Consider the following 57671-nt stretch of genomic DNA (forward strand, 5'->3'; position numbering starts at 1 on the left):
CAAGTGTTTTTTGAAAAAAAATTATCACTTGGTCAAATATCACTCACAAAGCCTATTTTTTGATACTTTTTACTACTTTTGGTAGCTCTGCGATACTTTCAATCACCATATCGGCATTCGCAATCGCTTCTTCTGATACCGCTTCACCACTTTTCACTAGAATAGTTGTACCCACTTTTGCTGCTTTCCCTGCTTGCATGTCTGCTAATTTATCTCCCACCATTATAGAAGATGCCATATCTATATTAAGAAATGATTGAGCATCTAGCAGCATGCCGGGTTTAGGTTTACGACAATCGCAATCTTGACGATACTCTTTATCTTTAGCTTCTGGGTGATGAGGGCAAAAATAGATGCCATCCAGATCAACACCGCGGTCGGCTAATGACCAATCCATCCATTCTGTCAGTTGCATAAAACTATCTTCAGAATAGATCCCTCTACCAATGCCTGATTGGTTCGTCACTACGACAAGCGCGTAACCCATTTTCTTTAACTCAGCCATGGCTTCAATGGCACCTTCAATAAATTGAAAGTCATCTATTTTGTGTACATAGCCGTGATCAATATTGATTGTACCGTCTCTATCTAAAAAGATTGCTGGTATGCCTTTACTCACCGATTTACTCCTCAAACTAAATGAGTTTTAAGTATCTCATGAAAAGAAAATAAATGAGAATAGAATAAATAAACCAAACCTTGTTGACTTAGACGTCTAGACGCCTTAACATCCAACCATATTAGATTTAGACATCTAAAAATTGATTCCTATATACTTAGAAGAAATAAATGATAAAGCTCTCAAATATTAATAAAGTTTTCCAGCAAGGAAACCGTAACATTCAGGCACTTACAGATATTAGCCTGCATGTTCCTGCTGGACAGATCTATGGTGTTATCGGTGCTTCTGGCGCGGGTAAAAGTACGCTAATCCGTTGTGTAAATATGCTTGAACGCCCTACCTCTGGGCAAGTTATCGTTGACGGTCAAGATTTAACGGCTTTACCTGAAAAATCTTTGACGAGAGCACGTCGTGGTATTGGCATGATCTTTCAACATTTTAATTTGCTATCTTCTAGGAACGTATTTGATAACGTGGCACTGCCACTTGAGCTAGATAATACGCCTAAAGATAAAATTAAAGCGCGTGTTAGCGAATTACTGGATCTTGTTGGCCTAACAGAGAAAAAAGATGCTTATCCCGCGAATCTTTCGGGAGGGCAAAAGCAGCGTGTAGCAATCGCGCGTGCATTAGCCAACTCGCCAAAAGTTTTATTATGTGATGAAGCTACGAGTGCACTGGATCCTGCGACAACACGCTCCATCTTAGAGTTACTCAAAGATATAAACCGCCGTTTAGGGCTAACTATTCTCTTAATCACCCATGAAATGGATGTGGTGAAGAATATTTGTGACCAAGTCGCTGTCATTAGTGGCGGTCAGTTGATTGAACAAGATAAAGTGAGTGAAGTTTTCTCTCATCCTAAAACGCCTGTGGCACAAGAGTTTATTAAATCAACGTTGGTCATTGATATTCCTGATGACTATAAAGAACGACTCAAAAATGAACCAGCAGCAGATTTATCGCCTTTATTGAAGCTAGAATTCACAGGGCAATCTGTTGATGCACCACTAATTTCTATGGCTGTTCGTAAATTTGACATCGATATCAATATATTAAGTTCACAAATTGACTATGCCGGTGGCGTAAAATTTGGCGTCATGCTCGCTGAATTACATGGGGTTAATGGCGGTGTTGAAGCAACCATTGAATTTTTGAAAGAGCATCATGTCAAAGTAGAGGTTTTGGGTTATGTCTGATGGAATGATTTCACTGCTTATATCGGGAACGATTGATACTATTATTATGACTTTCGTTTCGGCGATCCTCGGTTTTATCATGGGCGTACCTACAGGGGTTCTACTCTATGTGACTCGCCGAGGGCAAGTCATGGAAAATACGGCTCTTTATGCGGTGATCTCGGCTATAGTGAACATTTTCCGTTCAATACCATTTATTATTCTATTAGTCTGGATAAGCCCGTTTACCAAGTTTTTAGTCGGCTCAGCAATCGGCATTGAAGGTGCTATTGTTCCCCTTACTGTTGGTGCAATCCCTTTTATTGCTCGTATGGTTGAAAATACCTTATTAGAAGTACCAAGTGGTTTGATTGAAGCATCCAGAGCCATGGGCGCTACACCACTGCAAATTATTCAAAAGGTTCTATTACCTGAGTCTTTACCTGGGATCATCAACGCTGCAACGATCACCTTAATTATGCTGGTTGGGTATTCTGCAATGGGCGGTGCTGTCGGTTCAGGTGGCCTAGGCCAAATAGCAATGCAGTATGGTTATTACAGTTATAATCCATTAGTGATGAATACCGTACTTGTCCTGTTAGTCATCTTAGTTTTCGCCATTCAATTTACTGGTGAATACTTAATGAAAAAAGTGTCACATAAATAGTCCGTAAAATAGCAGCGCCGTTATTAAGGTGCTATAAAGAAAAGCATTTAAGGGGTATATCTATGTCTATTAAGTTGAAATCTATCGCAGTTGTCGGCGCGCTATTAGGATCATTAGTTCTAGCGGGTTGTGGCGAAAAAGAAAAAGATCCCAATAGCATCAAAGTCGGTGTTATTATGGGGAAAGAGCTAGAAGTTGCTGAAGTTGCACAAAAAGTAGCAAAAGAAAAATATGGTTTGAATGTCGAACTGGTAGCGTTTAATGACTTTGTTCTACCAAACGAAACCTTAAGCAAAGGTGATCTTGATGCCAACGCATTCCAACACAAACCGTATCTTGATCAGCAAATTAAAGATCGTAACTATAAATTAGTGCCTGTAGGTAATACATTTATCTACCCAATCGCGGCATACTCTAAACAAATTAAATCAGTTGATGAACTTGCCGATGGCTCACAAATTGCGTTGCCTAACGATCCAACTAACTTAGGTCGTTCACTACTTCTGCTAGAAAAACAAGGCTTAATTAAACTGAAAGAAGGTACTGGTTTAATGCCGACCGCTTTGGATGTGGTCGAAAACCCTAAGAACTTGAAATTTGTTGAATTAGAAGCACCACAATTGCCACGTGCATTGGATGATAAAAAAATTGCTCTGGCCATCATCAACACAACTTGGGCGAGCAGCGCAACGCCTAAACTGACGCCAGCAAAAGATGGTTTATTTGTAGAAGATAAAGATTCTCCTTATGTCAACATTATTGTGACTCGTGACGATAATAAAGATAATGAGAATGTGAAGAAGTTTGTTCAAGCATATCAATCAGATGAAGTTGCTAAGAAGGCAGATGAAGTCTTTGATGGTGGTGCAGTTAAAGGCTGGTAATCTTTTTTATTAGTAAAAAAGCGATTAATATACTAGGTGGTCAGTGCCACCTAGTATTTTTTGTATTATATAAAGACAACACATAGCAAATATCATTTTCCCAATACCTATAAGACTATAAGATTAAAAAAGGAAAAACTTATGAGATTGTTATTGCTCACCCTAGCAACTTTTGTTCTCGCTGGGTGTGGAATGAATCAATACATTCATCAGGGTCCAAATAAAGGCTTCACAAGTATGAAGCTTTCAAAACCAGTACCAAAAACAGACACCAAACCTAGCACGACAAATGTAAAACTCATGAACAGCCCTGAAGAGCTATTGGGAATGCCATTTAAAGATTTAGGTGTTGTTTCAGGTCAATCATGTCGTGAAAGCCTTCAAAGCCCACCAGCAAATCTGAATACTGCGAAGAAAAGTATGTTAACCAAAGCAGCGTATATCGCCGCCGATGCTGTTGTATTGCATCAATGCCAAACAATGGCTTCTCCTGGTTGCTACCAAGCAACGATTTGTGAAGGTAGTGCGATAAAAATTGTCGAATAAATACCTAATGAAATCGTTCGAATGTAATGTAATTGGGCATATTGAATCCCCCTATAAGGAAAAATTTGCCATCCCACGCCAACCTGGACTTGTTCCAGGTGGCTCGGGGCGATTGCATTTGCATCCTCCCTATAATGATCCTAATTCGATTAGAGGTTTAGACCAGTTCAGCCATATTTGGGTACTATTTGTTTTCCACCAAACCATGCAAGGGGGGTGGAAACCACTAGTGCGCCCTCCTCGGCTTGGTGGTAATGAGAAAATGGGCGTTTTCGCTACACGCTCAACCTTTAGACCAAACCCAATTGGCATGTCATTAATTGAATTAAAAGGAATAAGCCAAAATAATAATCAAATTATTTTGGAGTTAGGGAGTTTAGATTTAGTTGATGGCACTCCAGTCATTGATATCAAACCATACTTACCTTTTGCTGAAGCTATCCCTACAGCGCAGGCTGGTTTTGCTCAAGATGCCCCGGCGGATGATATGCAAGTGATTTTTCATCCCCAAGTTCAGCAAGATTTATTAAAATACCAAACAAGCTACCCTGGGATCGCGCAATTTATACAGCAAGTTCTCATGCAAGATCCACGTCCAGCCTACAAGAAACAGGCTATGACTGAAGAGCGTGACTATGCTGTGCATTTACTCGATTTTAATGTGCGTTGGAGAGTGCTCAATAATATAACAGAAGTGTTCGCCATCGAACCTTATGAAAAAATCGACTAACCCCTTTTGGTAAAGCACGGTCGCTGGTAGACTAGCTGTTTTATCATGCTGCTTTTGCAACCTAGATTAAGTTGGCAAGAACATTTTTGCCATCACCCGTTGTTCTAATGGAACCTATACAATGCGTACTAGCAAATATCTGCTCTCAACACTAAAAGAGACTCCTGCAGATGCCGAAGTGATCAGTCACCAATTGATGCTTCGTGCAGGAATGATCCGTAAACTTGCATCTGGCCTTTATGACTGGTTACCGACTGGTGTCCGTGTTCTGCGTAAAGTCGAAAACATTGTCCGTGAAGAAATGGAAAATGCGGGCTCAATTGAAGTGTCTTTGCCCGTTGTTCAACCCGCTGATTTGTGGCAAGAGAGTGGTCGCTGGGAGCAGTATGGTCCTGAATTACTGCGTTTCGCTGATCGTGGCGAGCGCCCTTTCGTTTTAGGTCCAACCCATGAAGAAGTCATTACTGATTTAGTGCGTAATGAAATTACTTCATACAAACAGCTACCACTGAATTTATTCCAAATTCAGACAAAATTCCGTGATGAAGTGCGCCCACGTTTCGGTATCATGCGCTCACGTGAATTTATTATGAAAGATGCTTACTCTTTCCATACATCACAAGAATCATTGCAAGAAACCTATGATGCAATGTATGAAGCCTACAGCAAAATCTTTACTCGTATCGGTTTTGATTTCCGTGCTGTACAAGCTGACACAGGCTCAATTGGGGGCAGTGCTTCTCACGAATTCCAAGTGCTTGCGCAAAGCGGTGAAGACGATATCGTATTCTCTACAGGCTCTGATTTCGCAGCAAATATTGAGCTGGCTGAAGCCATCACTCCGCTAACACCACGTTCAGCGCCAACAGAAGAAATGCGCCTTGTCGATACACCAAACGCAAAAACTATTGCGGAGTTGGTGGAGCAATTCGGTTTGCCTATCGAAAAAACCGTTAAGACACTCATTGTTAGAGCTAAAAAAGAGTCTGGGCACACATTAGTTGCCTTATTAATTCGTGGCGATCATGAATTAAACGAAGTTAAAGCGGAAAAACACCCATGGATCTCTAGCCCATTAGAGTTTGCATCTGAAGAAGAAATCAAAGCGGCAGTTAAAGCAGCGCCGGGCTCATTAGGCCCTGTCAATATGCCTCTGCCAATGGTGATTGACCGTAGTGTTGCCGTAATGAGTGACTTTAGTGCAGGTGCCAATATCGATGGCAAACACTACTTTGGTATCAACTGGGAACGTGATTTAGCACAACCAGAAACGTTCGATTTACGCAATGTTGTTGAAGGGGATCCAAGCCCAGACGGCAAAGGCACATTGCTGATTAAGCGTGGTATTGAAGTAGGGCATATCTTCCAACTGGGGACTAAGTATTCAGAAGCGATGAAAGCTTCAGTACAAAATGAAGAAGGTCATAATCAAATCGTAACCATGGGTTGCTATGGTATTGGTGTTACGCGTATTGTTGCAGCGGCAATTGAACAGAGCCACGATGAGCGTGGTATCATTTGGCCAGATGCGATTGCGCCATTCCATGTTGCGATCCTGCCGATGAATATGCACAAATCTTATCGAGTCAAAGAAGTCGCGGAAAAACTGTATGCTGACTTAAAAGCACAAGGTATTGACGTTATTTTTGATGACCGTAAGGAGCGCCCAGGCGTTATGTTTGCTGATATGGAGCTTATCGGTGTTCCATACACCATTGTTATTGGCGACCGTAACTTAGACAATAATCAAGTTGAGTATAAAGCTCGCCGTAATGATGAAAAAGCCCTTATCGGTCTTGATAATGTTGTCAGTTTCTTAAAAGAGAAGCTCGCAAATACTGTGCGCTAATCCTTCCTGCCCAACCTATTACCTGATAGGTTGGGCATATTTATGATAAATCTAAATACGAACCAAGTAAAAACCCCTTCTCAGCAATAGCCGCTTTTAAGTTTTTTGACGTTAAAACGTCTAACTCTTTTACTCGGGAATACACATAGCCGCTATTTAATAATTCATTATCAATAAATGCGGGATGGCACATTATTTCGAGAGAACGCTCCCCTCGTTGCTTTGCCTTATGGAGTATTTCTAAAAAAAGCGACTCTGATATGCTATTTGGCTCCCCATAAAAGTCAGCGGAAAACGCATCTGTTGTACGTACTTGAGTATTTTTTATTTTATTGTGGTAACCAACCCGTAATGCTATCCCTTTTTGATTGGCGAAATCGACCATTAAAGGATAAAGGGGCGCCATCATATGTACATGATGATGGCTATCAATGTGGCTGGGGGGTTTACCAAAAATATCAATAAACTGATTATATTGGCAGTGTAGCTCTTGCACTATTTCGGCTATAGGAAGTTGATCTGATTTTTCCATCTCCCATATCCACTTCCCTAATATACCGTTACGCACAAGCGAAGGCATTGGCGAACACGGTTTCCCCATTGTAAGGACAAAATGCATTCCTACAGCCAATAATGGCTGCTCCGTGGCTAATTGTGCCGCATGTTGGATACTAGGCATATTTACCATGGCCGTAGTTGATGTCACAATACCATTTCGATGAGCCTCTAAGATCCCATAATTGACTGACTTACATAAGCCAAAATCATCTGCGTTCACAATAAGTAAACTCGTCATACTGCAATGCCATTAAGATGGGTTTTATTCGCACTCCCCTCTTCTTCAAGATATTTAATTACCTTAGAAAAATTCGGTAAATAATGTTTATGGGCTAAAAGAAGTGCTTTAGCCATATCCCGAGCATCATTGTCTGAATGAACTAAAGGATTTAAGTTCATTGCTAATAAAAGCTCATTAAAATCGCCACTCACTGCCGCTTGGCTCGCGGCTATTTCAAATTCTTTGATGCTATAAATTAAGCCGAGAACTTTTTCATCGAACTGAGTCACTCTTTCGTGCGGTGTAACGCCATTACGCCCTAATTTACAGGTCATTTCGACAACCCAATTTGCAGGGATATTACTAATATGGCCGTTATGGGGAATATTCACATAATGCTCGGTCTGCTTGTCATTATACAGTGCATTTATCACTTCACAGGCGGCATCTGAATAATAAGCTCCCCCCCGCAATTCAAGCTGTTTTGGTTTAATTTTTAATTCGGGATCTTGGTATAATTCAAAAAGCTCTTTTTCAATTTTTTGTACAACTTGCGCTCTGGTGCCTTCTTTATAGAATTCCGCCATTTCAATCGCGAGCATTTCTTTATACTTAAAATAGTACTGTAAGTATGAGCATGGAATTAATTTCAAGGCCTTCAATAACCCACTATCAAAGGGTAAACCTGTAATATTTTTTACCGAGCTTGCTTTATAAGCTTTCGAAATAATGCCATTAAGTACTTCATCAAAGCGAGACACGCCGTCGACAAAAATGTCTTTGACAAATACCATATGATTTAAACCAAAAAGCGTTATCGACAAATTATTTTTTTTTGTTAAACCGAGCACATCCGTAATAAACATTTTCAGGCCAATTGGAATATTACAAACGCCTATAAAACGTCTAAATTGCGTATGCCGGTATACTGCTTCGGTTATCATTCCTGCTGGATTGGTAAAATTAATCACCCAAGCTTGGGGGCAAAGAGCTTCAATATCTTTAAGGATCTCAAAAATTACCGGAATGGTACGTAACCCTTTAAATAAGCCTCCCACTCCATTCGTTTCTTGACCTAAGTATCCATATTGTAATGGTATTACTTCATCTTTCTCTCTCGCTTTTAATAACCCGACACGTAGCTGTGTCGTCACAAAATCAGCATCCTTTAGTGCAGCTTTGCGGTCTAATGTTTTATAGAGTTTTAACGGTATATTGGCATTTTTTATCATGCGCAACCCTAGCTCATAAATGATATCGAGTTTTTCTTTTCCTTCTTCAATATCAACCAGCCAAAGTTCACTAATCGGTAGTTCATGATAACGTTTAATAAAACCATCTATTAATTCAGGAGTGTAACTGCTTCCACCACCAATAGTGACGACTTTTAATTTATGCACCATATTAACACCTACCTATTTTATTAATAAACATTGGCTATCATTTTCACTGGATATCTTTAATAAAAATTTGACTGTAGGCTTTTTCTATATTCACTTGGTGTTAATGATGTCGCCTCTTTAAATTTTTTCACAAATAAACTAGGGCTACTGTAACCTGATTCAAATGCAATATCAGTGATTGAATAATTTGTAATTTCTAGCTGTTTTTTAGCAAAATTAATTCTAATTTCATTAATGATTTGCATTGGCGTTTTTCCGCAATAGCGCTTTGTGGCACGAGTTAAATACTCTTGTGACTTCCCTGTTATTGTCACCATATTTTCTAACGCATTTTCATTAAACATTGCAATTTCATGCATTTCTTCAATCGTGTTTTTTAGCCATTGTGGCGTATCATCATAGACTTTGCTTTCTCTATAATGACGTAGTCTATTGACCACATTAAAGGTTACTACCTCAATAAACTCATTAAATTCACTATCACGAAAGTTTAATGACGCAATCACTGATTCTATATAAGCCATAAATTCATTTTTTAATGGGTAGGCTTGAGAGGCAACAAAAAATGATGGTAATAAGGGTGAAAAATATTTTTCGAAGAATGACTTTCTTATACCAACATTTAAAATTCTTGTTGCTCCAAAGTCATAGAAACTTTCATGATGAGAGCCAATTGGCAGAAAAACAAAATTCCCTCGTTCAAGCAATACTTTTCTGCCATTAATTTTTTGATAATAACGCCCTGTTAGGACAATCGTATATTCATAATAATCATGCTGATGCAGCCCTGTTGCACTTTCTGTTTTATTATAAATAACAACATGGAAATCCTTGTCATTAAATATATCATTCTCATAGACCATTTTAATCTCTATATTTGAGTTATTAACATTTAGTGTCGGCTGCATCATCATCCCCTTTATTTAATTTATTTTTTTATGGACTTCGATTAACTCCGTGATCAATTCACGAGCAAGTATCGTATTCATTAAGTGATCTTGAGCATGAACAAGTATTAAACTTACTTTAATTTTGCCTTCCCCCATATCCGTCTCTATCATTTTTGTCTGCACTTTATGGGCTTCAGTTAAGGCTTCTTTTGAATCTTCCATTAGCTCCATCGCCTCAACAAACTTGCCTTCCTTGGCATAAGTTAACGCTTTATAAGCGAGGCTTCTTGCCCTACCAGAATTAATGATTAACCCCATCACTACTTCTTCCAGACTGTCAGCAGAGAGTGTTCCATTACTATCTATGTCAATCATAACTTCCCCATTTATTATTCATTTTTAATATATTTAAAACTTCAATGCATTTTTGATCTCTTCTTCACTTTCCGTATTATTTGCAATAGTTTGCGCCTTATTAGAAATAATAACGAAAGGTAAATAAACAAGAACAGAAATACCAAGATTAAACAGTGCTAAAAATAAAGCAGAAATATTACCATTTGTGTTAAAGAATGCGCCTAATCCTGTTGGCATAGTCCATGGACCTATATTCGTAATCGGCGGAATAATACCTACATAATAGGCAATCACCGTGATTGCGGCTAACAGAGGTTGAATAATGATAAATGGAATAAAAAGGATTGGGTTCATGATCACAGGGATCCCAAATATAATTGGTTCATTAATTTGAAATATCCCCGCTGGTAACCCTAATTTAGCGACCTGCCGATAATCTGCTCGCCGTGAGGCTATAAATATGGCAATAATTAATCCAAGCGTAGCGCCTGTTCCACCAAGGAAAACATAGGAGTCTAATAAAGGTTTTGCCCACAAATGAAATGTCTGCCCCGCCTCAATCGCATCATTAACCGAACCATATTGATTATATAACGCAACATTTTCTAGCGCCCAAGGCGTCATAATCCCTGAGTCTAGTGCTGTAAGAGCCAAAGCACCATGAATACCAAAGAACCATAATAGTGAGGTGAAAATCGTATACGCCCAACCGACAACCCCTCCCAGAGAAGCTAATGGGGTTGAGATCGTATCCATAATAAATTGATGGAAGTGAGTCGCTTGCCCTGCTAGCACCCATGCAATAATCCCTACCACTAATAGTATCAGGAAACCTGGCACTAATGCAGAAAAGGAGCGGCTAACTGCTGGCGGTACTGTATCCGGTAATGTAATTACCCAGTTACGGCGGACAATAAAGGTAAAAGCTTCAGCAATAACTAAGCCAATGATAATACCTGAAATAATATTTGCGCCACCTAGCCAATTCGCACCGATAGCATAGGCTCCATTCACATCAAATGGTGTAACAGCCACAAAGGCTGCTATCGCAATAATTCCTGCCGCTATAGAGTCCACTTTGCGTTCTTCAGCGAGAGCCATAGCAATAAAAAAAGGCGTCATTAAAGACATAATCCCTAATGTACCGTTATATACATTACCGCCGATGCCTTTAAACTTATTAATGAACTCTATTGTTTCTGGTGATAGACGAACACCTAATGAATAGAAAAACGACCCTTCATTAAAACTCAGAAAAACGTTATTAATCAAAACAAACATTGCCCCAATTAACACTAATGGCATTAATCTAATAAAACCATTTTTTATTGCATTGATATGAGGTTGATTACCCAATTTTAATGCGATCGGAAGCAATACTTTTTCAAGAGAAGAGAGCATATGATCCATAGAATATCCTTAGATACTTTAATCACATATCTTGTTTGTATGCATAAGACGACCATAGCAAATAGATAAATAACTGAAGTTGTAACAAACTATAATTGATTAACGTGATTTATTTTTTATTGATGCGACCGCTGCTTTTAAAACACCTAAGCCATCAACTTTTCCATATAAAACCGAATCAATAACTTCAACATTTTTAGTTGGCAGTAAACGCTGGATTTCGGAATGCTTCCAAGCAATTTGAGGACCAAGTAAAACGAGATCTGCATCATTCCCTTTTTGGAGGACAAGCGTTTCAGAAAAAGCTTCTATAATAACGGGAACCTCATACTTTTCAGCTTGTTGCCTCATTTTAGAGACAAGTAGTGAGGTTGACATCCCAGCGGAACAAAACAAGTAAATAAGCTTCTTTTCCACAGTAATCCTCTCAATCATATCGTTCACTTAAAATACCTACCTCTCGCATCAGATATTTTTACGTTTTTTTGTTATCTAAATTCAGCTTGCGTCATTCGCGAGTTGCTTTTAGTTGAAGACATTATACGTAATATCCCTTGTAATGAATATTTCAGGGTTACAGTGAATTGTTTCTGATTGACTAATCGTTATGACGTTCTTCACATTTCATATAAATATATTATTGATAAGAAATATCAATTAATCATATTTTTATTATTATAAATTAAGTAATAATTTAAATTTTCTATTTTTATCCAATTATCAAAAAAATATCGGCTCAAATTGAGCCGATATTTATTATTTTAATAATAGATTAAATCTATTTATTTACATGCGCTCGATTTATCAAACATAATATCACCTGTTTGCACTAACGCAGGATCAAATTTACCGTCTTCCATTGATGGCCTTACCGTATAGTAACCTTCAATTTCAGCATAAACAGGCGTTCCACCTGTCACACCTGTTGCACTATAACCTTTCTCAAGCTCTATCCCTGTTGCAGTATAAGTACGGCCTGTTTTACATTCGGTAAATGTTGCTGCATCAGCAAAGTAGCGGTATTCACCTGTTTTTTTGCTTGGTGCGACTTGGGTTAGCGTATAATTCAGTTGTGATTGAATTTTGTTGCCTTCCTGATCAAGCAAGACCATTGATTTATCATCTGCCGATGGTGCAAAGTACGCGCGCTCACCATTTGCATTCGTCATGCGTAATTTATCGCCATCTTTTGCCCATGTGCCCGTTTCATAAAATGTTTGGTCACCATCGCGAGACCCTAAATATACTAATTGCTCTACGTATGTACCATCTTGGTTAACCAGTAGAGTGGCCTCAATTCCAGAACAATCCGCACACGGTAAAATGCCTGTATATGCTCTATCAATATAAGTTACGCTAGGTTGTTTAACGGCTGTTTGGCAACCCACTAATGTCATCACACCGGTCGCCATTAATGCTAAGAATAGTGACTTTTTCATTACCTTTATCTCCTAACAGTTCAATTCTTATATTTTTAGTCTATATCTAATCATAACATTTTATGCAGAGAAAAATGGCGAGATTATTATATTTCGGACTTTACTGATATTAGTTCATTTTTTACCACATACGTTAATCATGAATTTACGTTTTCATCTATTGCTGATTATTGTTATTAAAATTACTGTGCTATTATCCTATGAAGCACATGATGCTTGGTAAAAATAGTCAAGGCGGCAATAACCGCCACTAACATAGTGGTGAGGGAATATGTCTACAGATACTGAATATCAACCTATCAATTGTGATGATTACGAATATCTTGAAATCGCGTGCCAACGCCAATTGAAACTGGAAATTAAACTTCATGGCGGCGAAATCATTGAGGGGAAGGCCAGCGACTTGCTCTTGCGTAAAAAAGTTGAGTACCTAATCTTAGAGACTCAAGATGGAACAAAAGAGCTTCGTTTGGATCATATCAACACCTTCAGTCATCCTGAGATCGGCACTATCGTTGTCGATTGCTCTCACTAAAGCTCATACTCCATTGAGCCCCTCTACGCCCCTTATGAATGGTCACTGTCATAAGGGGCTCTCTATTTTATTTACACCTCTATTTGATATTCATCGAACTTATCCCAATGGAAGGCAACCCCAATTTCCTCATCTGCAACGAGGCCTTCAGGAGTGATAAAGCACCCAATGGCGGTAATTAATTGTTCATCATAATAAACTAGTGGGGTTCTTTCTCGCATCCAAGGAGAGATACCAAGCTCTTGCCAGATTTTTTTGCTACTTCTTGAATGCGTCCTACCCACAATGTTCAATGTGCCTTGTAAGCCAAAACGAACGGTCACTTTTTCTGTTGGCAGAGGCGGGCGAATTTGCCCTTCATCGGCAATAACCTCAAGTCGCCCTAATCCTTCAGGCAAAATAAAAGGTTGGGGATAATCCCAGCAAAATTGTTGCCCTAATAACGGGTTGATACGACGTACAATCCATAATGCGCCTTGGTATCGACGAATATCGACATGGCCTAACTGACAAATCGGCTCAGCATCCTGACGGGCTAGCGCCACTTCTTGCCAAATGCGTTGTAGTTGATGGTAAGGTGGCATTGGCAAGCGGTGTAGACCAACCCAACGCCTAAGTAGCGCGTTACGTTTCGCTGGGCTGCAATCATGCAAGTTATCAATAAATAGACCACCGCGATAATCCATCATTTCATCCAGCGCATCTTGTAATAGCTCATCAAGCAGCGATTCCTGTTCAGCACATAAGGATGCACTACGCGAAACTGCGGCGGCAAAATGAGGCCAACGCTCAGTTAAAGTCGGCATAATATGTAACCGAAGGAAATTGCGATCATAACGATCGTCTTGATTACTGTCATCTTCGACCCACGTTAACGGATATTCACGTGCATAATTTTCCAGATCGCCGCGAGATATTGCTAATAACGGACGTAGTAACCACGTTTCCCCTTTTTCTGCATAAAATGGTGACAATTCGGGCATTGACGAAAGCCCAGCAGGTCCACTGCCACGCTTTAATGCCAACATAAAGGTTTCTGCTTGGTCATCAAGGTGCTGAGCGGTGGCTATGATTTCCCCCTCTGCCAACTCGTTTCGGTAAGCCTGATAACGCGCCTCACGAGCAGCCGCTTCAATACCACGACTTGAAGGATCAACTGTAACATGCGTGCAGACAAAGGGAATATGCCACTGTTCACACAAGTGTTGGCAGTGAGCTTCCCAATCGTCGGCCCTAACGTTAAGCCCATGATGAATGTGAATAGCCCGGATCTCTAACGAAGGAAGCTGATATTTTTTGATTTGGTAAAGTGCATGCAGCAATACGGTTGAATCAACGCCCCCGCTAAATCCCACCAGTATTTTTCGAAAATGACCTATTTTGTTGAGCACCTGCTCTATAATTGCTTGCGGCTGTAGCGCCATGAATCTGCCCTTCTTTACGCTAATATGATTGCTTTCTCTTCTGACCAACACATAACACACCAGAAACGATAACTAGCAATACACCGATGATATAAGCGATTTCAAACGGATCACTTAAAATGACCACCAACCAAAGTACGGATAATACTGGGGATAAAAATACGATGGAGGCAATTTTTGCAGAATGTCCCGTATTCATCGCCTTAAACCATAAAATGTAAGATACACCGTTAATGAGTACCCCGTTGATTACCGTCGGCCAAAATGCAGCTTTGGAAGGCAATTGTAGTTCACTAAATGACAGTAGTAACACCAATGAAGTTAACGTTGAAAAGATAAATAACCAAACTGTACTAATATAAGGGTCAATCGAATATTGCCGTGAGAACACCGACATCAGTGCGAAACAAAATGCACCGCTAAATACGAATAACAGAGCCACCGGATCCTCAACCTGTAGTTGAGTAATATGCCCTTTGGTAAAAGTGATAATCACTGCAATAAACCCGATAATCACGCCCACAATCTGCCTGCCAGCTAGCTTATCTTTTAATAAAAAGACCGACAGCAAGATAATGATTAAAGGCCAACTATACTGGATCACTAATACTGCAATACCATTTTCAATGGCGTAACCGTAATAAAGAAGCAAATAAAATAAGCAATCTAAAAAACCAAGCACAAAGACTTTAAGGAGGATATCACGAGGAAGAATAAACAATTTGGTTGGCTTATAACCCGCGATCAGTGCAACCAGTATTACTGACATCGCTGAAATAAGATTAGACCAAAATAAAAATTGAAAGCTATCTAAACCATTTTGCCCAAAACGAGAAACAATTGGGATAAAACTCCATATTAATACACACATCAAGGCGTAAATTAAGTAGTTATATTGCCTCATTCTTATCTCTTATTTATGTCAGTTTTTAATCGGAAAAGTGACATCAACTTTGGAACGACCGTCGCTGCCTATATTCATTATTTTAGCAAAAACAATAAAGTGCTTATGTGGTTAACTACCCTATCAAAGTTACCAATTAATCACCACCTTGACTAGATTTCACGACTCAAAGAGCGTGATGCACGAATAAAAAACGGGAGCTGGCTATCCCAAACTCCCGTTTTTACTTTGCTAATAGGTCTTAATTAGCAATAGCCATATTCCATTAAACGCTGGTAGCGACGATTTTTTAATGCTTCTTCATCTAGCTCAAGCAATTCGTCTAAATCTTCGACGATACGTGCTTTTAAAGACGCCGCAACTTCATCGTAACTGCGGTGTGCGCCACCTAACGGCTCAGTGACCACATTATCAATAAGTTTCAACTCTTTAAGACGAGATGCGGTGATCCCCATTGCTTCTGCCGCTAATGGCGCTTTATCAGCGCTTTTCCACAGAATAGATGCACAACCTTCTGGAGAGATAACGGAATAGGTGCTGTATTGCAGCATATTCACTTTATCACCTACGCCGATAGCCAATGCGCCACCAGACCCACCTTCACCAATAACGGTACAGATAACTGGCACTGATAAGCGAGACATTTCACGCAAGTTACGTGCAATGGCTTCCGACTGACCACGCTCTTCCGCGCCAACACCTGGGTAAGCCCCCGGAGTATCAATAAAGGTAATAATAGGTAAGTTGAAACGATCGGCCATTTCCATCAAGCGTAATGCCTTACGATAGCCTTCTGGTGCTGGCATACCAAAGTTACGGCGAATTTTTTCTTTTGTCTCACGCCCTTTTTGATGGCCAATAACCATAACAGGACGACCGTCCAAACGTGCAATACCGCCAACAATAGCTTTATCATCGGCATAAGCACGATCACCAGCGAGTTCTTGGAAGTCAGTAAATATACGAGAAATATAATCTAATGTATAAGGACGGCGTGGATGACGAGCAAGTTTAGCAATTTGCCATGCACCCAGATCAGAGAAAATCTTACGCGTCAGTTCAACACTTTTTTCACGTAAACGAGCAACCTCGTCATCTAGGTTGACTTCTAAATTGTTGTCTTGACGGCTAACTGCAGTCAGCGAATCAATTTTCGCTTCCAATTCAGCAATTGGCTGTTCAAAATCAAGAAAATCCAGACTCATAATATTCCTATTTTAGTCAAATTCTAATTCTACCTGCTCATTACCCAGCAGAGTTCGCAGAGAATTCAGAAGGTCATCAACGGGTGTTACGCGCCAAACAACACCAAATTTAAGCTTTGCTCTGGCATCATCCTTCTGATAATACAAATGAACCGGAATCGTTCCTGAACGATGGGGTTCAAGAGTGCTGCGAAGTCGGTTCAGTAACTGATCATTAATTTGTTTGTCTGACAGTGAAATTGCAAGTCCTCGCGCATATTTTTCCCTTGCTTCACTAATATCCATTAACTCCCGCACTGTCATTTTATTACCACCGTTGAAATCATCAAAGCTGACCTGACCGGTGGCAATCAGGATACTGTCTTTTTCCAGCAAGTGCTGGTATTTATCTAGTGCATCTGAAAATAACATAATATCCAGACGACCGGAACGATCATCAAGCGTACAAATACCAATTCGATTGCCACGCTTGGTAGTAATAACTTTGGCTGAAAGTACTAAACCTACCACAGTTGTCACCTGACCACGAGGGGTAGGGTTCACATCTTTCAATCTCAGACCATTAGTATAACGCTCTATTTCATTTAAATAACGCGTTATCGGGTGCCCTGTCAAATAAAGACCCAGCGTTTCCCTTTCACCGTCCAAAACAACTTGATCTGGCCATTTTGGTACGCTCGCGTATGAGCTTTCCACTTGTTCAGGGGCTTCTGCAAGCACACCAAACATATCAGTTTGCCCTATAGCCTCTGCTTTGGCGTGCTGATCCGCCGCTTTCAGCGCATCTTCCAGTGAAGACATTAAGGCTGCGCGGTGAGGCCCTAAATGATCGAACGCCCCCGCCATGATCAGTTTTTCCATGACGCGACGGTTAATTTTTTTAAGATCAACACGCGCACAAAGATCAAAAATTTCCTTAAAGATGCCACCTTTTTGGCGAGCTTCTATAATCGCCTCAATTGGGCCTTCACCGACACCTTTAATCGCACCGATACCGTAAACAATTTCACCTTCATCGTTAACGTGAAAATGATATAGCCCACTATTAATATCAGGAGGTAATACTTTTAACCCCATTCGCCAACATTCATCGACGAGGCCGACGACTTTCTCGGTGTTATCCATATCCGCGGTCATAACAGCCGCCATAAATTCAGCCGGATAATGCGCTTTAAGCCATAATGTCTGGTATGAAACGAGCGCATAAGCGGCGGAGTGAGATTTGTTAAATCCGTAACCGGCAAATTTTTCTACCAAGTCAAAGATTTTCATCGATAGCTCACCATCGATACCGTTTTTGATGGCTCCTTCCTCAAAGACGGAACGCTGTTTTGCCATCTCCTCCGGTTTCTTTTTCCCCATCGCACGACGTAACATATCCGCGCCGCCGAGAGTATAACCAGCGAGTACCTGTGCAATCTGCATCACCTGTTCCTGGTATAAGATAATGCCATACGTCGGCTCTAGAACAGGTTTTAATGATTCATGTTGCCACTGCACATCAGGGTATGAAATCTCTTCACGCCCATGCTTACGGTCGATAAAGTTATCCACCATCCCTGATTGCAATGGACCAGGGCGAAACAGTGCCACCAATGCAATCATATCTTCAAAGCAGTCAGGACGCAGGCGCTTGATCAAATCCTTCATCCCTCGGGATTCAAGCTGGAATACCGCCGTTGTTTCTGAACGCTGCAACATGTCGAAACTTTTTTGATCATCCAATGGTATTGCCGCAATATCCACTGGCTCAAGGTTTTTCTTAGCCCGCCTTGCGTTGATCATCTCTAACGCCCAGTTAATGATCGTGAGCGTACGTAATCCCAAAAAGTCGAACTTCACCAATCCCGCATATTCAACGTCGTTTTTATCAAATTGGGTGACTGGGTTATTCCCTTCCGCATCGCAATACAGAGGGGCAAAATCGGTAATTTTGGTAGGCGCAATAACCACGCCCCCAGCATGTTTCCCGGCGTTACGTGTGACCCCTTCAAGTTTACGCGCCATATCGATGAGCGCTTTCACCTCTTCATCGGCTTCGTAAATTTCAGGCAGTTGCGGCTCGGCCTCAAATGCTTTCTCTAATGTCATTCCCGGATCAGGGGGAACCAGTTTCGAGATCCGATCGACAAAACCGTATGGGTGGCCTAATACACGGCCTACGTCGCGGATAACCGCCTTCGCCGCCATCGTACCGAACGTGATGATCTGTGAAACCGCATCTCGTCCATACATTTGAGCAACGTGATCAATCACTTGATCGCGTTTTTCCATACAGAAGTCAACGTCAAAGTCAGGCATAGAAACCCGTTCAGGGTTTAAGAAACGTTCAAAAAGGAGATCGAACTCTAACGGATCTAAGTCCGTAATTTTTAGAGCGTAGGCAACCAAAGAGCCTGCACCGGAGCCACGACCAGGCCCTACTGGTACACCGTTATCTTTTGACCATTGAATAAACTCCATCACGATCAAGAAATAACCAGGGAACCCCATTTGGTTAATAACGTTTAGCTCGACTTCTAGCCGTTCATCATATTCAGGACGTCTTTCGGCTCTCACTTTCTCATCAGGAAAAAGGAACTTCAGGCGCTCCTCTAATCCCTCTTTTGACCGCATAACCAAAAAGTCTTCCGTTTTCATATCCCCTGTTGGGAATTGGGGAAGGAAGTACTCACCAAGACGAATGGTTACGTTACAACGCTTAGCAATCTCTACACTATTTTCAAGTGCTTCAGGGATGTCGGCAAACAGCTCACACATCTCTTCTTCAGATCGTAAATATTGCTGAGGGCTATATTTTTTAGGCCTTTTAGGATCAGATAAAGTAAAACCATCATGGATAGCGACACGTATTTCATGCGCATCAAAGTCGCTACTTTCAATAAAACGTACATCATTAGTCGCAACAACAGGTAAACCACGCTGCGTTGCAAGCTCTACCGCCGCATGTAAATAACTCTCTTCGTCAGGCCTTCCTGTACGAATGAGTTCTAAATAGTAGCAACCGGGAAAGTGGGTTTCGTAAAATGCCAAGCATTCATCAACGAGAGCTTGATTACCGCGCAATAAAAATTGCCCTACATCCCCTTGGCGGCCACCTGAAAGCAGTATCAAACCTTCTTTATGCTTAACAAGCCAATCGCGATGGATCGTTGGCCCTATCGCCCCATAGCCTTTTTGATAGGCTTCTGAGATCAACAGTGTCAGGTTTTGGTAGCCTTCGTTATTACGAGCTAGTACGGTTAAGTGAGCAATCTCATCCCCCAATTGCTCGCTTTCAACAAAAAAGTCAGCACCAATAATAGGTTTAATACCAGCACCGTGCGCTGCCCCATAGAACTTCACCAAACCACATAAGTTAGTGAAATCAGTGATCGCAAATGCTGGCATGCCCATTGCTGCCACTTTTTTAACTAATGGACCGGTTTTTGCCAGACCATCAATCATTGAATAGTCGCTGTGAACGCGTAAGTGAATAAAACGAGGTTCAGCCATCTAATTTATACTCAATCTTTCGCTTCTAATGCACGGCGCACAGGAGCAAAACTCTTGCGATGAAATTTTGTTGCGCCAAACTGTGCCAGTTTTTCTAAATGATAAGCCGTCGGATAGCCCTTATGTTTTGCAAAACCATATTCTGGATAAGCTTTATCTAGCTCAACCATTTCTCGGTCTCTAACCACTTTGGCTAAAATTGATGCCGCGCTTATTTCCTGCACTAAACTATCACCTTTAATCACCGCTTGTGAAGGCATTGATAAGGTTGGGCAACGGTTACCATCCACTAAAACAAAATCAGGTGTTATGCTTAAACCAGCAACAGCACGTTGCATCGCAAGCATGGTGGCATGCAGGATATTGATTTCATCAATTTCTTCAGGTTCAGCTCGCCCAATACACCAGCACAAGGCTTTTTCTTGGATCTCAACAAAGAGTTTTTCGCGTTTTTTCTCGGTGAGTTTTTTTGAGTCAGTCAAGCCAATGATTGGATTTTTAGGATCCAATATTACAGCGGCGGTCACCACCGCACCAACAAGGGGGCCGCGCCCAACTTCATCTACGCCAGCAATTAAGTTGGCATTTGGGTATATAAAATCCATTAATTTCGAACCAAATCCAATACAGCTTCAGCCGCTTGTTTATCTGCATCACAGCGGATCAATTGATGGAGCTGTAAAAATGTTGCTTTTAATTGTTCTACCTGTTCGCCGCCTTCCAGTAAGGGAATTAGCTGCTGAGCTAACTTTTCAGGTTGGCACTCTTCCTGTAGTAACTCTTTGACTATCTCTTTTTCAGCTAACAAATTAGGCAATGAAACATAGGGTGTCTTTACTAAACGTTTTGCCAACCAAAAAGTAAATGGTTTCATACGATAACCCACTACCATTGGACATTTCGCTAGCATACATTCAAGAGCCGCCGTTCCCGATGCGAGCAACGTCGCATCCGCCGCGATCATCGCATCTCTGCCTTGGCCATCTAACATATGAACAGCTAGCTCTGGAGCGACTTGTTGACGGATCGCTTCAAACTGTTCACGCCGTTTTTGGTTGACCAAAGGCACGACAATGTGAAGATCCGTAAAATGCTGTTGTAAAATTTTCGCTGTTTTCAAAAAATCAGCACTTAGCATTTCAACTTCTGAGTGACGGCTGCCCGGTAAGAGGGCTAAACACTTCCCTTCTTCAGGTATACCAATGCGTTGCCTTGCCGCTGTTTTATCGACATGAAGCGGGATAGCATCTGCCATTGTGTGCCCAATAAAGCGACACGGAACATTAAAACGATCATAGAAGGCTTTTTCAAACGGCAAAAAGGCAAGCACTAAATTTGTTGCTCGACCAATTTTGAAGACGCGTTTCTGCCGCCATGCCCACACAGAAGGGCTGACGTAATGAATGGTTTTAATGCCTTTTGATTTTAACTTCCCTTCAAGGGTGATATTAAAATCAGGTGCATCAATACCAACAAAGATATCTGGCTGTAATTGTGTAAAGCGTTCGGTAAGATCTTTGCGAATAGCGAGTAACCGAAGAAGCCTGCCAAGCACCTCAACAATCCCCATTACCGCTAACTCTTCCATCTCATACCAAGCTTCACAGCCTTCTGCTTGCATTAAAGGCCCTGCGACACCTACAAAACGTGCATCAGGTACTTGTGCTTTGAGTGCTCGGATAAGCCCTGCGCCGAGTATATCGCCGGATGTTTCCCCAGCAACAAGGCCAATAGTAAGTGGGCGGTGATGATTCGCCAAAATGATCTCCTTAATAAAGGCCCTGACTTCGTTATCTTAACTACCGACTAACGAATAATACCACGATTAGACTCTGCGGAGTTCTCAAGGAACTCGCTGAACACTTTCACATGCGGGTTAGCTTGTGCAAGTTGAGCGATTTCGCTACGTGCTTCCTCTAGTGATTTACCTGAACGATAAAGGACTTTGTAAGCATTACGAATCGCATGTAGAGACTCTTTATCAAAACCGCGACGCTTCAAGCCTTCAATATTCAGGCCATAAGGCGTTGCATGGTTACCTTGCGCAATGACGTAAGGTGGAACATCTTGCGCCACACCTGAACAACCGCCAACCATAACATGAGCACCAATTTGGCAAAATTGATGAACGGCAGTCATTCCGCCAATAATTGCGAAGTCACCTAAAATAACATGACCACCCAGTGTACCGTTGTTTGCAATGATGCAGCGGTTACCAATAATACAATCGTGGGCAATATGCACATTCACCATAAATAGGTTATCGTCACCCACTTTGGTTAAACTACCGCCTTGGATCGTTCCGCGATGGATAGTGACACTTTCTCTTATACGGTTTCTGTCACCGATCTCGACTCGTGTTGGTTCACCTTGGTATTTCAGGTCTTGGTTGATTTCACCAATCGATGCGAACTGGAAGATCACATTGTCACGGCCAATTTTGGTGTGGCCATTAACAACAATGTGCGATTTGAGCTCAGTGCCTTCGCCGATTTCAACGTTAGCACCAATATAACAAAAAGGGCCAATACGAACATTGGCACCAATAATAGCTCCATCTTCGACAATCGATGAGGGATGAATACAGGCTGTTTTATCAATCATATCAGACCTCACGGCGACGGGCGCACATCATTTCAGCTTCGCAGGCCACTTCTCCATCAACTTTTGCAACACCTTTAAAACGTGCAACACCGCGACGTTCTTTAATAAACTCGACTTCGAGGATCATCTGATCTCCCGGTAACACTGGGCGCTTGAAACGAGCATTATCAATCGCTGCAAAATAGTACAATTCACCCGGTTCTAGTTTACCAACGCTCTTAAATGCTAGGATACCTGTTGCTTGAGCCATTGCTTCTAGGATCAACACACCTGGAAAAATAGGTTTGCCCGGAAAGTGGCCTTGGAAAAAGGGTTCATTGAATGACACATTTTTTACTGCGCGCAGAGATTTTCCTTTTTCAAAATCCAGTACACGGTCAACCAAAAGGAATGGGTAACGGTGTGGAAGTAATTCTAAAATCTCTTCAATATTCAGAGTATGATTATCACTCATCGAAATACTCTTCCTGTCTATTAATACAATTTAATTAACGAATCGGCCTGCTTTAACCATAAAGTTAGGTTAACTGGCAGGCCGGAAAAACGTAACTCAGTCGATTATTTTAACCTGAATTACGAAATGATTACTGATTTTTTTGAGTTTGACTATCTAATTCACGCTCAACAGCTTTTAAGCGCTTATTCATCTCATTGATATTCAAAACCAAAGCTGCTGTTTTACGCCAAACTTTATTAGGCTGTAAAGGAATACCAGAAGAGTATACACCAGGTTCAGTGATTGGTCTCATAACCATTCCCATCCCTGTGACAGTCACCTTATCGCAAATTTCCATGTGACCGTTAATAACACTCGCACCACCAATCATGCAGTAGCGACCAATTTTCAAGCTACCCGCCATGATAACGCCACCTGCTACGGCGGTATTATCACCGATGGTTACGTTGTGTGCTATCTGACATTGGTTATCAATAATAACACCATTACCAATAACTGTATTATCTAGCGCACCACGATCAATTGTTGTACAAGCGCCAATTTCTACGCGATCGCCAATAATAACTGTGCCTAGCTGAGGAATTTTGACCCAATTGCCACGATCATTCGCGTAGCCAAAACCATCAGAACCGATAACAGCTCCTGATTGGATCAAGCAGTGTTCACCAATTTCAACATTATGGTAAACGCTAACATTCGCCCATAAACGCGTACCAGCCCCGATACGAGTATTTTTACCAACAAAACAACCTGCGCCAATAACAACGTTATCGCCTAACACAACGCCGCTTTCAATCACGGCATTCGCCCCAATCGCCACGTTGTTTCCTAACTTCGCCCCTTTATCGATAACGGCTGACGAATGGATATTCTCTGCTGGGCTTGGCGTTGTATCCATGATTTGTGCCATGCGAGCATAGGCAAGATAAGGGTTATCGACTACCAGCGCCGCCACTTTACAAGCATCAAGATCTTTCGCTGTTAATACCACAGCGGCAGCCTGACACTCAGCGAGTTTGTCGCTGTAGCGACTATCTGATAGGAATGTAATTTGCTGATTATTTGCTGAATACATCGGTGCAATACCGGTGATGACGATATCGCCATCACCGTGTAACTGTGCATTCAACTGCTGAGCGAGGTCAGCCAATCGAATTGAGGACATCTATTATTTAACCTGTTTTTGAACCTTACTCGTGATGTCTACGCTATCTTTGGCATATGCAACAGCATTTGCATCGATAACCACATCATAACCTTCTTTGGCTGCAACAGATTTAATAGAATCCTGAATACGACTTAGGATTTTGTTACGCTCTTCCATTTGACGACGACGGTTGTCTTCTTCAAATTTTTGCGCTTTTTCTGCGAACTGATCACGTTTAGCCATCAGCTCTTTTTCTTGTTTTTCACGTTCGCTTTGCTTCATTGTTGCACCATCACGACGTAATTTTTCTACGCGTGATTGAAGGTCTTTTTCTAAATTTTGCAACTCTGTCGCACGGCTTTTGAATTCACTTTCAAGCTGTTTAGCTACAGCTTCGCGCGCTGGCATTTTTTGGAAAATTTCGCCAACGTTCACGACTGCAATTTTATCTGCATAAGCACCTGCTGACATCGCCAAAGCCAGAGTGACACCCGCCGCACACAACAATTTTTTCACACGAAACTCCTTAACCCATATTTATGGCTGGAAATTTTGGTCACCCTCACAATATATGCAAGGGCTTTCCTTAGATAGAGACGTTCTAGATTACCACGTTCTACCAATATTAAATTGGAACTGTTCTGATTTATCCCCTTCGTAATCCTTAATAGGTTGCGCATAGGAGAAGACCAGAGGCCCAAGCGGTGACATCCACTGTAGAGCAACCCCCGTAGAAACACGGACGTTTGTTGCTTTACCATAATCTGGCATGCCTTTACGCCAATCTGCATTGATACTGTTCCAGTTGGTATCCCATACTGTACCCGCATCAACAAATAACGATGTACGAACTGTATTTGAGTATTTCTCATCGATAAATGGTGTTGGTGTAATCAGCTCAAAGGACGCCGCATACATCGCATTACCACCTACCGCATCGCTTGATGGGCTACCCGGTTCAGGCTCACCTTTACCATTAACATTTTTCAGATAAACCGCTTTTGGACCGATATTGTTAGAACGGAAACCACGCAGCGTACTTGAACCACCAGCATAGAAGTTTTCATAGAATGGCATTTGCTTGCTGCCAAGACCATCCCCGTAACCTGCTTGTGCACGACCTAAGATAACCCAAGTCTCATCTTCATTGATTGGGTAGTACTGTGCTGTATCAAAACGCAGTTTGTAGTACTCGTTATCAGAGCCTGGAACGGTGATTTTACCTGAAACACTGGTTTTATTACCCGATGTCGGGAAGAAACCACGGTTCAAGGAATTATAAGTCCAACCTAAGTTAACGGTGAAGTCATCCGCATTAAATTTCTCTTTATTGCGACCATCATCATTAATTGGAGGCTTATCGCCCATAGAATAGAGGTAATCCCACATTGCTGCTTGCGGACGCATATCAGACAATGAGTTATGAACGTAACCTGCACCAACACGGAATGAGTTATTCTCGTTGAATGGGAAGCTTAAGAACGTATCTAAACCATAGGTTTTATTGGTATAGCCAGACAAGTCAGCATCTTTCGCACGGAAATCATTATAGAAAACACGCCCGCCTAAGCTCACACCATTAACGGTGAAGTAAGGATCCGTAAACGACATTTCAACGTTGGTTGAGTAATCGTTTTTACTTGCGTTGATCCCAACCGCATTACCGGTTCCTAACCAGTTGTCTTGACTTACACCGACTTGGAAACTCACGCCACTTTCAGTACCGAAACCGACACCAAAGTTCATGGAGCCTGTATTACGCTCTTTAACTTTGTAGACCACATCGACTTGGTCTGGGCTACCCGGTACCCGTTGCGTTTCGACATCAACAGTTTCAAAGAAACCCGTACGGTTAAGACGCTCTTTGCCTAATTCGACTAAATCATTACCAAGCCAAGCCCCTTCCATCTGGCGCATTTCACGACGGAGGACGGAGTCTTTACTTGTGTCATTACCTTGGAAACGGATTTGACGAACATAGAAGCGGTTACCTGCATCGATATTGACATGCAGTTTGACCGTTTTATCTTCATCATTAATTTCAGGTTGTGTCATTACACGAGGATAGGCATAACCATAACGACCAAGAAGATCCTTGATTTTGTTTTCCATACTCGTCACCTGCGTGCCGTTATACAGCTCGCCTGGGGTGATCGTAATGAGTTCTTGAATTTCAGTCAGATGATCTGCGGTATTACCATTAATTTCCACACCAGAGATCTTATATTGATCGCCTTCAGTGACATTAATTGTAATGTAGATATCTTTTTTGTCTGGCGTCAAACTGACTTGAGTGGAATCAATATTGAAACGCGCATAGCCACGGTCAAGATAGAAGCTACGAAGAGTTTCTAAATCACCAGCCAGTTTTTGTTTTTGATATTTTTGGTCTGCCGCTAGGTTCCACCATGGCACATCATCACGCAATTGGAATTTATTAACCAATTCAGCCGTCGTGTAATTTTTGTTTCCTACGACGTTAATCTGCTGAATTTTTGCAGACACGCCCTCAGAGAACACAAATTTTAAATCTACACGGTTACGAGGCAGTGGCGTAGCCACTGCTTTTACTGTCGCATTGTATTTACCAACACTATAGTAAAAGTCTTCCAGACCTTTCTCGATATTCGCTATTTTCGTGCGGTCCAAAGCCTCACCAACACGAATGTTTGATGCTTCCAAGTTTTGTTTGAGCATATCATCTTTAACAGATTTATTGCCTGTAAAAGTGATACTCGCGATGGTTGGTCGCTCTTTAACTTGAACGATCAGCGTGTTTCCATCACGCAGGACCCTAACATCTTCGAAGTTGCCAGTAGAGAATAGAGATCGAATTGAACGGCTAATATCTTCGTTATCAATCGAGTCACCTACCCTGACAGGCATGTTCAATAATGCTGCACCAACGGCGACGCGTTGTAGACCTTCGAAACGAATGTCCTTAACTACGAATCCGTCTGAACCGTATGCAGTCGCGCTGCCAAATAGCAGCGACGCTATGAGCAACTTTTTCATCGCCATCGTTGTTATGCGTATTCCTTACTGGTCCCCAGCTTACTTGTTAGAAGCGAGAGAAATCATTAAAAAGTGCAAGTCCCATTAACAGAATCAATGCCATTGCACCTATCCGATAACTAAAGTCTTGTACTCGCTCAGACACTGGACTTCCTTTAATTTTCTCAATTAACAGGAAGAGCAAGTGCCCCCCATCTAATACAGGCAATGGAAACAAATTGATAATGCCCAAGTTTACGCTTATCAGCGCAATGAACATCAAATAATATACCAAGCCTGACTCTGCCGATACCCCTGCACCTTTCGCAATAGATATCGGTCCACTCAAGTTGTTAAGTTTGACATCCCCAACAACGAGTTTGCCCATCATATTCACGGTCAGTTTCATCAACTGCCACGTTTTATCGCTAGCTTGATAGATGGCAGAAAATGGCCCATATTGCTGTACCATTCTATATTCATCTGCTAACGGTAACACTGAAAGTTCAACTCCCGCAAATCCAATTTGCTCGCCACCCTTTCCATTTTGACTATCAGGCGTCAATGTGAGTGAGATGATCTGATTATTTCTTTCAACAGCTAACTTCAACGGTTGATTCGGACTATTACGAATCAACCGAGTTACCGGATTCCACAAATCTAATGTTTCGCCATTTACGCTAACAATTCTATCTCCGGGTTGCAAACCTGCTCGCTCACCAGCTAAACCCGGTGAAACTTTCGATATCACAGGATCAATTCTAGCGGAAACCGGCATAATTCCCATGGAAAGAACGGGATCTTGCTTTTCAGGATCAAATTGCCATGCGGTTAAATCTATCGTTTTAGTCACTGGTTCACTAAACCCTTGAGGCAATACGGACACAGTGAGTTCACTGTCGCCAATTTTGCCAACTAAGGCTAATCGAATTGAATTCCAGTCAGGCGTTTCGATACCATCAATCGATTTTAGTTCCATTCCCGGCAAAATATTTGCACTAGCGGCAACGGAGCCAGGTTTCACATCTTCAATCACAGGGCGTACTGATGGAATCCCCATCATGAACACCACCCAGTAGACAACAATTGCAAGTAAAAAGTTCGCAATTGGGCCAGCACTAATGATGGCGGCTCTCTGACCAACCGTTTTATTGTTAAACGCTAAATGACGGCGTTCAGGTGACACATCGCCGACGCGCTCATCAAGCATTTTGACATAACCGCCTAGCGGGATCAGGGCAATAACAAATTCGGTTCCTTGTCGATCCACCTTGCGCCATAACGTTTTCCCAAAGCCGATAGAAAAACGTTCTACATAAACACCGCAGCGACGTGCAACCCAAAAGTGACCAAATTCATGTACGGTAATTAACACCCCAATGGCGATGATAAATGCCGCTAGACTCCAAAAAAATCCCATGTCTTATCCTAGAGACCGAACCCGTTAAAAACTAACAAATTTAACCCTGCAAATACAGGTATTGCCGCTGTTAGACTGTCAATTCGATCAAGAATTCCACCGTGACCAGGAATTAAATGGCTACTGTCTTTAATTCCTGACCGGCGTTTAAACATACTTTCCGTCAAATCACCGAACACAGATACTACAACAACAATAATTGATGTAACCAGCAAATAATCAGGCATTACTGGGATTGGCGCAAATGAACTAAATAGCCAAGAAATAATACCTGCGGTGATCAACCCACCAACAAGGCCTTCCCAGGTTTTACCGGGGGAAACCTTAGGTGCCATCTTATGGCGCCCCATTGTACGACCAAAGGCATAAGCACCTGAATCAGCACCCCACACCAGCAACATAACATATAGCAACCACCAAGCACCAAAAAAGGTGTCACTATGGTAACCAATGGTTCGAAGCACCATCATACCGCAATAAAAAGGAATGATAGTTAACAGCCCAAACAGTACACGTACTAACGTCGATTGCCCCCATGCTTTTGCCGATGCTGGGAAAGTAATCACAAGTAAAATTGCCACTATCCACCAAATAAGACCGGCCCATAAACCATATAAAATAAGCGGCTCATTCTTTAACGTTGTGATATCAGCAAAAGAGAACTGCATGGCTAGCAGTATGACGGCAAAAACCACCGCAAGACCAATTCGCTTAGCTTGTGTGTGCCAACCTGCAAATTGCGCCCATTCCCAAGCCCCTAAGGCACATACGGCAATCACCACATAACCAAAAGCGGCAGGTGAAAGCAAAAAAAGCGCAGCAATAACCAGCGGTATTAATACAATCGCTGTCATTAAACGATATTTCAGCACAATTTACCCCTTTTATTTAACGAGCTCATCATCAGACTCAGCTCCACCATAACGCCGCTCGCGTTGACTAAAAGCATCAATTGCATTCTGAAACACCATTTCATCAAAATCTGGCCACAGTACATTGGTGAAATAGAATTCCGCATAAGCAACCTGCCATAATAAAAAGTTACTGATACGGTGTTCTCCACCAGTTCTGATAACCAAATCAACATTTTCTTGATCATGCATACAAACATAATGGTCAATGGTATTTTCATTGATATCGTCAAGAGAAAGTTGCCCACTTTGTACGCGCGCAAAGATTTGCTTCATACTATTAGCAATATCCCAACGACCACCATAATTCGCCGCAATATTGAGTTTTAAGCCCGTGTTATTTGCAGTTAATTTTTCTGCTTTTTGAATACGTTTTTGAAGACGCTCACTAAATCGACTAATATCACCAATAACCAATAATTTTACATTATTTTTATGTAGATTCTTGACTTCATTATCTAACGCAAAAACAAATAGCTCCATCAGTGAACTGACTTCTTTTTCTGGTCTTCTCCAGTTTTCACTACTAAATGCATACAGCGTCAGTGAGCTAATCTTGTTTTTTACTGCAAAACGTACTGCATTACGCACAGACTCAACGCCAGCCTTGTGCCCTGTTATTCTTAGTTTTCCTCTCTGCTTTGCCCAACGCCCATTGCCATCCATGATAATCGCAACATGTTTTGGCAAGGCTGAATGAGAGAGATTTTCACCACTAGAGTTCATTAAATAGTAATCCTTGTATGCATAGCGTCGAGAATTCAGCATTATCATAACCGCTATTGTTGAGTTTGCTGATAAGACACATCCTTAATTCTCCGCTAAATACTGATATTATCTTTCGTTCTTATAAGCGTCACATATTAAAGACTTATTATACTTATCAGCAACTAAATAAATCACATACTAGACTGAAAATGTATGTTTGATTAGTTGTGCAGCTTCTCGACGAGCTTGATTGTCGATGTCTAAGACCTCATCAATCGAAACTGGTTCAGATAAATGCAATTTTTCTAATGTACTTAGGTTAATTTTTGCAATATCTGTAAAGCGTATTTTACCGTCCAAGAATGCAGCGACAGCGATTTCATTAGCGCCATTTAGAATAGTTGTGGCTGCTTGCCCAGCATGGCAGGCATCGATAGCCAATTTTAAACAAGGGTAACGTTGATAATCTGGCTGTACAAAGGTTAATGATGACAATTTTGTAAAATCTAACGGTTCGACACCAGAAGAAATACGCTGCGGATAAGCCATGCTGTATGAAATTGGGGTGCACATATCAGGCGTACCTAGCTGAGCTATCACGCTACCATCACGATAACGCACCATAGAATGGATAACGGATTGAGGGTGAATAATCACTTCCATTTGTTGTTGATTGGCATTAAAGAAATAACAAGCCTCAATATATTCAAGCCCCTTATTCATCATCGTCGCTGAATCAACAGAAATCTTACGCCCCATAGACCAATTTGGATGGTTGCATGCTTCGTCCGGCGTCACATTATCTAGGTGCGACAACGGAGTATCCCTAAAAGGACCACCAGAACCTGTCAAAATAATGCTTGAAATTCCCGAGGCCGATAAATCGGCAAAACCCAAGTTGAGTTGAATGTTTTCAGGTAAACTTTGGAAAATCGCATTATGTTCGCTATCGATAGGAAAGACTGTCGCACCGTGCTCACGAATCGCATTAAAGAATAGACGACCGCTCGTGATCAGCGATTCTTTATTCGCTAATAAAATTCGTTTGCCCTTGCGAATTGCGGCTAAGGTAGGAAGTAGTCCAGCAACACCAGTAATAGCGGACATCACTTGGTCCGCATCATCCAAGCCTGCAAGTTGAATGGCAGCATCTGTTCCTGATAAAACTTCTGTTTTGCAATTATTTTCAGACAAAATTGCCCGTAATGCTTGAGCAGAAGATTCATCAGCCATAGAGGCGTATTGAGGTTGAAATTCAAGGCATTGGTTTGCTAATTCCGCCACATTGCGACCAGCAACTAAAGCGACAATTTGAAATTTATCACGGTTATTTCTGACAACAGAAAGTGTGCTTTTACCAATTGAACCTGTTGATCCTAGAATAGTAAGACGTTTCATTATGCGGATGCTCTGTATTTACTCAATACTGAGATTATATCAGCTTGAAAGGGAAGAAAGGATTTTTATTAGATATGAATGAATAAAGCCATCAGAGATTTCCCTCTAGATGGCTTTATTCGCTACTTGATAGATTAGAATTCCATCAATTCAGCTTCTTTCTGCGCTAATGCTTCATCAACTTTCTTAATGTAGCCATCAGTCAGTTTTTGGATGTCATCTTGTGAACGACGTTCTTCGTCTTCACTGATCTCTTTATCTTTCAGCAGGGCTTTAATTTTATCGTTCGCATCACGACGAATGTTACGAACAGCAACACGACCTTGCTCAGCTTCCGCTCTAACAACTTTGATCAGGTCTTTACGGCGCTCTTCTGTCAGTGGAGGAAGTGGAACACGGATAACAGTACCGGCAGAAGATGGGTTTAAACCTAAATCAGACGCCATAATCGCTTTTTCAATCGCAGGAGACATTGAGCGATCAAAGACTGAAATCGCTAAAGTACGCGCATCTTCAACAGTTACGTTAGCAAGTTGGCGCAAAGGCGTTGCGGCGCCATAATAGTCAACCATGATGCCATCAAGTAGGCTTGGTGACGCACGGCCTGTACGAACTTTACTGATTTGGTTTTTTAGTGCTTCAACACTCTTTTCCATACGGTCTTGAGCATCTTTTTTGATTTCATTAATCACGTTTTCAACCCTTAAGAACTGGTTATTAAAGGCCGCAATGCAGCCTCGCTTAAATTGTCTGAACTTATATTAGATAATACAGTTAAACGCGGTTGATGTCTCTGAGTATTAATTGTGAGAAATCAGAGTTCCTTCATTTTCACCCATTACAACACGACGTAGAGCGCCAGGTTTATTCATATTGAAAACACGAATAGGCAAGTTATGATCACGTGCTAACGTAAACGCTGCCAAATCCATCACTTTCAATTCACGCTCAAGCACCTCTTGATAAGTCAGCGTTTCATAAAGTACGGCATCTGGGTTCTTTGCAGGATCCGCTGAATAAACACCATCAACTTTTGTTGCTTTCAATACAACATCCGCTTCAATCTCAATACCACGTAAACACGCGGCAGAGTCAGTTGTAAAGAATGGGTTACCTGTTCCAGCAGAAAAAATCACAACACGACCATGGCGTAACAGACTGATAGCTTCAGCCCAGCTATAGTTATCACACACGCCGTTAAGAGGAATAGCAGACATCAGTCTTGCATTCACGTAAGCACGATGCAATGCATCACGCATCGCTAGCCCGTTCATCACAGTGGCTAGCATTCCCATATGGTCACCGACCACACGGTTCATCCCCGCCTGTGCCAAACCAGCACCACGAAACAGGTTACCACCGCCAATAACGACACCGACCTGTACACCCAGCTCTATAAGTTCTTTGATTTCCTGAGCCATACGATCTAAAACGCTAGCATCGATTCCAAAACCTTCTGCGCCTTGTAAGGCTTCGCCACTGAGCTTAAGCAGGATACGCTGATAAACGGGTTTTGCATTGGTTGCCATGGTGTTCTGTCCTACACAGATAATTTATTGGGGTAACACACGCAGAATACTTAAAGGTGGATTCTACGTACCTTAATTATTGAATTCGTTGTATTACTACAATGTATATTAAAACAGAGCCGCCAATCGGCGGCTCCTTGTAAAACTGACGACTTATTTGCTCATTGCAGCAACTTCAGCTGCAAAGTCAGTTTCAACTTTCTCAATACCTTCACCCACTTCGAAACGGATGAAGTTAGTGACTTTCGCATTTTTCTCTTTCAGCAGATCACCAACAGATTTGCTTGGATCCATCACGAAAGGCTGGCCAGTCAGAGAGATTTCGCCAGTAAATTTGTTCATACGGCCAGTAACCATTTTCTCTGCGATTTCGCGTGGTTTACCTGACTGCATAGCGATGTCTAATTGGATTTGGTGCTCGTGAGCAACAACGTCCGCTGGTACATCGTCTGGAGTAACATATTCAGGCTTGCTTGCAGCAATGTGCATTGCAATGTGTTTTAGCAGCTCTTCATCAGCGCCTTCAGCCGCAACCAAAACACCGATACGCGCACCGTGCAGGTAGCTACCTACTTGTGCACCGTCTAGGATTGCGACGCGACGAATGTTGATGTTTTCACCGATTTTAGCGACCAGAGCAGTACGTGCATCTTCGAATTTCGCTTTAACTGCTTCGATATCAGTATTTCTATCAGCGATAACAGAAGCCATAACTTCTTTACCAAATGCCAAGAAACCAGCATCTTTAGCAACGAAGTCAGTTTCACAGTTCAGTTCGATCAGAGCACCGCTTTTGCCATCAGCAAAAACTTCTGCAAGGATAACACCTTCAGCAGCAACACGGCCTGCTTTCTTAGCAGCTTTAGCTTGACCTGATTTACGCATGTTGTCGATTGCTAATTCGATATCACCATTAGCTTCAACTAGTGCTTTTTTACATTCCATCATACCTGCGCCAGTACGTTCGCGCAGTTCTTTTACCAATGCAGCGGTAATTCCAGACATGTGATTTATTCCTCGATATACCTCGTAGGGGGCTCCCTACAAGGGTCATTCTGATTCAGATAGATAAAAGGGGCCATATAGGCCCCCTTCTAACCATATAGCAATACCTGGTTTATAAGGGCTCTTTATTAGAGCAGGCCTTATTATTCAGCTTCTACTAAGCCTTCTTCTGCTTGAACAGCCAGATCCTGAGAACGACCTTCACGAACGGAAGTTGCTACAGCGCTCAGATACAATTTGATTGCACGGATTGCGTCGTCGTTACCAGGGATAACGAAGTCGATACCGTCTGGATCAGAGTTAGTATCAACGATAGCAAATACTGGGATACCCAGGTTGTTTGCTTCTTTGATAGCAATGTGTTCGTGTTCTGCATCGATAACGAACAGAGCGTCAGGTAAACCGCCCATATCTTTGATACCGCCTAAGCTGTTTTCTAACTTACCAAGTTCACGAGAACGCATCAGCGCTTCTTTTTTGGTCAGTTTGTCGAAAGTACCGTCTTGTGACTGAACTTCCAGATCTTTCAGACGTTTGATTGACTGACGAACAGTTTTCCAGTTAGTCAGCATACCACCTAACCAACGGTGGTTAACGAAATACTGGTCACAGCTATTAGCAGCTTCTTGAACGGCTTCGCTTGCTGCACGTTTAGTACCAACAAACAGAATCTTGCCTTTACGAGAAGCAATTTTAGTCAACTCAGCCAGAGCTTCGTTGAACATTGGAACGGTTTTTTCCAAGTTAATGATATGTACTTTGTTACGAGCGCCGAAAATGAAAGGTTTCATTTTAGGGTTCCAGTAACGAGTCTGGTGACCAAAGTGTACGCCCGCTTGTAGCATATCGCGCATGGAAACAGTTGCCATTTAATACCTCTGTATTTTAAGTAATTGGGGTTATGCCTCCACGGATCCCATAACACCGACTCCAAAGCTGCGCTAAAACGCATAAGAGCACCCCGGTGCATGTGTCGACCCGTGTGTGTTATACACAATTGAGTTTAGTTTTCGCTAATCCATAATGCCAATCGAATACGCTTTAACAGGGTAGCAAAACGATTTTTTCGAAGAGATAATGTGGATCGCCGGCGCGCTTTATACCATAAAATGGATCAATAAGCCAACTTTTGTTGTTTTTTTAGGGGTGAAAAAACGCCATCAAATAACTTGAATCTCTTCATTAAAACGAGGCAAAATCGCCTTGGTAAGCATCATTGAGCGTTTTATACACGGCGTATGAATAGCGTTTTTTCTTTTTATTATTTGATAAAAAAATCTTCAACGACAAATACTCGTGTTTCACTATCCATAATATCAGACCAAAAGTGTATTTGCTCTTAATACCTTTTATTTAATGGCGTACATTCCAGCCTGATATTTCACTCTAAAGGCTAAGAAGCATCAATGCCTAGTTGGCAGAAAATGCAGTGGCTGATACCATAAACATCATCATGTTGATATAGATGGTGCTATCGCTCATCTATTAAACCCTTTTCATACAAACTATGTCACAGAGTCGTTACTGACATAAATGGACTGAATTCATGGCTATTATTATCAAAACTGAAGAAGATATTCAGAAAATGCGCGTTGCTGGTCGTTTAGCAGCCGAAGTGTTAGAAATTATTGCTCCCCATGTAAAACCGGGCGTTAGCACGGGGGAGTTGGATCGCATTTGTCATCAGCACATTGTCGATGTACAACAAGCGATACCTGCTTGCTTAAATTATCATGGCTTCCCTAAATCAGTCTGTATTTCAGTCAATGATGTTATCTGCCATGGTATCCCTAGTGATGATAAGATTCTAAAAGACGGCGACGTTGTGAATATCGATGTTACCGTGATTAAAGAGGGTTTTCATGGCGATACCTCAAAAATGTTCATTGTTGGTAAGCCAACCATCCAAGGCGAACGCCTGTGCCATATTACCCAAGAGAGCCTCTATTTAGCGTTACGTATGGTAAAACCGGGTATCCGCCTACGCACCTTGGGCAAAGCGATTCAACAATTTGTCGAGAAACATGACTTCTCTGTTGTTCGTGAATATTGTGGTCATGGTATCGGTGAAGGTTTCCATGAAGAGCCACAAGTCCTTCATTATGATGCCGATGACAGCGGTGTTGTATTACAAAAAGGCATGGCTTTTACTATCGAACCGATGGTCAACGTCGGTGATTACCGCATCCGTACTATGAATGATGGTTGGACCGTAAAAACCAAAGATAGAAGCTGGTCGGCTCAATATGAGCATACGCTAGTTGTCACCGACAACGGGTGTGAAATCATGACATTACGTAAAGAAGAAGAGCCATATATCTCAGCGGTGCTGGTTAACGATTAATTTTTAGCACGCGGCTCTTATGTGGCATGTTACCTGTTAGAGAAAACAACTTTCGTAACATGCCGTATACTTAAGGCTTCCCTTCTCTTTTTTTACTCGAAATAATTTAATTTGCGGCTGTTCATCCATGAAAATCCCCAGTAAGCTGTTCACTATTGTGTTCAGCCTATCGATGCGGAAAGATAATGATGACACCATCCTCTGTAGCGTTTTTATCACCCACTTTATTTCAATCTTCTGACCTCGAACTGCTTCGCCTCAAGCAGCATGTCGAATCTTTCCATAACCACTTAGAAGCCGCATTCAAGCAAAACGAGTCCGTGATTGATTTAGTCCATGTGCGCAGTGATTACTTAGATGCCCTACTCACGCGTTTATGGAAAGAGTATCAATTTGACCGACAACCCAATATGTCTTTAATTGCTGTAGGTGGATACGGGCGACATGAGCTGCATCCCTTATCAGACATTGATATTTTAGTGTTAAGTGCAGAGCCTCTTTCTGAACAGATAGCCTCAAAAATAGGCCAGTTTATTACTCTATTGTGGGATCTTAAATTTGATATCGGCCATAGTGTTCGCTCATTGCAAGAGTGTATTGATGCGGGTATCGCCGATTTAACCGTTGCGACAAACCTTATTGAATCGCGCCTAATTTGTGGTGATATCGCCCTATTCTTACGCTTACAAAAAACCATTTTTAGTGATAGTTTTTGGCCTTCAGCAACCTTTTTTGCCGCAAAACTCGAAGAGCAGCAAGATCGCCATCATCGCTATCACAGTACTAGCTATAACTTAGAGCCAGATATAAAAAGTAGCCCTGGAGGGTTACGCGATATCCATACGCTACTTTGGGTCGTTCGGCGGCACTTTGGAGCCACCACCGTCGATGAAATGGTCGGGTTTGGTTTTCTTACTGAAGAAGAGCGCCAAGAGCTAAAAGAGTGTCTCACTTTTTTATGGAAAATCCGCTTCGCTTTGCACTTAGTCGTCAAACGCTATGACAATCGCCTTTTATTTGATCGCCAATTTAGTGTCGCTCGCTTACTCGGCTACCAAGGGGAAAAAAACCAGCCCGTTGAACTGATGATGAAGGATTTTTATCGTGTGACACGTCGCGTTCGTGAACTCAATCAGATGTTATTACAACTGTTTGATGACGCTATTCTTACTCTCAATCCTGATGAAAAACCTCGTCCACTAGATGAACAATTTCAGTTGCGGGGGCCATTAATCGATGTTATTGATGATATGCTGTTCGTTAAGCAACCCGCCGCCATTTTAAAAATGTTCTATTTAATGGCTCGATACCCCAATATCACGGGGATCTACTCAACGACCTTGCGCCAACTGCGCTTTGCGCGACGTAATTTAACTACTCCTTTATGCGAACTCCCTGAAGCTAGGCGGCTTTTTATCAAAATATTACGTCACCCTAGAGCCATTAAAGGGGCTTTCGTTCCCATGCATCTGCACAGTGTATTAAGTGCTTATACCCCTTATTGGAGCAATATCGTTGGTCAAATGCAGTTTGACCTTTTTCATGCGTATACGGTCGATGAGCACACCATCCGAGTGCTACAAAAAATAGATAGCTTTACTCATGAAGAAAATCGCCGCGACCATCCACTCTGTGTTAGCGTTTACCCTAAGCTGTTGCATCCAGAAACATTAAGGCTTGCCGCATTATTCCACGATATTGCGAAAGGGCGTTCGGGAGATCATTCTGATTTAGGGGCTGAATTTGTGTATGAGTTTGCTCTGCAACATGATTTGCCGCTCAAGGAAGCTGAGTTAGCCTCTTGGTTAGTAAAAAGCCATTTATTAATGTCAGTTACGGCACAACGTCGCGACATTCAAGACCCCGATGTCATCAAACAATTTGCCCTTGAGGTCAAAACAGTGACGCGGCTAAACTATTTGATGTGTTTAACTGTTGCCGATATTTGTGCAACTAACAGTACGCTTTGGAATAGTTGGAAGCAGAGCCTAATTCGAGAACTGTTTTTATCTACTGAACATCAACTCAACCAAGGAATGCAAAGTACTCCTGATTTACGAGAACGTATCCGCCATCATCGCCACCAAGCGTTAGCGTTATTACGCCAATCTTCAATCAATGAAGAAAAATTAAACCAATTATGGTCTCGCTGTCATGCAGACTATTTTTTGCGTCACACGCCTTCTCAATTAGCTTGGCATGCCTGTAACCTATTAAAACATGATCTTGAGCAGCCTCTCGTGTTGATCAGCACACAGCCAAAACACGGTGGAACCGAAATTTTTATTTGGTGCCCCGATAAGCCACACTTATTTGCGGCCGTGGCTGGGGAGCTTGATAGGCGCAACCTGAGTATCCACAGTGCACAGATTTTCACCAACAAAGACAACATGGCAATGGATACCTTTGTGGTGTTAGAACCGAATGGCACGCCATTATCAAAAGATAGATATGAGCAGATCCGCCATAGCCTGCTACACGCGGTACAACAACCTGCGATCTCACTTCCTCAGGCTCGCACCCTACCGTCAAAACTACGCCATTTTACCGTTCCTACCAAAGTGAATTTTTTACGCTCAACCAATGAGCGCCGTAGCTATATGGAGCTCTTTGCTCTCGATCAACCGGGGTTATTAGCACGGGTTGGGCATGTGCTCGCTCAGATGGAAATCTCGTTACATGGTGCACGGATCACCACAATTGGCGAGAAAGTGGAAGATTTTTTCGTCCTTGCAGATAAAAATCACAAAGCGCTCGATAAAAAAATGCAACAAGAGTTATCAGAAAGGTTGACAGAAACCCTCAACTCGAAGGATAAATGTTAGGTTTTATAAGCAATATTATTACTGGTCCTTAAAGGGGAAAATTAATCAATGCAGCAATTACAAGCCATCATTGAACAAGCATTTGAAGATAGAGCGGCTATCACACCATCCACAGTGACCCCCGCCGTTCGCCAAGCGGTGACAGAAACCATTGCCCTACTTGATAGTGGTAAACTGCGTGTTGCTGAAAAAATTTCAGGGGTTTGGGTAACACATCAATGGTTGAAAAAAGCAGTATTACTCTCCTTCCGCATTCACGATAATCAGTTAATCGAAGGGGCTGAAAGCCGTTATTTTGATAAAGTTCCCATGAAATTTGCGGATTACGATCAGGCTCGCTTTGAACGCGAAGGCTTCCGTGTTGTTCCACCCGCGGCTGTTCGCCAAGGGGCATATATCGCTAAAAACAGTGTTTTGATGCCTTCTTATGTCAACATTGGTGCTTATATTGATGAAGGCACCATGGTAGACACATGGGCGACGGTAGGCTCTTGTGCCCAAATCGGTAAAAATGTGCATTTATCCGGCGGAGTTGGTATTGGTGGCGTACTTGAACCACTACAAGCTAACCCAACCATCATTGAAGACAACTGCTTTATTGGCGCCCGTTCAGAAATTGTTGAAGGCGTTATTATTGAAGAAGGGTCTGTCATTTCAATGGGGGTTTATATTGGTCAAAGCACAAAAATTTATGACCGCGAAACTGGTGAGATCCACTATGGACGTGTGCCAGCGGGCTCTGTGGTTGTATCGGGTAATCTGCCATCGAAAGACGGTAGCTACAGCCTTTATTGTGCCGTGATTGTTAAAAAGGTCGATGACAAAACCCGTGGAAAAGTCGGTATTAATGAGCTATTAAGAAGCATTGACTAATCCCACATCCTCGCTCGGCTAGAGATAAAACACGTTCTCTACCCAATCTAAAAATGATAGACCTCTTTTTCTTATGATGAGGGGTTTGTCAATTTCCTCATTTCGCGCATAATATATAAGTTTAGCTATTGTCGGGCTTTCGAGAATATAAACTGTATGATTTTATTTTTTGCCTTTTTAAAACACAGATTAATAGCATCGCTAAGTGTTATTCGCTTTAATGCGCGTGTTTTTAATTCCTGCCAAAAATAGAATAATACTGTTTCTGCTGGCATATGCTAACGGCTCTGTGCCTCTACAAATTTCGGTTTCCTATAACTCGGTGAACAACATGTACGATAATCTAAAAAGTTTAGGTATTAGCAACCCTCAAGATATTGACCGTTATACGCTACGCCAAGAAGCAAATAACGATATTTTAAAAATCTATTTTCGCAAAGATAAAGGGGAATTCTTTGCGAAAAGTGTAAAATTTAAATATCCACGCCAACGCAAAACTGTAGCCGCGGCAGATGGTAGCAATAATTTCAAAGAAATTAATGAGATCAACTCCAACCTACGTTACGCTATTGAAGAACTAGACCAAATTTGCCAAAACGATACAAGTGATATTGATTTGAAACACAAAATTTTGGATGACCTACGTCATCTTGAGCATGTGGTCTCAAACAAAATCGCTGAAATTGAAGCTGACCTTGAAAAATTAACCCGTAAATAGTTTTAAAATACCGCTCTTATTTTCTTTACTGCACCGAGAATCCTATTCACGGTGCAGTAATTTACAGTTGCTCACCCCAAGATTGTATCCAAGGCTTCGCATATTCTTCGGGTACATCTTCTTCTATCGCGTCAATGAACAAAACCTCACCAATCCGTGTTCCCGATTGTTCAGTTAATAACTCATCAAAACGCTTTCCTGCCCCACAAAAATTTTCGTAGCTGCTATCACCTAAAGCGATTAACCCGTAACGTAATTCAGGTTGATAACCAACAACATCTTGAATTTCATAAAATAGTGGAGCAATCGTATCGGGTAAATCCCCTTGCCCTGTGGAGGAAGTGATGACTAAGGCGACCCCTTCACCCGCATTATATTGCTGCCAGTCACTGAGCATTGGCTCATCAAAAATCGTGACCTCATGGCCGAGTTGCTCCAATATTTCCTGAGCAGATTCAGCCACCGCTAAGGAATTACCATAAACTGTTCCCACAAAAATACCAATTTTTGACACGAACACCTCCTATTGACCCAACTACAGTGATGAATTGAATTCTCCCATCCCCAATTTGCTGGCGATATGCTGCCACCCAAACTGATTTACCAATGACAACCATGACTCATCCCATTGTGCAATCAGAGAGATACGCTCCCCTGAAATGGGATGATCTAATACTAGCTGGCTGGCATGCAACATTAGCCGTGAAACGGCAAAATGTTGGCTTACACCGCGGTTTTGACGTAAATCACCGTGTTTACTATCGCCAATAATGGGGTGACGAATGTGCGACATATGACGTCGTAACTGATGTTTGCGCCCTGTTTCTGGTTTCAATTCTAGTAAACTAAACCGAGATGTTGGATAACGCCCAATTGCGACTGAGCACTCAACTTGAGCGATTGGCTGGCAATGTGTAACACACTCTTGCAATGCTGGCTCTCTGGTCGCATGTTTATCCGCAATTTTGTCCAACTGCTCAAGTAATGGATAATCAATGGTTTGAGGCGCTTCAACATAGCCACGAACCACCGCATGGTAGATTTTTTCTATTTGATGAGATTCAAACTGCGCCGCTAATTGCCTCGCCACATCACTGGATAGTGCAAACAACAACACACCCGATGTTGGCCTATCAAGACGATGGATTGGATAAACAAATTGACCAATTTGGTCTCGTAATGTTTGCATAACAAACACAGTTTCCTTGCTGTCTAACCAGCTGCGATGCACCAACATACCGGCAGGCTTATTAACAGCAACCATATACTCATCTTGATAAATAATCTCTAACATCAATGAGCTACCTACCCAACTGAGTACTGAAAAAATCATCTAATTCACGAAGGTGAATCAACAATAAATGATATTGCCCTTCCTCATCATTCTTATAAACTTCTTCAAAATAAGGGGCTATAGCAAAAGCTCCGGGTAAAACAGCGCCTTGCTCAATGAGTGCTTGTAAACGAGGGATAAGTACCCATTGTAACCACTCTGTTGCTTCCATCGTATCAATTGAAAAAGGCTCTGTACTTTCAAAAGCTTCAGGGCTAGGTGGTAATTCACGCCAAAGTGCCTTCGCTCTCATTTCCTCTTCAATATGACGAAGCTTTTCCATGATGCGCTGTTCAATATTCATATAAAAACCTACTTAATAAACTTAATTCGAAATATACGGCATATCCTTCATTAATTCTGTCGTAAATATGGGGTGTAGAACAACCAAAATAATTTCCCACACAAAATTCTAGTTACTTTCACGTAATCCATCTTGCCGCAAGCACTTTTATAAGTTTATTTAAAGTTTATTTACCTTTTGTTGTAGTTAATAAGAGTAATATCAGACGCTTTTCACTTTACTGAATAAAAAACACTCAACAATCAAGTATGGTTTATATATGGGATTATTAAAGCAGTGGCGTAAACAAAATAAATTTTGGCAGTCTATTAACAACAGCTATGACCATTTAAAACGACAAGTCCGTATTGCCAAACTCCCGTCTAAACCTTATCAGCAATTTCAATCCATGTGTGAAAGCTACACCAGTGCCCGCATGTCTAAGGAATTAAATAATATTCCTGATTTTGCTGAACGCCCCTTAAATAAGTATTTGCATCGCGAGTGGAACGGAAAACAAAAATTACTCACCGCGAGTCACACCCTAGAACTCATCGAAAAAACATTTTCGACGGATGCTATCAAAGCAATGTTTTCTATTGACCGCCAAGGGTTAAAAGTTGCAGATATCGAATTAAAATCGGGAGATTATGCGCAATTAAGGCTTGTTTACTCCCAATATCCACGCGAAGGTGACCTCACCTTACACCTGCTAAACGAAACAGGGGATGATATCTATTTAATGAGCTTTTCGTTTGGTACTGAGGGCCAACTTTATATCTGTTCTTTACAGGGGCCTGCTACTGAACAAAGTACCGAACAAGTGAAGTCCATTACGAAGCAAATGCATGGGATGCGACCTAAAAATTTATTGATGTCGTCTATTTATGCGGTTGCCGCTTTTTTCCACTGTACATCTATTATGGGTATTTCAAACCATTGCCATATTAAACGCCAACATTTGAAATCAAGCTACGATAATTTTTGGCAAGAGTGTAATGGTACGGTTTCCGCGGATGGCTGGTATCACTTGCCTTTAACAGAGCCTGTTCGTGATATCGAATCGGTCAAAAGCCAACACCGCTCTGCGTTCCGTAAGCGTGAGGCCTTAAGAGAAGCCATGTATCAAAGTGTGTTAAACGCATTAACGCAATATTCTACCGACCCACATCAAAAGACACGAACGCAACACTAAGTGAAAAAGAAGCCAGCCAACAAGAGGGTTGACTGGCTTATCTCATGTTTTAAAGGGTGTTAAAGCATCCTGCAAAAACGACCTCCTGCCGTTCGACATCCTGTCGCTAATAAACAGATTAAAGTCAGCGACATGCGCCACTTTGCCATCCATGACCTCTGTTTACTGATAAAGCAGCAAACTCACTGCTCCCTCATTCAGTCGTTTAAGAATGTATTAAAAACACTAATGAAACAACCTAGTGCAATAAACTTAAAAACAGCCTTAGACCTTCAATTTAAGAGATTGATAGTAACTACATGAAATTAAATGTTAAATAATGCTCACTTAGATAAATTAAGAAAATTAAGGTTTATTTCTTAATTGATTTGTAAGCTATTTCCTACAGCTTCTATCAGCAATATCTTACTCAAGCGGTTCTACTACTGGGGTTAACTCTTGAATAAAATGGATAAGATTAGGCGCTAACACGCGTTTTTCCTTACTACCAAATTTTTCTAAAATAATTTCTCCCGTTAAATTACATAACGAAATCATTTCTAAATCAGATTCTAATGTTGCTATAAATAATGTTGGTGATAGTTTTAAACGCTTTTGGGTAACTAGATGACCAATTAAATTTTCTTGCAAACGGATAAAATCCTCTTCGCTCCACACTTGAACCAAATTCAATAGATGACCTTCAAATTGAGCCTTCATATCCCCCGCAAGCTGAGTGGTATAAAAAGGATGGATCATCGGTTGTAATTCAATATCCAATGCTGTCGCTACTTTATTTAAGTTTTTATCTGCTATTGGGAAGGCTTGTGGCTCCCAATAAACCCAATTTTCCCCCGTCCGAATGACACAAGGAGACGGAATGCCATATAGGTCACAGGAAGCAGGCGATAGACCTGTTTGCTCCTTCCATTTGGTCACATATTGTTGAGTAAATTGAGTAAGCGCTTCAGAAACGGTTGTATTCATAATGATTTAATAACTTTAGATTGAGTGAACTGAAATGGCGGCAATATCATTAATAAATGATATTATGACAGAAGTTAACCGATGAATGAATTGCTCTCATTTTCAGCCGTTTTATGGTATCGCGTGCTTTTAGTACATGAAGTTTAAGGATCACTATGTCACACTATCAAAATAACCCTGCTTTGGATAATCTCACACTAGGAAAAAAAACGGCATATTATGATCAATATGACCCAAGCCTACTCCAAGCCGTTCCGCGCAGCTTAAATAGAGATCCGTTAGATATTCACGCTGATAGCCTACCGTTTCATGGGGCTGATATTTGGACCTTATACGAGCTATCTTGGCTCAACAAGAAAGGTGTTCCGCAAGTCGCTATTGGTTCAGTCCATGTCGATGCACAAAGTGAAAACTTGATCGAATCAAAAAGTTTTAAACTCTACTTAAATAGTTTTAACCAAACTCGCTATGATTCATGGGAAAATGTGCGAAGTGTTTTGCAAAACGACTTAAGCAATTGTGCTAATGGAAAAGTTAGCGTTACACTCCATAAACTTGATGAGTTTTCACAGCAAGCGATTTGCCAATTTGAAGGGATTTGTATTGATGAACAGGATATCGAGATCAATCAATATGAATTTAGTCGTGATTATCTCGCAAATAGCACGGAAAATGAAAACGTAGAAGAAACACTAGTTAGCCATTTATTAAAGTCGAATTGTTTGATTACTAACCAACCCGATTGGGGGTCAGTACAAATTCGTTATCGTGGCCCGAAGATCAACCGTGAAGCACTGCTGCGCTATTTGGTCTCTTTCCGTCATCATAACGAATTCCATGAACAATGCGTCGAACGTATTTTTAATGATATAACACAACTGTGTAAGCCTGAACAACTCAGTGTTTACGCACGCTATACGCGCCGTGGTGGTCTTGATATCAATCCATGGCGTAGTAATACCCAATTTACGCCTGAAATAGGACGTTTAGCACGGCAATAAGCACCTTAATTAAGTTAATTGATATAATTTTATATACTCTAAATAGTTCGAGGTACAGCAAGGCGACCGGTAGACCAGTCGTAGCAAGGCAGAAATAACGATGCCAATGGTGCGAAAGTAAACTGAGTCAATGACGCCGTAACTTGAAGTATGGCGAGTATATCAAGATCCCTTTGGGATAAAGGAGAGTTACTTGATTACTCATATCAGTCCATTAGGTTGCCAAAACAACAAAAAGCATTAAATATCAATAACTTAATTTATTATCAGTTTATTTTTCATGCTACAAAACACTACATTTCATTCTAAATGAATCAATAAGTTACCCCTTCATTTCGAACGAAAAAGAGGGGTAATTACCCCCTCCCCTCTCATTTTTGCGGCACAGTTCGTCACAGTGATTTCCCCTCCGTGCTATACTTAGATTATTCATTCCCACATAGAAAACCATCATGCACAATCTCGCAGAACTATCGAAAGAAGAAAAAGACAAAGTGAATGTCGATTTAGCCGCCTCCGGAGTCGCATATCGCGAAAGACTCGGGAAAGAAGTCATCGACATTGAAGTCGAGCAACAACAACCCGAGTACTTGCGCGAGTATTTCAGAGAACGTTTAGTTTATTACAGAGAATTGAGCAAGAGATTGCCGCAGGGGTATGAGTACAGTAAGGAAAGTTAGAAACAAAAAAGAGGCCACAGCCTCTTGTCTAAATATATCCGCTACTTGTTTCTTCAACTAAATCATCTCGATAATCAGATAGAATACGCAATGTAGCTGATGCTTGCTTATAATCAAACTCACCCATAGCTGATAAGATTGTTAACTTTACTAAGTAAACAGAAGGGAATAATTTAATATTGTTTAACTTCAGAAATATTGTTGCAGCCTGGAATGCCGTCCGCTTATTTGCATCATTGAAGGCGTGCGCCTTAGCTATGGCAACAAGGTACATTCCCGCTAAATCAAATAAGTCATCACAATTTTCATAATCAATAAGTGATTGAACGCGACCAAGGGCGCCTGATAGTTTATCTATATTTGGCTCTCCGCTTTTAGGTAGCGTTGATTTCTGTATTCTTATCACTTCATCTACAGTTAATAGCCTCATGACTTATCACTTATCTTCTAAATCTTTAATTATCTGAGCATACTCTACTTGTGTATCTTTAAGTGCCTGCTCAAAGTCAGAGGTCGTAGTAATTGAACCTATGCAACGCTTTATAGTGCTGCTAGATGTCCCAACTGTGCTTGAGGTATTGAAATTAAAAAGAACTCCATCACCTTTTCTTACTGTATGTGATGAGCTAGTTTTATTTGTTTTCTTTGTAGTCATGATAATTACCTCCCAACTATCTATATGTATACAATAGCAGTAAATCATCAGGTTTTACTAGCCCATCCTTGGGCTATGTGTGGGTTAGGCTACTTCTTTCCCATGAATGATATGTCGTAATGCACTAATACCATTTTCGTTATAGCGGAATGCTTCAACCTGCTTTGATGAATGAGCTGACTTATCCAAGAAGAATTTCCCGAATTCCTCAGTCTTCAGCCCATTCTTGTTGGCAATACGACCAATTTTATTTGCTGAGACTTCCAGCATTTCCCCCACCTCGCCTGCGGTATAGTACTTTTGTTCAAGCACTGGCAGTGGAACAGCTTCAAAGCCTACAATCGGGTTAACAATATTAGCCGCTACACACTGCTTTGCCTCATCGCTCAGGTTCGGCATTAATTCGAATAAGTTAGTGACAGCATCAACCGACATTTTCAGCGTTCTGGCTTGGCGGTACTCAGGTAGACCAGATTGGCTTTTCTTGATTGAGTAACTACCTGTTTCCATAATTTCAGGTAAAACTTGCTCACACACCCAATCTTGAACATTTTCCGCTGAAGGCAGCTTACTACGCATAATCAAACGGAACATATCAGCTTGACCTGCGAGGATTACACCTTTTGGCCTGTAACCAAATCCTAATTCCGTCGATTCGCCGGAATCAAGCTTAATCAATGACTTACAATGTTTTCTTAACGCATCGTGAGGATCTGAATAACCAAGAGACTCCGCTAACTCAACCGCTAGAAATACAGGCTTACCTTTGTATTTCAAACCTGAAACGGTCACTAATTGCTCATTGCTTGACTTATAGTTAAAAACTCGAATACTATTACTCATAAATATATGTCCTATATTTTAGTTTAAGATGAGCCGATAGCTGTAACTATCGGCTTTTCTGCTTTTAGTACTAATCAATGTGTTAATCTCCTTACCTGCTTTTTACTTGCTATCTTTTTCATACTTGCCGTATACATCCAAAACATATTCATAGTCGCACCAAGTCGGTTAGCCATCTTTGGATCAAACACTGCGATATCATCTTTAGCCAAATCCCATGTATCACAAATTAAGTTTAATCTGGCTAGTAACCCATCAGTGCTGACTGATTTCTGCCTTGTTGTTGGCAAGTTTTGCTTTTCCTCAACCTCCTTATCCAAGATATCCAACACCCATTTACGGAATTCTTTAGCCACAGGAGTCGATGCAAACATTGCGATCAGGTGAGCGCCACGTAAAGAAAAAACTCTAACCATTACATCAACTTCACCAGTTTTCCTAACCAACGTCATTTTGACGGTGGTTGTCATTGAGTCCGTAAATTCATCTGAATTACGAGCGTAAACACGGTTAACGTTGTCGGTTCTGCTATAACCTAAAGCCTTAGCTAATTCAGTTGATGTTAACCACACTTGACCATCTTCAACGATTGGATTGAATGTGAAGTTCTGGAAAGTTAAGTCTGTTTTAGCTACAATGTTCATGTCATTTATTCCTTTCGATGGGTTTATTTGGCAACTGGCCTCATACTGTTTGCGCGGATGAGGCCTTTTACTGAATAATGCTTTCACCTTTCTGTTCCCTGTCGATCACACTATCCATGATAGTATCAAGCATTCCCTGTATAGAACGATGCGTTCTCGCTGCGTAATTTTCTAAAAATTCAGCCACCTCAGGGCGCAGGCGATAACTAATCTGCTTGCTCTTAACTGTATTTTGCTTCATTATTCACTCCATTATGTGTTTTTGAATTTTATATCGCTCATCTACGAGTTTTTATCATACTCAATAATCATTATGAGTCAATGTGTTTTTAAAGGTTCCAATATGAATTTTGATAAATCATTCCCAAGACGTGTATCCATGGCTAGAAACGCCATAGGGTTAACTCAATCTGAGCTAGCAAAAAAGGTTGGAGTAGTCCCTCGGCAAATTGCTGCATATGAGGGTGGTGAAGCAAAGCCAAGGATAAATGCGCTAAACAATTTAGCGATGGCACTTGGAACACAACCAGAGTGGTTAACTCAAGGAGAAGGTTCACCTCCAGAACTTAGAGGTGTCCGCCAAACTGTCACATTACCGCTAATACCTGTAGTCACGAGCGTACAGGCTGCTAATTTTTCTTTTGATGAGCCAATGGTTGGCGTTGAATATATCCCAAGCCCACTTGACCTAGATATAGCTGCATCTGAAAAACTATTTGCTTTAAAAATTGAAGGTGAGTCTATGTGCACAAATGATGGTATCAGCTTTCCTCAAGGGGCTACTGTCATTTTTAACCCAAGCATAGAACCGATAAATGGTGACTTTGTCCTATGTAGGCTAAATGAAACACATGAAGTTACATTTAAAGAGCTTTTTATAGAACAATCAAACAAGTATTTGAAACCATTAAATAAGAACTACCCAGATATATTAATTGGAAGCAATGCTACTATTATTGGAGTTGCAGTCTATTCTATTATCGACCTACAGATTGCAGGCAGGAGAAAAGCACTTAAAATATTTGGTAAGTATTGCAATGAAGATAACCAATTGCATGATATCGATAAAGAAAAGTCGTTATCAGAAAAACTAGATAAAATTGAATCCATGCTAAAGCAATTACTTAGTAAAAAATAACCACCCAGCCAAGGACTGGCAATAAAAAAGCCCGATGGGCTTGTTATCATATAAGAAACCCCAAGTGTTAGCTTGGGGCTGGGGGTTATCAATAATCGTATTTATTAAAGTTAAATACACAACCACATAGGGTCACCTGAACATTGTTAGTCATACTAAGAGCTAAAGTAATTTCTCCGTTATTATCAGATAATGCTGGAGTTCCTAGCCATTCAGTAGAACCTGACTCGATATAAAGGGTTGTTGATGTTAATAAAACAGTAATTGGAATCTTTACCAGCCCACCATTAGCAATCGTGTATGTTTGACTTAACGAGTTTTCACCCTGAATATTTGATAACCCAAAACCTAATCGAACATTCGCTTCGCTTCCTGATGTATTTCGAACGAAAGCAAAACCAGTTAAGCTAAGTGGAAGCTTATCTTTACTGCGATAAAATAACTTTCTACTAGCAATGCTTACAGCATTCCCACTTGGAATTACTCTCTCGCTTTTCAGGAAGAATAAAGAAGATGCCATTGTTATTGGGGTTGTTAAGTCTGAAAAATGGTAAGGTCTATGAAGTAATGTGAATTGCCCTATGTCTTGTCTATCGGTTCCATATGTGCTACCAATGTACGTATTTCTAGAATTTACAAAGTTATCAACAGTAACAAACTGATTTGTTATTGACGGGAAGTTACGGCTACCAACTATATTCGCTACCCCTTTCACTAAAATTGAAGTTGAATGTAATTTAGGGTGTTCATAATCCCATACATGACCATCAACAGTATTTCTTACCCCATAAATATGAATAACATCTTCTGACTGTGCATCAGTCTGATAGTTAATAAAATAGTTATTCGCGGCTATCTCTAACTTATTAATTGCCCCATGAGTGTATTCTTGTTGTATCAGTCCTCTACGACATTGCCATATGGTTAGATTAATATCATTGTTGTTTATGTATGTAGCATCTGACTCTGTACCATTTCGTGACGCTATTTCTTCATAAGCAGTATCCATTCCTTTAATTGAAGCATTAACTTGAATTCCTGCAATGATACCTGATTTATTGTCAAATCCTGTGCTAGCATCAAGCACCAGCCCCCTACCTTTTCGGTATTCACTTTCAATCGTGAAGTTAGCAATCACCGGTCTTCCTACACCCAGAATCATTGCGGGTCTTGTAGAGCCTTTAATTGTCACAACATCCATTTCGTAATCTAGACATGCTAGGCTAGGCGCATAAAATTGAGAGCTTCTATTGAGAATAAATTTCTTACCAGTCCCGCCAAGTAAATTTCTTTTTTGCCCGACAGGAGGCAATACAGTCAGAGTTTTATGAGTTGGTATTTCTATTGTTCCATCAATACGCTCCGCTCTTAATAAAACGTGGTCGTGAATTGTAAATGCTGATATAGCATCCTGCTCAGTAAAAACAATCGTATCACAAGGTAAATTACCCAAATAATCAGCAAGGTTAACACCATCGTTTACCCCAATTAGCTTAGCCCCATCATTGTCAGATAACTCACCTCTCAAACTAGCATCACCAACGCTAACCCAAGCGCCTTTACCGATGCCTCCTGTTGATTGAGGCGTTGAGCCTGCTGGAACGGGTTTAGGTAAGTCGCCATCCCAACGGTAGTGGTCTCCATCGCCATCTGGCAGTTTCCACAACACTGTTTCATTTCTATTGGCTAACTCTGCACCCTCTTGGAATGTGCCAACTGGAGCATATCCAGCGGCTAAAATCGCCTGCTCCATTTCAACTTTAAATCGTTCAATGAGCTGAGTCGCAACCCAGTTAATTCCCTCGATAGTTCGGTGGCACTGTCCGAATCTATCTTTATATTCGTGCTGTAATGATGTTACGAACTCATCAATTCTTTCTGCGTTATAAGCTAAATCACGCATCTCTTTACTTGGTACAGGTTTGTTTGTTGGTACTGTAGACATAAGTTGTCCTCTCCTAATTTTGCCGTTATGCGTTATAGTCTGCTTTTGCGTCGAAATATTCAGTTGCTGTTATTGTGTAGCGTTCGCCACCGAGTGGGCGTTTATCGGTTATCACCCATTTGATGCTTTCAGTTTCCACTGACGTTGCGATAACGTACCGCGATGGTGACTGCACTCGATATCCATCATAGAAATTGAGCTCAATATCTTCTGGCACACTTGCGATAAAGCCGAACTCAGTATCTTGTCTAGGCTCTGCTTTGAACTTCTGTGTTGTGTAACCCATCGAGTCAGTGAGATACACCCACATTTCCTCATCAAATTTGATTTTCTCACTGGTTGTGAATACCTCTCCCTTTCTCTCAGTTATGTAACCTGCTTGCTGATTTGAGTCGTAAGTATCGGCTATCAGCACCATGTCTGACGGGTACACATTCCCGCCATCTGCAAGAGTTGTCAGACTGATACTTGTCCGTTGGTGAATGAGTCGATTAGCTTCTAACAGCGCCCTATCCATTGCTTGGTAGCGATTTCGGCAACCCTGCAAAACAATCTTATTCGGCGTGCGTGATAACCCTTCCGTAATGCCATTTTCATCAACTCGAAATCGGATATAGTCTTTCTTGTTGCGAACCGGTTCGACATATTCAAGTTCAATTCCGTCATACCCACTTGGCATCGACATGTCATAGGAAATTTTCATGTCGTTACCTGTGATGTTAGAACGGTTGAATGTGGTCATTGGGAATTCACTGGACTGTTCGCGGGAAAAAGTAAGGACTGCATTATCGAAATAAGCAGTTACTCTCGCAGCATTACAGATAGTTTCGATGCGTTGACCAAGGGAAATATCCTCATCGTCAAATGTGTAGTCGAAATACCCTAGGCGCTCATCAGGCAAGCTATCGTAAATCCGATACAGCCCGTCGATATCGATATTTTTCTCACTTTCGCCAGCAGTAATTAACCATGTATGCAGCACTGCATCAGCAAAACTCCGCGATGGCCTGAGCGTATAATCAACTTGCTTTGATGCTCGGTCATACGAAATAACCATGCGCGTGGCCAATAAATTATACTTGCGCTCTCTTGCTCCTGTTGGCGCTTCGGTGGCTCTTACTGACACATTAACAATCGTGTCATTCTCAAAAACGACATTCTCACGAACTCGGACAATGTGAGCGTTTTCGATTTTCATGATGCTCTGGTCGCTGCTGTTATTGCGACGAGTGAGCTGCACAGCGTAACGGCCACGCCCTGAATTAAGAGTTACTTTGTCTGTTTTGTAATAAACTCGCGCGCCGTTGTTAGCGCTTAGTGCAGTATTGAAACTTTGACGAGTGCCAGCTATCTCCTCGTTATCCGCATTTACCTTCCAGATTTCGACAGTTGCATTGCAGTTATCACCTCCACCAAGTTGCGCTTGTAAGTGGATCCACATTTGGTCACCATCAACAGGGGAAAAGAACGGGCCCACTGTTAAAAACTGATTGTCATACAGAATGAATTTCGTTGTGTTCACTACTGCATTAGGTGGAAGTTGCGCTAAATCAGTTCCGCTTAGGTTAGTAAAGAAGAATTCGTAATACTCAACAGGGTTAATTAATGAGCCATCGTCACTCTCTTTTGCATCAACTAATTGAGCGTCAATTTTCACATCTTTAGTTACAGAGCCCTGCGGCGTGTCGTAGCTCACATTCACTGTCATTGAGATAGAGCGCGGCTTTGTCAGTTCGTAGAAGTATTCAAACTCATCTTGCTTAACGATTTTAATCGCAGCCTCACCGCCTTTTATCTCACCTGAAACCACTTCGTTAGCGGTTGCGGTTTGCTGCGGGATATCCTTGCTTTCGTTAGGCCCCGGTAATTCTTGACCGTCGATATCAGGAAACTCGAAACCTTCGTTAATCAGTGGGATGACCTCTTTTGGCTTGTATATCTTGTAGCTCGCACCTGCCATCGCCGTGAAATCAGACTCAGCAAATCGGATGCTTTCCGTTTTATACTCACCAATACCGATGTTTAGCCACTCGGTTACTGTCTTGAGGTTGTTGTTATACTCAAACATCGATTGCTGAATGAGGTCAGGGAACGCCCTTACTTGACCGTGAATTTCTGGTCTTGCTTGGTATGCCCGAGCAACGTTCGTTTGCCCTGTGAGCCGGTTATTCGGGCTATCTTTAACATTCGACTCAGCCACAGAAAATGACGGTGTTTTAGGCGCAAGAAACGAGAATACTTTCGTGACAAGGTTAAACACTGGGTTCAGAATATCGCCAATGACGCTCTTTGGTTGGTCGAACACTTGAATAAAGTGAGTTGGTGTTATCTCGAAATCTAACTCGTCATCTTCTTGCAACTCACGACCGTTAACGATAATCAGAACATCGCTATGCAACTGCTGATGCACTAGAAAATCGCTATAAAAAAAAGAGCCGACTGTTAAATCGACCCTTTCTTTAGGTGTTCCCGCTATTCGTTGAATTTCAACTATCGGCATATTTCATAAACTCCAATTTCGTGAATTTCTTCTCAAGCACAATGAGCCTATCCATTCTTACAGCCCCATTCTCGCCGCGACTATGGAATGCATTGCCATCGATAATTAACCCGATGTGAGCTGGCTGAGAGCCGCGATAACCAATGAATATCCCGTCATCTACTGGGTGGTCGGTACGTTGCCAGAATTCGACTTCATTCTCATAGCAAGTTACAAAATCATGGTCCGATTCGTAGCCAGCATCATGATGAATTTCCGTACCCAGTACGTACCTAAAATATAAGACCACTAAGCCCCAGCAATCACACGCCTCAAACGTACACGCCCGATTCTTCCACGGCTTGCCTATCATCAGATTAATAAACTCTAATTTCGTCATTAAACCGTCTCCAAGCCTGTGAACTCTTCCATCGTGTAAATACGCCCAACGTTCTTATTCAGCGGGTTATTCATCGACAGCGTGACAGTGACCGATTCGGCATCAAGTGAGCAGTCTTTCACGTACAGCGACCACTCGCTTATCGGATTATCTTTGTCGGCTGAGTCAAATAACCTGAACGTTGCGATAATTGGCTTCATTCGAGTATTTGACCGCCATAACTTGAGCTGCTGCTTAAAGTCCTGCGCGACTCGGCTAAACTTAACCGACGCATCGATAATCGGCGTTTTACTCTGCTGGCTCTCTGCTAGCTCGAAGTTACACGGCTGATACTCAACGCCGCCTAAAACTTTAGGCTCTATTTGCAAGCTGACTAAATGAATGTTTCCGAATGATGAGTGGTAGAATTGAATGGTCTCGTAGAATGTGCGCATCGGTCTTTGCGCTCGGTACTCTCTTAACTTCATTCTCCCCCCTTGCATCGTGGTAATCGCTCAGTGACGACGATATCGAGCAAGCCCCAATCACTTGGCGGTATCTCAACAATTAAATCGCCAAACTCGTCATCTTCATTAAACAGCTTGCGACAGATAACCGAGCCCGTCCAAGTTACTACGCTGCCATTAATCGACGTTTGCACTGGATAACTAACAAAGTGAAGCTCCTGTGGTTGCAGCCCAGAACCACCAAGATTAATCGGCATCCTGAACCACTTAGTACAGTTATCCAAATAATTAGGGCTTCTCAACCATTGCTGAAAAGCCCTTTCTTCACCTAGTTGGAATATCCATTTAACATTCCAAACCGTTTTAATGTCATCCGTTAGCTTCTGGAATATCGGTGCCCCAACTTGAGGCTGGTCCGTTCGAAACCCAGTGTCAAACGTCATGTTCTTATCCGCTTTTTGTGGTAACGGGAACCATTCAGGGTAGTCGATTATTTCCATGTGATATCCATTAAAAAACCCGCCGTAGCGGGTTATCCAAATATATAGCGCTTGTTTTCTTGGTAGTCATTAAACTCACCAAGATTGTAATATGTGGCTTTATCTTTTTCCAAGTGAATAGCTCTCACCTCACCACCTATATAAATGCGACTATCTTCAGGTTGATTTTTTTGGATGTCTCGCTGCATTTGCATCATGGTCGGAATATTCTCGATTAGGTTACCTTCTAAAATCTCACACTCTGGTTTAACTGCCGTTCCATATGGAAGCCTTTCGCACTTAAAGCTATTAAGTGATCTAAAGGCGAAAGCAACCATTTTAGCTTCTTCTTGTGAATATCCTATGTGATAAATAGTTGAGCTCTCAGTACCTGATAAGTTATACCTTTGGCAATACTCCGCATATAATTTTCTAAGCTCTTCCTCTGATAAATAATTCAAGTGCTCTATATCAGCGACCCTCATGTTTCTGTTTACATTTTCAGCCCATTCAGACCCGAATCCACCAAGCCCTAACCCACAGATAACAGTATTTAGGGTCTGGAGGTATGTGAATTTATTAGTGAATAGATAAGGATTGCCTTCTGCTGTAACTGCTAATGTATCCATGGCAATAAAAGCCATATCCTCTTGAATATAAAAAATTAGTGATGACACTAAAAACCTCCTAGAGCTTTCCTGCTTGCATTATGGTAAGTCGCCATTGCTCCGCTTACTTCTCTTCCCTCTGCAATGCTGCGGACAACAATATTAATTACATCTTGTTCATTTAAACCTTTCTCAGTGGATACATCAACTGTTGCACCAGAGGCTTGTTGATAAACATTGATAATCGGAGGAAGGCTACCGCCTCCTTGCAAGTCTTTGTTAGGAATTACTTTCCCACCCTCACCAGGCAAGAGATAGTTTTTCCCAGAACTTGTCCGTAAAATCTCTGGCTTACCGCCCTCACCAAAACGATAGTAACTATTTGGGTTTACTGATCCGCCATTGTAACGACCTCCGCCATAGCTTCTAAAATCAGTAGGCATACCCATGCCACCAATATTAGACAGTGATGTAACGCTACTTGCTACGCTGGCTATATTAGGAATAGCACCCAGTCCGCCCATAAAAGTACCTAGTATTGTTCTGGTAATTAGCGCCTGAACTGCCATTTGCATTAATTGCTGTACCATCGCGTTCAAGGCTGTGTTAGCCAAGTTACGCATAGCGTCACCAGCCGATTGCGTTCCAGATAACATAGCCGAAACCGCCGTTGCTGTTCCGCTGCTCAATGAATCTATCGCAGTTCCCATGAGGTTGTTTAAATCATTCTGACCCTTCCAAAGCCCCCACATTGCATCAAATCTAGACTGCTCATATTCTCTATTAGCAGCATTCATTAATGCTAAGCCTTGCTCTTCAGTAAGAACTTTTTGATTAACATACTCTTGGATTAAGGCGAGTTTTTGAGCGTTCTCATTAGCTAATCGTTGAACAGGGTCTAACTGACCTGCCATTTCTTGCGTAGGTGTTATGACTGATTTGGCGTTTTCCTCTGCAATCTTCTTAGAGTATTCCGCATTTATTTCAGCTCGACGTTTCTGATATTGCTCCTCCGTGACTAGATTAGCGTTAAGTTGCCTATCTAGTTGCTCTAATGCTAACTTCTGCTCTCTTGCAGCTTGGAGTCCTAAATTTTGCTTGTAAGCATCCTCCCTATCTTTGATGGCCTGTTTCAAGTCGAACTCCTTTCCAGCAAGCTCAGATATTTCCTTAATTTGCTTTTCAGATGCCTTAGAGCCTAAAGATTGAACAGCCTCCAAGATTGCAGCTTCACGAGATAATCCTTTAGTTTCCAGTTCAGCAACTTTTGTTGCATTTGCTAAATCAGCAATCTTTTTCTGTAATTTCTCAGCTTCAGTGGCTTCTT

Annotated in this window: 58 protein-coding genes (1 of these 58 running past the window's edge); 15 read left to right on the top strand and 43 right to left on the bottom strand. The window is 41.5% G+C overall.

Annotation, left to right across the window (positions count from 1 at the left end; genetic code table 11):
- Positions 1-52 precede the first annotated feature (52 nt).
- Complete coding sequence (gene gmhB, locus PR833_RS11335; protein WP_004916695.1) at positions 53-619, bottom strand: D-glycero-beta-D-manno-heptose 1,7-bisphosphate 7-phosphatase; 567 nt, start codon at positions 617-619, stop codon at positions 53-55.
- Between the two features lie 170 nt (positions 620-789).
- On the opposite strand from gmhB, the gene metN reads away from it, so the two are divergent.
- The 6 genes from metN (at position 790) to proS (ending at position 6476) form a co-directional block, all read left to right on the top strand.
- Entirely contained in the window at positions 790-1821 is a 1032-nt protein-coding gene (gene metN / locus PR833_RS11340) for a methionine ABC transporter ATP-binding protein MetN (protein ID WP_272526125.1), read from the top strand.
- Positions 1814-2467: a methionine ABC transporter permease MetI gene (gene metI, locus PR833_RS11345; protein ID WP_004916702.1), complete on the top strand. Its 654-nt coding sequence runs from the start codon at positions 1814-1816 to the stop codon at positions 2465-2467. The genes metN and metI overlap by 8 nt, the downstream gene beginning before the upstream one ends.
- 62 nt (positions 2468-2529) lie before the next feature.
- Complete coding sequence (locus tag PR833_RS11350; protein WP_036943442.1) at positions 2530-3351, top strand: MetQ/NlpA family lipoprotein; 822 nt, start codon at positions 2530-2532, stop codon at positions 3349-3351.
- A 141-nt stretch (positions 3352-3492) separates the two neighbouring features.
- The gene (gene rcsF, locus PR833_RS11355; RefSeq protein ID WP_004916709.1) at positions 3493-3897 is read left to right on the top strand and encodes an Rcs stress response system protein RcsF; all 405 of its coding nucleotides are present in this window, start codon (positions 3493-3495) and stop codon (positions 3895-3897) included.
- A gap of 7 nt (positions 3898-3904) precedes the next feature.
- Positions 3905-4627, top strand: a complete 723-nt coding sequence (tsaA, locus tag PR833_RS11360) for a tRNA (N6-threonylcarbamoyladenosine(37)-N6)-methyltransferase TrmO (protein WP_004916712.1) — start codon at positions 3905-3907, stop codon at positions 4625-4627.
- A gap of 121 nt (positions 4628-4748) precedes the next feature.
- The gene (proS, locus tag PR833_RS11365) at positions 4749-6476 is read left to right on the top strand and encodes a proline--tRNA ligase (RefSeq protein ID WP_004916715.1); all 1728 of its coding nucleotides are present in this window, start codon (positions 4749-4751) and stop codon (positions 6474-6476) included.
- A 40-nt stretch (positions 6477-6516) separates the two neighbouring features.
- Here proS and chbG read toward each other — a convergent pair whose 3' ends face one another.
- From chbG to nlpE, 7 genes are all read right to left on the bottom strand, one after another.
- Positions 6517-7272 carry a chitin disaccharide deacetylase gene (gene chbG, locus PR833_RS11370; RefSeq protein ID WP_004916720.1) on the bottom strand — a complete coding sequence of 252 codons (756 nt, stop codon included), beginning with the start codon at positions 7270-7272 and terminating at the stop codon, positions 6517-6519.
- Positions 7269-8657, bottom strand: coding sequence for a 6-phospho-beta-glucosidase (locus tag PR833_RS11375; protein WP_272526126.1), 1389 nt, complete (start codon positions 8655-8657; stop codon positions 7269-7271). The genes chbG and PR833_RS11375 overlap by 4 nt, the downstream gene beginning before the upstream one ends.
- 56 nt (positions 8658-8713) lie before the next feature.
- Positions 8714-9565 (bottom strand): transcriptional regulator ChbR, encoded by an 852-nt coding sequence (gene chbR, locus PR833_RS11380; protein ID WP_014657692.1) that lies wholly within the window; start codon positions 9563-9565, stop codon positions 8714-8716.
- Positions 9566-9580: 15 nt separating this feature from the next.
- Positions 9581-9922 (bottom strand): PTS N,N'-diacetylchitobiose transporter subunit IIA, encoded by a 342-nt coding sequence (gene chbA, locus PR833_RS11385; protein WP_004916722.1) that lies wholly within the window; start codon positions 9920-9922, stop codon positions 9581-9583.
- A 33-nt stretch (positions 9923-9955) separates the two neighbouring features.
- Complete coding sequence (gene chbC, locus PR833_RS11390; protein WP_004916725.1) at positions 9956-11314, bottom strand: PTS N,N'-diacetylchitobiose transporter subunit IIC; 1359 nt, start codon at positions 11312-11314, stop codon at positions 9956-9958.
- Positions 11315-11413: 99 nt separating this feature from the next.
- Positions 11414-11731 (bottom strand): PTS sugar transporter subunit IIB, encoded by a 318-nt coding sequence (locus tag PR833_RS11395; protein ID WP_036944146.1) that lies wholly within the window; start codon positions 11729-11731, stop codon positions 11414-11416.
- A gap of 365 nt (positions 11732-12096) precedes the next feature.
- Positions 12097-12753 carry an envelope stress response activation lipoprotein NlpE gene (gene nlpE / locus PR833_RS11400; protein ID WP_004916731.1) on the bottom strand — a complete coding sequence of 219 codons (657 nt, stop codon included), beginning with the start codon at positions 12751-12753 and terminating at the stop codon, positions 12097-12099.
- A 271-nt stretch (positions 12754-13024) separates the two neighbouring features.
- Between nlpE and rof the strand changes: the two genes are divergently transcribed.
- The gene (gene rof / locus PR833_RS11405; RefSeq protein WP_004916733.1) at positions 13025-13288 is read left to right on the top strand and encodes a Rho-binding antiterminator; all 264 of its coding nucleotides are present in this window, start codon (positions 13025-13027) and stop codon (positions 13286-13288) included.
- 71 nt (positions 13289-13359) lie between these two features.
- On the opposite strand, the gene tilS is transcribed toward rof, so the two are convergent.
- The 19 genes from tilS to rpsB all read right to left on the bottom strand — a co-directional run bounded on the left by tilS (position 13360) and on the right by rpsB (position 35358).
- Positions 13360-14712 carry a tRNA lysidine(34) synthetase TilS gene (gene tilS, locus PR833_RS11410; RefSeq protein ID WP_036943433.1) on the bottom strand — a complete coding sequence of 451 codons (1353 nt, stop codon included), beginning with the start codon at positions 14710-14712 and terminating at the stop codon, positions 13360-13362.
- A 19-nt stretch (positions 14713-14731) separates the two neighbouring features.
- Positions 14732-15616: a DMT family transporter gene (locus tag PR833_RS11415; protein ID WP_014657689.1), complete on the bottom strand. Its 885-nt coding sequence runs from the start codon at positions 15614-15616 to the stop codon at positions 14732-14734.
- Positions 15617-15861: 245 nt separating this feature from the next.
- Positions 15862-16821, bottom strand: a complete 960-nt coding sequence (accA, locus tag PR833_RS11420) for an acetyl-CoA carboxylase carboxyl transferase subunit alpha (RefSeq protein ID WP_004916741.1) — start codon at positions 16819-16821, stop codon at positions 15862-15864.
- Positions 16822-16833: 12 nt separating this feature from the next.
- The gene (gene dnaE, locus PR833_RS11425) at positions 16834-20316 is read right to left on the bottom strand and encodes a DNA polymerase III subunit alpha (protein WP_040132401.1); all 3483 of its coding nucleotides are present in this window, start codon (positions 20314-20316) and stop codon (positions 16834-16836) included.
- An 11-nt stretch (positions 20317-20327) separates the two neighbouring features.
- Complete coding sequence (rnhB, locus tag PR833_RS11430; RefSeq protein ID WP_014657686.1) at positions 20328-20921, bottom strand: ribonuclease HII; 594 nt, start codon at positions 20919-20921, stop codon at positions 20328-20330.
- Entirely contained in the window at positions 20921-22075 is a 1155-nt protein-coding gene (lpxB, locus tag PR833_RS11435; protein WP_154610381.1) for a lipid-A-disaccharide synthase, read from the bottom strand. Before lpxB ends, rnhB begins: the two co-directional genes overlap by 1 nt.
- Positions 22076-22122: 47 nt before the next feature.
- On the bottom strand, positions 22123-22920 hold the full coding sequence (gene lpxA, locus PR833_RS11440) for an acyl-ACP--UDP-N-acetylglucosamine O-acyltransferase (RefSeq protein ID WP_004916754.1): 798 nt from the start codon (positions 22918-22920) through the stop codon (positions 22123-22125).
- 1 nt (position 22921) lies between these two features.
- Positions 22922-23374: a 3-hydroxyacyl-ACP dehydratase FabZ gene (fabZ, locus tag PR833_RS11445; RefSeq protein WP_004916757.1), complete on the bottom strand. Its 453-nt coding sequence runs from the start codon at positions 23372-23374 to the stop codon at positions 22922-22924.
- Positions 23375-23504: 130 nt separating this feature from the next.
- Positions 23505-24542 (bottom strand): UDP-3-O-(3-hydroxymyristoyl)glucosamine N-acyltransferase, encoded by a 1038-nt coding sequence (gene lpxD, locus PR833_RS11450; RefSeq protein WP_014657685.1) that lies wholly within the window; start codon positions 24540-24542, stop codon positions 23505-23507.
- Between the two features lie 3 nt (positions 24543-24545).
- Positions 24546-25040 carry a molecular chaperone Skp gene (gene skp, locus PR833_RS11455; RefSeq protein ID WP_004916764.1) on the bottom strand — a complete coding sequence of 165 codons (495 nt, stop codon included), beginning with the start codon at positions 25038-25040 and terminating at the stop codon, positions 24546-24548.
- Between the two features lie 90 nt (positions 25041-25130).
- Complete coding sequence (gene bamA, locus PR833_RS11460) at positions 25131-27545, bottom strand: outer membrane protein assembly factor BamA (protein ID WP_004916767.1); 2415 nt, start codon at positions 27543-27545, stop codon at positions 25131-25133.
- 40 nt (positions 27546-27585) lie between these two features.
- Positions 27586-28938 carry a sigma E protease regulator RseP gene (gene rseP / locus PR833_RS11465; protein WP_014657684.1) on the bottom strand — a complete coding sequence of 451 codons (1353 nt, stop codon included), beginning with the start codon at positions 28936-28938 and terminating at the stop codon, positions 27586-27588.
- Positions 28939-28946: 8 nt separating this feature from the next.
- On the bottom strand, positions 28947-29810 hold the full coding sequence (cdsA, locus tag PR833_RS11470) for a phosphatidate cytidylyltransferase (protein ID WP_272526127.1): 864 nt from the start codon (positions 29808-29810) through the stop codon (positions 28947-28949).
- A 12-nt stretch (positions 29811-29822) separates the two neighbouring features.
- Positions 29823-30575, bottom strand: coding sequence for a polyprenyl diphosphate synthase (gene uppS, locus PR833_RS11475; RefSeq protein WP_004916773.1), 753 nt, complete (start codon positions 30573-30575; stop codon positions 29823-29825).
- Positions 30576-30755: 180 nt separating this feature from the next.
- Positions 30756-31955 carry a 1-deoxy-D-xylulose-5-phosphate reductoisomerase gene (gene ispC / locus PR833_RS11480; RefSeq protein ID WP_036943421.1) on the bottom strand — a complete coding sequence of 400 codons (1200 nt, stop codon included), beginning with the start codon at positions 31953-31955 and terminating at the stop codon, positions 30756-30758.
- Positions 31956-32089: 134 nt separating this feature from the next.
- Positions 32090-32647: a ribosome recycling factor gene (frr, locus tag PR833_RS11485; RefSeq protein WP_004916781.1), complete on the bottom strand. Its 558-nt coding sequence runs from the start codon at positions 32645-32647 to the stop codon at positions 32090-32092.
- 108 nt (positions 32648-32755) lie between these two features.
- Positions 32756-33484: a UMP kinase gene (pyrH, locus tag PR833_RS11490; protein WP_004916784.1), complete on the bottom strand. Its 729-nt coding sequence runs from the start codon at positions 33482-33484 to the stop codon at positions 32756-32758.
- Between the two features lie 153 nt (positions 33485-33637).
- Complete coding sequence (tsf, locus tag PR833_RS11495) at positions 33638-34489, bottom strand: translation elongation factor Ts (RefSeq protein ID WP_004916787.1); 852 nt, start codon at positions 34487-34489, stop codon at positions 33638-33640.
- Positions 34490-34632: 143 nt separating this feature from the next.
- A complete protein-coding gene (gene rpsB / locus PR833_RS11500) occupies positions 34633-35358 on the bottom strand; it encodes a 30S ribosomal protein S2 (RefSeq protein WP_004916790.1) in 726 nt (241 codons plus the stop codon).
- Positions 35359-36035: 677 nt separating this feature from the next.
- On the opposite strand from rpsB, the gene map reads away from it, so the two are divergent.
- The 4 genes from map to PR833_RS11520 all read left to right on the top strand — a co-directional run bounded on the left by map (position 36036) and on the right by PR833_RS11520 (position 41249).
- Positions 36036-36833 carry a type I methionyl aminopeptidase gene (map, locus tag PR833_RS11505; RefSeq protein ID WP_004916796.1) on the top strand — a complete coding sequence of 266 codons (798 nt, stop codon included), beginning with the start codon at positions 36036-36038 and terminating at the stop codon, positions 36831-36833.
- A 185-nt stretch (positions 36834-37018) separates the two neighbouring features.
- On the top strand, positions 37019-39658 hold the full coding sequence (glnD, locus tag PR833_RS11510; protein ID WP_036943418.1) for a bifunctional uridylyltransferase/uridylyl-removing protein GlnD: 2640 nt from the start codon (positions 37019-37021) through the stop codon (positions 39656-39658).
- A 48-nt stretch (positions 39659-39706) separates the two neighbouring features.
- Positions 39707-40531, top strand: a complete 825-nt coding sequence (dapD, locus tag PR833_RS11515) for a 2,3,4,5-tetrahydropyridine-2,6-dicarboxylate N-succinyltransferase (protein ID WP_004916799.1) — start codon at positions 39707-39709, stop codon at positions 40529-40531.
- A 331-nt stretch (positions 40532-40862) separates the two neighbouring features.
- Entirely contained in the window at positions 40863-41249 is a 387-nt protein-coding gene (locus PR833_RS11520; RefSeq protein WP_014657679.1) for a DUF3461 family protein, read from the top strand.
- A 61-nt stretch (positions 41250-41310) separates the two neighbouring features.
- On the opposite strand, the gene PR833_RS11525 is transcribed toward PR833_RS11520, so the two are convergent.
- The 3 genes from PR833_RS11525 to PR833_RS11535 are packed head-to-tail and all read right to left on the bottom strand — an operon-like array spanning position 41311 to position 42886.
- Positions 41311-41763 (bottom strand): flavodoxin, encoded by a 453-nt coding sequence (locus PR833_RS11525; protein ID WP_036943415.1) that lies wholly within the window; start codon positions 41761-41763, stop codon positions 41311-41313.
- Between the two features lie 21 nt (positions 41764-41784).
- The gene (truC, locus tag PR833_RS11530) at positions 41785-42543 is read right to left on the bottom strand and encodes a tRNA pseudouridine(65) synthase TruC (RefSeq protein ID WP_004916802.1); all 759 of its coding nucleotides are present in this window, start codon (positions 42541-42543) and stop codon (positions 41785-41787) included.
- A 7-nt stretch (positions 42544-42550) separates the two neighbouring features.
- Positions 42551-42886 carry a YqcC family protein gene (locus tag PR833_RS11535; RefSeq protein WP_004916805.1) on the bottom strand — a complete coding sequence of 112 codons (336 nt, stop codon included), beginning with the start codon at positions 42884-42886 and terminating at the stop codon, positions 42551-42553.
- 259 nt (positions 42887-43145) lie between these two features.
- Between PR833_RS11535 and PR833_RS11540 the strand changes: the two genes are divergently transcribed.
- The gene (locus PR833_RS11540; RefSeq protein ID WP_004916809.1) at positions 43146-44060 is read left to right on the top strand and encodes a VirK/YbjX family protein; all 915 of its coding nucleotides are present in this window, start codon (positions 43146-43148) and stop codon (positions 44058-44060) included.
- 405 nt (positions 44061-44465) lie between these two features.
- On the opposite strand, the gene syd is transcribed toward PR833_RS11540, so the two are convergent.
- Positions 44466-45026, bottom strand: a complete 561-nt coding sequence (gene syd, locus PR833_RS11545) for a SecY-interacting protein (RefSeq protein WP_004915359.1) — start codon at positions 45024-45026, stop codon at positions 44466-44468.
- A 155-nt stretch (positions 45027-45181) separates the two neighbouring features.
- On the opposite strand from syd, the gene queF reads away from it, so the two are divergent.
- Positions 45182-46027: an NADPH-dependent 7-cyano-7-deazaguanine reductase QueF gene (gene queF / locus PR833_RS11550; protein WP_040132405.1), complete on the top strand. Its 846-nt coding sequence runs from the start codon at positions 45182-45184 to the stop codon at positions 46025-46027.
- A 452-nt stretch (positions 46028-46479) separates the two neighbouring features.
- The gene (locus PR833_RS11555; protein WP_442959664.1) at positions 46480-46707 is read left to right on the top strand and encodes a DNA polymerase III subunit theta; all 228 of its coding nucleotides are present in this window, start codon (positions 46480-46482) and stop codon (positions 46705-46707) included.
- A 28-nt stretch (positions 46708-46735) separates the two neighbouring features.
- Here the strand turns inward: PR833_RS11555 and PR833_RS11560 are convergent, their stop codons facing one another.
- From PR833_RS11560 to PR833_RS11580, 5 genes are all read right to left on the bottom strand, one after another.
- Positions 46736-47137: a type II toxin-antitoxin system death-on-curing family toxin gene (locus tag PR833_RS11560; protein ID WP_272526128.1), complete on the bottom strand. Its 402-nt coding sequence runs from the start codon at positions 47135-47137 to the stop codon at positions 46736-46738.
- Between the two features lie 6 nt (positions 47138-47143).
- The gene (locus PR833_RS11565; protein ID WP_272526129.1) at positions 47144-47362 is read right to left on the bottom strand and encodes a hypothetical protein; all 219 of its coding nucleotides are present in this window, start codon (positions 47360-47362) and stop codon (positions 47144-47146) included.
- Positions 47363-47446: 84 nt separating this feature from the next.
- Entirely contained in the window at positions 47447-48205 is a 759-nt protein-coding gene (locus PR833_RS11570) for a BRO-N domain-containing protein (protein WP_272526130.1), read from the bottom strand.
- Between the two features lie 74 nt (positions 48206-48279).
- Positions 48280-48849 carry a BRO-N domain-containing protein gene (locus tag PR833_RS11575; protein WP_272526131.1) on the bottom strand — a complete coding sequence of 190 codons (570 nt, stop codon included), beginning with the start codon at positions 48847-48849 and terminating at the stop codon, positions 48280-48282.
- A 67-nt stretch (positions 48850-48916) separates the two neighbouring features.
- The gene (locus PR833_RS11580) at positions 48917-49090 is read right to left on the bottom strand and encodes a hypothetical protein (RefSeq protein WP_272526132.1); all 174 of its coding nucleotides are present in this window, start codon (positions 49088-49090) and stop codon (positions 48917-48919) included.
- A 102-nt stretch (positions 49091-49192) separates the two neighbouring features.
- Here PR833_RS11580 and PR833_RS11585 point away from each other — a divergent pair, with 102 nt between their 5' ends.
- A complete protein-coding gene (locus PR833_RS11585; protein ID WP_272526133.1) occupies positions 49193-49987 on the top strand; it encodes a LexA family protein in 795 nt (264 codons plus the stop codon).
- Positions 49988-50075: 88 nt separating this feature from the next.
- On the opposite strand, the gene PR833_RS11590 is transcribed toward PR833_RS11585, so the two are convergent.
- The 7 genes in view from PR833_RS11590 to PR833_RS11620 are tightly spaced (at most 32 nt apart) and all read right to left on the bottom strand, a layout consistent with a single transcriptional unit that may run on beyond the window.
- Positions 50076-51932, bottom strand: a complete 1857-nt coding sequence (locus PR833_RS11590) for a hypothetical protein (RefSeq protein WP_272526134.1) — start codon at positions 51930-51932, stop codon at positions 50076-50078.
- A gap of 25 nt (positions 51933-51957) precedes the next feature.
- Entirely contained in the window at positions 51958-54432 is a 2475-nt protein-coding gene (locus tag PR833_RS11595; RefSeq protein WP_272526135.1) for a host specificity factor TipJ family phage tail protein, read from the bottom strand.
- Positions 54419-54811 (bottom strand): NlpC/P60 family protein, encoded by a 393-nt coding sequence (locus PR833_RS11600; RefSeq protein ID WP_036943377.1) that lies wholly within the window; start codon positions 54809-54811, stop codon positions 54419-54421. Before PR833_RS11600 ends, PR833_RS11595 begins: the two co-directional genes overlap by 14 nt.
- Entirely contained in the window at positions 54811-55278 is a 468-nt protein-coding gene (locus tag PR833_RS11605; protein ID WP_432212335.1) for a DUF1833 family protein, read from the bottom strand. Before PR833_RS11605 ends, PR833_RS11600 begins: the two co-directional genes overlap by 1 nt.
- Positions 55275-55757 carry a hypothetical protein gene (locus PR833_RS11610; protein WP_150376477.1) on the bottom strand — a complete coding sequence of 161 codons (483 nt, stop codon included), beginning with the start codon at positions 55755-55757 and terminating at the stop codon, positions 55275-55277. Before PR833_RS11610 ends, PR833_RS11605 begins: the two co-directional genes overlap by 4 nt.
- A 32-nt stretch (positions 55758-55789) precedes the next feature.
- Complete coding sequence (locus tag PR833_RS11615; RefSeq protein WP_272526137.1) at positions 55790-56413, bottom strand: hypothetical protein; 624 nt, start codon at positions 56411-56413, stop codon at positions 55790-55792.
- A protein-coding gene (locus PR833_RS11620) for a tape measure protein (RefSeq protein ID WP_272526138.1) crosses the window boundary here: on the bottom strand, positions 56413-57671 show its end. 2083 nt of this gene lie beyond the right edge of the window; 1259 of the gene's 3342 nt are visible here — the last part of the coding sequence; its start codon lies beyond the right edge, outside the window; the stop codon is at positions 56413-56415. The genes PR833_RS11615 and PR833_RS11620 overlap by 1 nt, the downstream gene beginning before the upstream one ends.

It is taken from the genome of Providencia sp. PROV189, from assembly GCF_028480065.1.
GTDB lineage: Bacteria > Pseudomonadota > Gammaproteobacteria > Enterobacterales > Enterobacteriaceae > Providencia > Providencia stuartii.

Bases quoted from the DNA above. Each gene is read 5' to 3' on its own strand.
- PR833_RS11560 (WP_272526128.1), bottom strand. From the start codon at position 47,137: ATGAGGCTATTAACTGTAGATGAAGTGATAAGAATACAGAAATCAACG.
- truC (WP_004916802.1), bottom strand. From the start codon at position 42,543: ATGTTAGAGATTATTTATCAAGATGAGTATATGGTTGCTGTTAATAAG.
- rnhB (WP_014657686.1), bottom strand. From the start codon at position 20,921: ATGGATTTTATATACCCAAATGCCAACTTAATTGCTGGCGTAGATGAA.
- ispC (WP_036943421.1), bottom strand. From the start codon at position 31,955: ATGAAACGTCTTACTATTCTAGGATCAACAGGTTCAATTGGTAAAAGC.
- chbR (WP_014657692.1), bottom strand. From the start codon at position 9,565: ATGCAGCCGACACTAAATGTTAATAACTCAAATATAGAGATTAAAATG.
- pyrH (WP_004916784.1), bottom strand. From the start codon at position 33,484: ATGGCAACCAATGCAAAACCCGTTTATCAGCGTATCCTGCTTAAGCTC.
- chbC (WP_004916725.1), bottom strand. From the start codon at position 11,314: ATGGATCATATGCTCTCTTCTCTTGAAAAAGTATTGCTTCCGATCGCA.
- PR833_RS11580 (WP_272526132.1), bottom strand. From the start codon at position 49,090: ATGAAGCAAAATACAGTTAAGAGCAAGCAGATTAGTTATCGCCTGCGC.
- PR833_RS11600 (WP_036943377.1), bottom strand. From the start codon at position 54,811: ATGACGAAATTAGAGTTTATTAATCTGATGATAGGCAAGCCGTGGAAG.
- rseP (WP_014657684.1), bottom strand. From the start codon at position 28,938: ATGGGATTTTTTTGGAGTCTAGCGGCATTTATCATCGCCATTGGGGTG.
- dnaE (WP_040132401.1), bottom strand. From the start codon at position 20,316: ATGGCTGAACCTCGTTTTATTCACTTACGCGTTCACAGCGACTATTCA.
- PR833_RS11575 (WP_272526131.1), bottom strand. From the start codon at position 48,849: ATGAACATTGTAGCTAAAACAGACTTAACTTTCCAGAACTTCACATTC.
- PR833_RS11415 (WP_014657689.1), bottom strand. From the start codon at position 15,616: ATGAGGCAATATAACTACTTAATTTACGCCTTGATGTGTGTATTAATA.
- PR833_RS11540 (WP_004916809.1), top strand. From the start codon at position 43,146: ATGGGATTATTAAAGCAGTGGCGTAAACAAAATAAATTTTGGCAGTCT.
- tilS (WP_036943433.1), bottom strand. From the start codon at position 14,712: ATGGCGCTACAGCCGCAAGCAATTATAGAGCAGGTGCTCAACAAAATA.
- map (WP_004916796.1), top strand. From the start codon at position 36,036: ATGGCTATTATTATCAAAACTGAAGAAGATATTCAGAAAATGCGCGTT.
- tsf (WP_004916787.1), bottom strand. From the start codon at position 34,489: ATGTCTGGAATTACCGCTGCATTGGTAAAAGAACTGCGCGAACGTACT.
- tsaA (WP_004916712.1), top strand. From the start codon at position 3,905: ATGAAATCGTTCGAATGTAATGTAATTGGGCATATTGAATCCCCCTAT.
- PR833_RS11595 (WP_272526135.1), bottom strand. From the start codon at position 54,432: ATGCCGATAGTTGAAATTCAACGAATAGCGGGAACACCTAAAGAAAGG.
- metN (WP_272526125.1), top strand. From the start codon at position 790: ATGATAAAGCTCTCAAATATTAATAAAGTTTTCCAGCAAGGAAACCGT.
- rcsF (WP_004916709.1), top strand. From the start codon at position 3,493: ATGAGATTGTTATTGCTCACCCTAGCAACTTTTGTTCTCGCTGGGTGT.
- dapD (WP_004916799.1), top strand. From the start codon at position 39,707: ATGCAGCAATTACAAGCCATCATTGAACAAGCATTTGAAGATAGAGCG.
- metI (WP_004916702.1), top strand. From the start codon at position 1,814: ATGTCTGATGGAATGATTTCACTGCTTATATCGGGAACGATTGATACT.
- PR833_RS11610 (WP_150376477.1), bottom strand. From the start codon at position 55,757: ATGGAAATAATCGACTACCCTGAATGGTTCCCGTTACCACAAAAAGCG.
- PR833_RS11375 (WP_272526126.1), bottom strand. From the start codon at position 8,657: ATGGTGCATAAATTAAAAGTCGTCACTATTGGTGGTGGAAGCAGTTAC.
- queF (WP_040132405.1), top strand. From the start codon at position 45,182: ATGTCACACTATCAAAATAACCCTGCTTTGGATAATCTCACACTAGGA.
- uppS (WP_004916773.1), bottom strand. From the start codon at position 30,575: ATGAACTCTAGTGGTGAAAATCTCTCTCATTCAGCCTTGCCAAAACAT.
- PR833_RS11520 (WP_014657679.1), top strand. From the start codon at position 40,863: ATGTACGATAATCTAAAAAGTTTAGGTATTAGCAACCCTCAAGATATT.
- PR833_RS11350 (WP_036943442.1), top strand. From the start codon at position 2,530: ATGTCTATTAAGTTGAAATCTATCGCAGTTGTCGGCGCGCTATTAGGA.
- PR833_RS11555 (WP_442959664.1), top strand. From the start codon at position 46,480: ATGCACAATCTCGCAGAACTATCGAAAGAAGAAAAAGACAAAGTGAAT.
- proS (WP_004916715.1), top strand. From the start codon at position 4,749: ATGCGTACTAGCAAATATCTGCTCTCAACACTAAAAGAGACTCCTGCA.
- PR833_RS11605 (WP_432212335.1), bottom strand. From the start codon at position 55,278: ATGAAGTTAAGAGAGTACCGAGCGCAAAGACCGATGCGCACATTCTAC.
- syd (WP_004915359.1), bottom strand. From the start codon at position 45,026: ATGAATACAACCGTTTCTGAAGCGCTTACTCAATTTACTCAACAATAT.
- nlpE (WP_004916731.1), bottom strand. From the start codon at position 12,753: ATGAAAAAGTCACTATTCTTAGCATTAATGGCGACCGGTGTGATGACA.
- glnD (WP_036943418.1), top strand. From the start codon at position 37,019: ATGATGACACCATCCTCTGTAGCGTTTTTATCACCCACTTTATTTCAA.
- rof (WP_004916733.1), top strand. From the start codon at position 13,025: ATGTCTACAGATACTGAATATCAACCTATCAATTGTGATGATTACGAA.
- fabZ (WP_004916757.1), bottom strand. From the start codon at position 23,374: ATGAGTGATAATCATACTCTGAATATTGAAGAGATTTTAGAATTACTT.
- bamA (WP_004916767.1), bottom strand. From the start codon at position 27,545: ATGGCGATGAAAAAGTTGCTCATAGCGTCGCTGCTATTTGGCAGCGCG.
- PR833_RS11570 (WP_272526130.1), bottom strand. From the start codon at position 48,205: ATGAGTAATAGTATTCGAGTTTTTAACTATAAGTCAAGCAATGAGCAA.
- PR833_RS11585 (WP_272526133.1), top strand. From the start codon at position 49,193: ATGAATTTTGATAAATCATTCCCAAGACGTGTATCCATGGCTAGAAAC.
- accA (WP_004916741.1), bottom strand. From the start codon at position 16,821: ATGAGTCTGGATTTTCTTGATTTTGAACAGCCAATTGCTGAATTGGAA.
- rpsB (WP_004916790.1), bottom strand. From the start codon at position 35,358: ATGGCAACTGTTTCCATGCGCGATATGCTACAAGCGGGCGTACACTTT.
- chbA (WP_004916722.1), bottom strand. From the start codon at position 9,922: ATGATTGACATAGATAGTAATGGAACACTCTCTGCTGACAGTCTGGAA.
- PR833_RS11535 (WP_004916805.1), bottom strand. From the start codon at position 42,886: ATGAATATTGAACAGCGCATCATGGAAAAGCTTCGTCATATTGAAGAG.
- PR833_RS11590 (WP_272526134.1), bottom strand. From the start codon at position 51,932: ATGTCTACAGTACCAACAAACAAACCTGTACCAAGTAAAGAGATGCGT.
- PR833_RS11565 (WP_272526129.1), bottom strand. From the start codon at position 47,362: ATGACTACAAAGAAAACAAATAAAACTAGCTCATCACATACAGTAAGA.
- lpxA (WP_004916754.1), bottom strand. From the start codon at position 22,920: ATGATTGATAAAACAGCCTGTATTCATCCCTCATCGATTGTCGAAGAT.
- chbG (WP_004916720.1), bottom strand. From the start codon at position 7,272: ATGACGAGTTTACTTATTGTGAACGCAGATGATTTTGGCTTATGTAAG.
- lpxD (WP_014657685.1), bottom strand. From the start codon at position 24,542: ATGTCCTCAATTCGATTGGCTGACCTCGCTCAGCAGTTGAATGCACAG.